Here is a 41,435-nt window from a genome sequence, read left to right as displayed (position 1 = left end):
CCGCCGCTCGATCGGCGCGAAGATCAGCAGTTCGATTCCGATGCCGACGATGAGGATCAGCAGGATTGCGGACAGTACCAAGGACATGTCTCCGAACTCGCGGCCCTGCTCCAGCATCTGTCCGAGGCCGGTGCCCAGGTCGGGGGCGTTGACGATGAGTTCGGCGGCCATCAGGGAGCGCCAGGAGAAGGCCCAGCCCTGTTTGAGGCCGGCGATGTAGCCGGGGAGCGCGGCGGGGAGGAGGACATGCCGTACGCCGGCGAGGCCGGTGGCGCCGATGGTGCGGCCGGCGCGCAGGTAGAGGGGGGAGATCTGGTCGACGCCGGCCACCAGGCCGTTGGCGATGGAGGGGACGGCGCCGAGCAGTACCACCGCGTAGATGGTGGCGTCGCTCAGTTCGAACCAGATGATCGCCGCGGGGACCCAGGCCACTGAGGGGAGGGACTGCAGTCCGCTCAGGATCGGGCCGATCGCGGCGCGTACGGCTTTGACGCGGGCGACGATCAGGCCCAGGGGCGTACCGATGGCGACCGAGGCCAGGAAGCCGAGGGCGCCGCGGGAGATGCTGGTCCACACATAGTCCAGCAGGGTGCCCTGGAGCCATTTGTCCTGCAGGGAGCGGGCGACCTCGACGGGGCTGGGCAGCAGGAAGTGCGGCTTGAGCTGGAAGTGATAGGCGAGCTGCCACAGCCCGAGCACGATCGCGATGGCTATGAGGGGAGGGAACACCTTGGAAACGACGGTACGCAGCCAGGGCTGACGGTCGACGACAGTGGACTCCAGGGCGTCGAGCCCGGCCTCCAGGCCCGCAAGGTCACTCGCGGTGTCGCGAGTGGCCGGGGCCTTGCCGGTTGCCTCGGCGGGCGTGCCGTCGGCCGGAGCGGCGGCGGCTTCGCCGGCCTTTCCGGTGGCGGACGTGGTCTCAGTGCTGGCCATGGCGGCGGATCTCCCCACGGAGCTGTTCGGTGATCTCGACGGAAAGGTCGGCGACCGCGGCGTCCTCGATACGGCGCGGCTGGGGGATGTCCACCTGCCACTCGCGGGCGATCCGGCCGGGCCGGGAGGAGAGGAGGACCACTCGCTGGGCGAGGCGTACGGCTTCGCGGACGTTGTGGGTGACGAAGAGGACGGAGAGGTTGGTCTCGCGCCAGATGCGGGTCAGTTCGTCGTGCAGGACGTCTCGGGTGATGGCGTCGAGGGCGGCGAACGGCTCGTCCATCAGCAGCAGCTGGCTGTCCTGGGCGAGTGCGCGGGCCATCGCGACGCGCTGGCGCATACCGCCGGAGAGCTCGTGCACGCGCTTGCCGTATGCGCCCTTGAGCCGGACGAGTTCGAGCAGTCGCTCGGCCTCGGTGCGGCGTTCGGCGCGCGGCACCCCGCGCAGCCGCAGCGCCAGTTCGATGTTGCGGCCCGCGGTCAGCCACGGGAAGAGCGCATGCTCCTGGAACATCAGCGCCGGCCGGCCGCCGGGCGTCTCGATGCTGCCCGCCGACGGCGCGTCGAGGCCGGCGACGAGGTTGAGGAGGGTGGACTTGCCGCAGCCCGAGGCCCCCAGGAGGCAGACGAACTCGCCCGGTGCGACATCGATGCTGATGTCGTCCAGCACATGCTGCTGCGCGCCGGGGCGCCCGAACGATTTCGAGACGTGGTCGATGCGAGCGGCGTAGGTCTCGGTGCCGGCCGGGGCCGCCGGGGCGGGCTGCTTGGTGAGTGTGGTGGTCGTCATCGGTGTCACCTCCTGGGGGACTGCGGTGCTGAGGAAAGGAGGGCTGTCAGCTGCCGAGGCCGGCGTCGTCGACCGGCTGCTTGCCCTGGGACTTGAGCACCTTGTTCAGCAGGGTGAGGTCGTAGATGCCCCGGAGATCGGGCTTCTTCAGCAGGCCCGCCTTGACGGCGTGGTCCGCCTCCTCCTGGAGGGTGGCGGCCAGCGGGTCATCGGTGATGTCGACGTTCTTGAACGCCGGATCGATGACGTTGTCCGGCAGCGACTTGCCGGCGACGTCCGCGCTGCCGAGCTTGTCGTTGAGCGTCTTCTTCGCCTCGGCCGGGTGGGACCGGATCCAGGCGTTGGTCTTCACCGAGCCGCGCAGCACCGCCTCGACGGCCTTGGGGTGCTCCTTGAGGAACTTCTGGGAGACGATCACGTTCGTGATGACGAACTTGCCGTCCTTCCACAGCGTCTTCTCGTCCAGAATCGACTTGCCGCCCGCGGCCACGAGCTTGGAGGCCGTCGGCTCCGGCACCCAGGCACCGTCGATGGAGCCCTGCTCGAAGGCGGTCGGCGTCACCTTGTTGTCGGTGCGCTGGACGGTGACATCGCCCTTGCCGGAGGCGGCGTCCACCTTGTAGCCCTTGTCGGCCAGGAAGTTCAGCAGCGCCACGTCCTGGGTGTTGCCCAGCTGCGGGGTGGCGATCTTCTTGCCCTTGAGGTCACCCAGACCCTTGATCTTCTTCGGGTTGACCACCAGCGAGACGCCGCCGGAGGCCGAGCCGGAGATGATCTTCAGGCTCTTGCCGTGCGACTTGGCGTAGCCGTTGATCGCGGGGGAGGGGCCGATCCAGCCGATGTCGATGGCGCCCGAGTTGAGGGCTTCGATCTCGGCGGGGCCCGCGTTGAAGGTGGAGGACTTCACCTGCGTGCCGCCGAGTTCCTTCTGGAACAGGCCCTTCTGGAGGCCGACCAGGGGAGTGGCGTGCGTGGTGTTGCCGAAAAGGCCGATCCGGACCTGATCGAGCCCGTCAGTCTTGGGGCCCTTGGGGGCGACCTTGGCGGCGGTGTCCTTCTTGGCCTCGGAACCGTAGCCGCAGGCACCCAGCGCGCCTGTCAGGAGCGGGAGGGTAACGGCGGCCGCCAGCAGGCGGTGTCGAACGGCAGGCACGGGAGGAGTTCCTCTCGGAGGGCCGGGGCAGTACGCGCCTCTCTAGGGCGCGCCCGGCAAGGCGATGGATCTTCGGAAGGGGGGTGTGGGGGGTACGGAGTCAGGCATCGTCAGCACACACATCGCCCGACTCCTCCCTGGCCACTGCCGAGGGCGCCGCTGCCGATGCGGCCGCCCTCCTTCGCGAAGGTGGAAAACACATCTTGTGGCATGTTCAGAAGTCCCATCCGTTGTCGTCCGCCTCGGCGGCCGGCGCGGCTTCCGCGGCTGCCTCTGCGAAGGCGGTGCCGGCCATTCCCGCGGTCAGCGTCGTGCCGTCGGCGGGGTCGATCAGGAGGAAGGAGCCGGTGCGGCGGGAGTCGGCGTAGGCGTCCACGGCCAGCGGCTCGGCGGTACGGATCACGATCCGGCCGATGTCGTTGGCGGCCAGCTCGCCCGGTGCGGGGTGCTGGGAGAGGTCGTCCAGGGTCAGCCGGGAGGGGATGTCCTTGACGATCGCCTTGACGGTGCGGGTGGTGTGCTTGAGCAGCACCCGCTGTCCGACGGTCAGTGGCCGGTCCGCGACATGGCAGACGGTGGCCTCGATGTCCTGGGAGACCGACGGCGCCGAGGCGGTCGGGGCGATCAGGTCACCGCGGGAGATGTCGATGTCGTCGGTGAGCTGGAGGGTCACCGACTGGGGTGCCCAGGCGACGTCCACGGCCTGGCCGAGCGCGTCGATCGCCTCGATGGTGCTGGTGCGGCCCGAGGGCAGCACCAGCACCTGGTCGCCGACGCGCAGCACGCCGGAGGCGATCTGGCCCGCGTAGCCGCGGTAGTCGGGGTGTTCGGCGGTCTGCGGACGGATCACGTACTGGACCGGGAAGCGGCCGGGGTCGTCCGAGGAGTCGGCGACGACGGGGACGGTCTCCAGGTGCTCGAGGACGGTCGGGCCGCCGTACCAGTCCATGTTGGCCGACGCCGTCACGACGTTGTCGCCGGCCAGCGCCGAGATCGGGATCGCGGTGATCTCCGGCACGCCCAGCGACGCCGCGTAGGTCGTGAACTCCTCAGCGATCGCCGCGAAGACGGGCTCGGCGTAGTCGACGAGGTCCATCTTGTTCACCGCCAGGACCACATGCGGGACACGCAGCAGGGCGGCGACGGCGGCGTGGCGGCGGGTCTGCTCGACGACGCCGTTACGGGCGTCGACCAGGACCACGGCCAGCTCGGCGGTGGAGGCGCCGGTGACCATGTTGCGGGTGTACTGCACATGGCCGGGGGTGTCGGCGAGGATGAAGCGGCGCCGGGGCGTGGCGAAGTAGCGGTAGGCGACATCGATGGTGATGCCCTGCTCGCGCTCGGCGCGCAGCCCGTCCGTCAGCAGCGCCAGGTCCGGCGCCTCCTGCCCGCGGTTGCGGGAGGCGTGCTCGACGGCCTCGAGCTGGTCGGCCAGCACCGACTTCGAATCGTGCAGCAGCCGCCCGACCAGGGTCGACTTACCGTCGTCGACCGAGCCGGCGGTGGCGAACCGCAGCAACGAGGTCGCCCCGGCGTCCACAACGCCCTCAACAGCATGGGTGGTGCTCATGGTTAGAAGTACCCCTCGCGCTTACGGTCCTCCATGGCGGCCTCGGACATCTTGTCGTCGGCCCTCGTCGCGCCCCGCTCGGTCAGCCGCGAGGCAGCGATCTCCGCGATGACCGCCTCGATGGTGTCGGCATCGGAGTCGACCGCGCCGGTGCACGACATGTCACCGACCGTGCGGTAGCGCACCAGCCGCCTCTCCAGGCTCTCGCCGTCCTTGGGACCGCCCCACCCACCCGGCGCCAGCCACATCCCGCTGCGGGCGAAGACCTCGCGCTCGTGGGCGTAGTAGATGGCGGGCAGTTCAATCTTCTCGCGGGCGATGTACTGCCACACATCCAGCTCGGTCCAGTTCGACAGCGGGAAGACCCGGACATGCTCGCCGGGCGAGTGACGGCCGTTGTAGAGCTGCCACAGCTCCGGGCGCTGCCGCCGCGGATCCCAGCCACCGAACTCATCGCGCAGCGAGAACACCCGCTCCTTGGCACGCGCCTTCTCCTCGTCCCGGCGCCCGCCGCCGAAGACCGCATCGAAACGGTTGGTCTCGATGGCATCCAGCAGCGGCACGGTCTGCAACGGGTTACGGGTGCCGTCGGGGCGCTCGCGCAGCTCACCGCGGTCGATGAAGTCCTGCACGGAGGCGACATGCAGGCGCAGCCCGTGCCGCTCCACGGTGCGGTCGCGGTAGTCGAGGACCTCGGGGAAGTTGTGCCCGGTATCGACGTGCAGCAGCGAGAACGGCACCGGCGCGGGCGCGAACGCCTTCAGCGCGAGATGCAGCATGACGATGGAGTCCTTGCCGCCGGAGAACAAGATCACCGGCCGCTCGAACTCACCCGCCACCTCACGGAAGATGTGCACCGCCTCGGACTCCAGGGCGTCCAGATGAGACAGCGCGTACGGGTTGTCGCCGCCGGCTTCGGTCAGAGCAGTCGCGGTGGTCACGCCAGCCCCCTTTCGACAAGCAGCCCATAAAGCGCGGCTGCGGACTCCTGCACGGTCTGGGTGTGCGACTCGATACGCAGGTCAGGCGATTCGGGAGCCTCATACGGGTCGTCCACACCGGTCAGGCCGGAGATCTCACCGGCCGCCTGCCTGGCGTACAGCCCCTTCACATCACGCTCGGAACACACCTCGACCGGCGTCGCCACATGCACCTCGAGATACGCACTGCCCTCGCCCTGGTGGCGCTTGCGCACCGCCTCGCGGGAATCCGCGTACGGCGCAATCACCGGCACCAGGGCGGTGACCCCGTTGCTCGCCAGCAGTTCGGCGACAAAGCCGATCCGCTGGACGTTGGTGTGCCGGTCGGCGCGGGTGAAGCCCAGGCCGGCCGAGAGGAACTCGCGGATCTCGTCGCCGTCCAGCACCTCCACCCGGCGGCCCTCGCCGCGCAGCCGCTCCGCGAGCGCATACGCGATCGTGGTCTTGCCCGCACTCGGCAATCCGGTCAGCCACACCGTGGCGCCCGTCATCGGCTTCTCCTGAGCTTCTTCCGCAACGTCTCGACCATCTGTCGTGCCCTGCAAGGTGTTCTGAAAATTCTGGAGTTCGGCCATCAGTGCAGCCCGCACTCGGTCTTGTTGCTGCCGGCCCAGCGGCCCGCCCGCGCGTCCTCGCCCGCCAGGACCCGGCGGGTGCAGGGGGCGCAGCCGACGGAGGCGTAGCCGTCCATCAGCAGCGGGTTGGTGAGCACCCCGTGCTCGGCGACGTAGGCATCCACATCGGCCTGCGTCCAGCGGGCGATCGGCGAGATCTTGACCTTCTGACGCTTGGCGTCCCAGCCGACGACCGGGGTGTTCGCCCGGGTCGGGGACTCGTCCCGGCGCAGGCCCGTCGCCCAGGCGTCGTAGCCGGCCAGGCCCTCTTCCAGCGGCTTGACCTTACGCAGTGCGCAGCACAGGTCCGGGTCCCGGTCATGCAGCTTCGGCCCGTACTCGGCGTCCTGCTCGGCGACCGTCTGACGGGGCGTCAGGGTGATGAGGTTGACGTCCATCACCTCGGCCACGGCGTCCCGCGTCCCGATGGTCTCCGGGAAGTGGTAGCCGGTGTCGAGGAACACCACGTCCACACCCGGCACGGCGCGCGAGGCGAGGTGGGCGACGACCGCGTCCTCCATGGAGGAGGTGACGCAGAAGCGGGAGCCGAAGGTCTCGGCGGCCCAGGTGAGGATCTCGAGCGGGGCCGCGTCCTCCAGGTCGCGGCCCGCGCGCTCGGCGAGCTGCGGCAGATCGGTGGCAGTGGTCACGACGCACCTCCAGCAGAAGTTGAGGGGGAAGCGGAGCGCCCCTGGGAGAGCAGGCCCAGGAACTTCAGCCGGAACGCGCGACTGCACGACCGGCATTCCCAGGCCGCGCCCTCGCCGCGGACCGACCCCTCCTCGGAGGGGCGCAGGTCCTCGTCGCCGCAGTACGGGCAGTAGAACGGGGCGGCACGCTCACTCACTTCAGCGCACCCTCTTCCGCACGGGCGGCCCACTGGGCGAACCGCTCGCCGTCGGTGCGCTGCTCCTGGAAGTTGTGCAGCACCCGCTCGACGTAGTCGGGCAGCTCGTCGGCGGTGACCTTCAGCCCGCGGACCTTACGGCCGAACCCGGCCTCCAGGCCCAGCGCGCCGCCCAGGTGGACCTGGTAGCCCTCGACCTGGTTGCCGTCGTCGTCCAGCACCAGCTGGCCCTTGAGACCGATGTCCGCCACCTGGATACGGGCGCAGGCGTTGGGGCAGCCGTTGATGTTGATGGTGACCGGCTCGTCGAACTCGGGGAGCCGGCGCTCCAGCTCGTCGATCAGCGAGGAGCCACGGCCCTTGGTCTCGACGATCGCCAGCTTGCAGAACTCGATGCCGGTGCAGGCCATCGTGCCGCGCCGGAACGGGGACGGCGTGACCCGCAGGTCCAGCGCCTCCAGACCGGCGACCAGCGAGTCGACCTGCGCCTCGTCGATGTCCAGCACGATCATCTTCTGCTCGGCGGTGGTCCGCAGCCGGCCCGAGCCGTGCTCCGCCGCCAGCTCGGCGATCTTGGTGAGGGTGGCACCGTCGACCCGGCCGACGCGCGGGGCGAAGCCGACGTAGAAGCGGCCGTCCTGCTGCCGGTGCACGCCGACGTGGTCGCGCCACCGCTGGTCGGGCTGCGCCGGGGCGGGGCCGTCGGTCAGCTTCCGCTTGAGGTACTCGTCCTCCAGCACCTGGCGGAACTTCTCCGGGCCCCAGTCGGCGACGAGGAACTTCAGGCGGGCGCGGGTGCGCAGCCGGCGGTAACCGTAGTCGCGGAAGATCGAGATGACGCCTTCGTAGACATCGGCGGCCTCCTCGCGGGAGACCCAGACACCCAGCCGGACCCCGAGCTTGGGGTTGGTGGACAGGCCGCCGCCGACCCACACATCGAAGCCCGGACCGTGCTCGGGGTGCTCGACACCGACGAAGGAGATGTCGTTGATCTCGTGCGCGACGTCCAGCAGCGGGGAGCCGGAGACCGCGGACTTGAACTTGCGCGGCAGGTTGGAGAACGCGGGGTTGCCGATGATCCGGCGCTGGATCTCCTCGATGACCGGGGTGCCGTCGATGATCTCGTTCTCGGCGATACCGGCGACCGGCGAACCCAGGATGACGCGGGGGGTGTCACCGCACGCCTCGGTGGTGGACAGGCCGACGGCCTCGAGCCGCTGCCAGATCTCCGGGACGTCCTCGATCCGGATCCAGTGGTACTGGACGTTCTGCCGGTCGGTGATGTCCGCGGTGCCGCGCGCGAACTCCTGCGAGATCTCGCCGATGACCCGCAGCTGCTCGGTGGTCAGCCGCCCGCCGTCGATGCGGACGCGCAGCATGAAGTACTTGTCGTCCAGCTCCTCCGGCTCCAGGATCGCGGTCTTGCCACCGTCGATTCCGGGCTTGCGCTGGGTGTAGAGACCCCACCAACGCATCCGTCCGCGGAGGTCGTTGGGGTCGATGGAGTCGAAGCCGGCCTTCGAGTAGATCGTCTCAATGCGTGTCCGCACATTGAGACCGTCGTCATCCTTCTTGAACTGCTCATTGCCGTTGAGCGGCGTGAAGTGCCCAACGGCCCACTGGCCCTCGCCGCGGTGGCGGCCGGCCTTGCGGCGCGGCTTTGCGGCCCCGGCCGAGGGCTGGGGGATCTCCGGGGTGTCGGCGGCCATGGGTGTACGTCCTTCTGGGCGGGCTCAAGGGGGCGGACGGGCGCGGCACACCCGCGGTGACCTGTGCAGACACACCGAAGCGCGGCGCGTGTGAGCGCGTCGGAGGTGAGCTGCTGAGGCGGGGGTACGGCCGCGTCCGCGACGATGGGGACGGCGGGAAATCGGTGGTGCCGGCGGTGCAGTCCGGGGCTCCAGGCCCTGGTCAGCGCTTCGTCAGCCTGCCCGACAAATGGCGCTGGACATGCGGCCGAGGTCGACGTGCCGCCGACTCACCAAGGCAATTCCAGCTCTAGACATGACGGAAGCGTGGCACGCCGTTCTCCGGCCAGTCCACCGTCGTCCAGGATTTGGACATCACTGTCCCGAATGGCGGGACGATGTGTCATGGATCACTGTACGGGTCGCTCATGGATCGTCCACGGGTCGCTGTACGGGTTACTTCTCGCCGGGCTCCTGGGCAGGGCCTGCCGGACCGGCGCCGGGCCAAGGGCCGGGCATCTCCACCTCGGCCTCCTCCGTCACCGTGGTCTCGTACACCCGGAACCCGCGCCGCTCGTAGTTGGCCATCGCATGCGGCCCGTCGTCGCTGCACGTATGCACCCACACCCGCGTTGTCCGGTCCCGCCCCGGCCACCGTTCGGCCAGGTCCCAGGCCCGCTCGGTGCCGTACGCCAGCAGCCGCCCACCGATCCGGCGTCCCCGGAAGGCCGGGACCAGCCCGAAGTACGCGATCTCCACGGCGCCCTCCGGCTGGGCGTCCAGCTCGATGAACCCGGCGGGCGTCCCCCGCTCGTACGCCACCCAGGTCTCCACTCCCGGCCGCCCCAGATGCTCCGCCCACTGCGCGTACGACCAGCTCAGCCGGTCCGTCCACAGAATGTCCCCGCCGACCGCGGTATAGAGGAACCGGCTGAATTCCGGCGACGGCACCTCGGACCTGACGATACGGACATCCTGCCCGGCCGGCGGCCCCCCGGCCGGGGTGACGTCGGGGGGCGAGGTCTGCTCGAGGTACCAGGTGGTGACCGAGTGGCTCATGCGGTCAGGACATCACACGCGCCGCCGGGGGCCGCGCCCGGCCGGGCCCCGGCCGGTGCCGCCTTGGCAATGCCCTCGGGGCTTCCCTCCGCACTACACGTCGTCGCGAAAGACGACGAGGGTTTCGCGGTCGGCCGGCCAAGCGGGCAGTGCGTCGATGTCATTGCCGCCGAGGTACAGGCGGGTGAGCGCGGTGAGGTCGCGCACGCATGCGGGCAGCTCGGTGAAGGCATTGTGATCGAGGTGCAGGCCGGTGAGCGCCTTGAGGCGGCCCAACGATGCGGGGAGCGTGGTGAGGCGGTTGCCGCGCAGGACGAGCCCGGTGAGTGCGGTGAGCTCGCCGAGCGTTTCCGGCAGGGTGGTCAGACCGTTGCCGTTCAGATCGAGGTGGGTCAGCGCGGTGAGACCGCGGAGGGAATCGGGCAGGGAACCGGGCCGCGCGCCGAGCCGGTTCCCGCCGAGGTTGAGGCCGGTGAGCGCGGTGAGACCGCCGAGTGGGGCGGGCAGCGCGGTCAGGTCATTGCTGTCCAGGTTGAGCCAGGTGAGTGCGCGGAGATTGCCGAGCGACTCGGGCAGTGCGGTGAGGTGGTTGGAGCCGAGGAGGAGGGTGGTCAGCCCCGTGAGGCGGCCGATCCATTCGGGGAGCCGGGTGAGGCGGTTGTGGTCGAGATCGAGGTGGGTCAGGGCGCCGAGGCCGGACGGCGATGCGGGCAGGCCGGTGAGGTGGTTGCCGCTCAGATGCAGTTCGGTGAGGGCCGTGAGATCGCCGAGCGATTCGGGCGGCGCGGTGAGCCCGTTACTGCTCAGATCCAGCGTGCCGAGGCTGCTGAGACGGCCGAGGGAGGCGGGGAGTTCGCCGAGCGCATTGTTCCGCAGATCGAAGTGGGTGAGTGAGGTGAGCTCGCCCGTCCATTCGGGGAGTGCGGTGAGGTGGTTGCCGCTCAGATGGAGTTCGGTGAGGGCCGGGAGGTGGCGAAGCGGCTCCGGCAGCGTGGTGAAGACGTTGCCGCTCAGATGGAGTGCGGTGAGGAACGTGAAATTCCCCAGCCATTCCGGGAGTGCGGCGAGGTTGTTGTCGCTCAGGTCGAGTTCGGTGAGATGGGTGAGATCGGCCAGTGAATCGGGGAGGGTGTCATGCCCGTATCCCGAGAGGTCCAGCTCATCGGAGTCGCTGAGCACTGCCTCTTCGATGCGCTCGTCCCACTCCCCTTCCGCCGGTTCATCGTCGTCAAAAGGCTCGTCGTAAGCGGACAACGATGCTCCCCCATGAGGCTCCGGACAACTGAACTGCCAGTATGCCTCGGGGAGTTGCGCTACTCGCCCCCTCCCGCCGTCCCGGTCCCCGTCATCCGGGCGAATACCACTACATTGCCCGCGTAACCGCCGCTCGCGGAATAGCCGCCGCCACAGGTCAGTAGCCGGAGTTCGGGGCGTCCGGTGGAGCCGTAGACCCGGTGGGAGGGAAAGCGTTTCTTGGTGAAGACCTGGATTCCGTAGACCTCGAAAAGCACGGTGCGGCCGTCTTTGCGGGTTACCCGGATCGTCTGGCCCTTTTTGAGGGAGCCGAGGCGGTAGAAGACGGCGGGGCCCGTGTAGGTGTCGACATGGCCGACGATGACGGCGGTGCCCCGCTCGCCAGGGGCCGGGGCGTTGGCGTACCAGCCCGCCAGATGGGGGTTCCGGGCCGGCGGGCTGGCTATCCAGCCGTCCTTGTCCAGGCCGAGGGGGACAACCGGGGCGGAGACCTTGAGTGACGGGATGGTCACCCGCGAGACGGCGGAGCGGGCGAGTGGGGGCGGCCCGGCGGGGTGGCCCGCGGCGGGGGTGAGCGTGGTGGCGCCGCCGCCCGGCTGGGGCGGCCCGTCGGCCTCGTCCGCGAGCCCGCTGCGCAGCATGCCGAAGCCGGTGAGGCCGACCAGGGCCATCACGCCCCAGTTGGGCCGGCGCGGCGCGGGCTCCGCGCGCGGCTCCTCGGGCCGGCCGATCAGGCTCATTGCTCACCTCCCGGGGACCGTGCTCCCCTCCGCGCACGGTCCGCAGACGGCACGCTAGGCGCGCGGAGAGGAGGGGGCGAGCGCAGACGGCCGTTCGGGTGGACGGCCGACGGCCTGCGGGCGGCTGGTCCTACGCGAGCGCCACTTCGGCGAGCCGGTCCACCTGGTCCGGGTCGGGGGACCAGCAGTAGAGCATCACCTCGTCCGCGCCGATCGCCGTGAACGCGGCCACCGCGTCGCGGATCTCCGTCCGGGTGGTGAGCAGACTGTTCACGATGTGGTCGGTGTAGCTGTTCTCCGGTCCGTAGTACGCGCGCAGCTCCCGGCGGGCACGGTCGATCACCGGCTGGGGGCCGAGGGCCGCATTGACCTGGGCCAGCAGCCGCGGCCGTCCCGTACGCCCGGCCCGGGACCAGGCGGCCTCCACCTCACGGAACATGCCGTCCATCTGCTGGGGCGGGAGGGCGGCGCCGAGGAAGCCGTCGCCCCAGCGGGCGACGCGTTCCACCACGGCGGGGACGAAGCCGCCGAAGAGCACCTCGGGGCCGCCGGGCCGCGCCGGAGCGGGACCGATCGGGCCGACGTCCGCGCCGAGCGGCTCACCGGCCCAGATCCGCCGCAGCTCGGCCATCTGCCCGTCCAGGCGGCGGCCCCGTGTGCGGATGTCGATGCCCGCGGCCAGATAGTCGTCCTCGCGCCCGCCGGTCCCGATGCCGAGAGTGAACCGCCCGCCGGAGAGCAGATCGAGGGTGGCGGCCTGTTTGGCCAGCAGCGGCGTGGCGTGCAGCGGGGCGAGCAGCACCTCGGTCTGCACCCGGATGCGGGAGGTGGCCCCGGCCAGCGTGGCCAGGGTGATCAGCGGCTCGGGGTTGGCGTACACCAGCCGGTCGAGCAGGGCGACGGTGGTGAACGGGGTGGCGTCGGCGCGCCGGGCCCAGGTGAGCAGCTGCGCGGGATCGCCGATGGGAAGTCCGAGGCCTACGGACATGGGGTCCTCCAGAAGGACGTACGGGCTGGGCAGGCGATCCGGACGGCAGATGCACCGCACACACGGAGACATCCCGTATCCAGGAATACGGGCACCGGGCATGCGGACATGCGTCATCGCGGATTGCCGTGTCGCCCACTCGTTTGGCCACGCGCCTGCTCGCGGCGGCGCGCGCTGCTCCCGTTCTGCGACGTCCTTCTGGGGAGCTGTCTTCAGAGCGCGGCCAGCCTAGGAAGGGGAACACGCGTCCGCATCCGATTTTCGCGGCCCATTTCCCGGGGCCCGCCCCCGGACCGCTACGAGACCCCCCGCCGCGCCGCCGCCACCGCCGGCGCCGACGACTGCGGCAGCAGATCGACGGGCCGCGGCGGCAGCCGCAGCTCCACCTCCACCCCGTCCGCGAAGCGGTACGGCCGGTGCGCCAGCACACCCGCCAGGTGGCGGCGCAGCCGGGACAGCTCGGCGCGCACCGTGACCGTACGGCCGCGGTCGCCGAACAGGTCCTGGGCGAGTTCGGCGGCGCTGCGGCCCTCCGGGTGGTGGGCGGCGAGGACGAACAGCAGCTCGGCGTGGCGCGGGGACGGCTCGTGCGACCAGACGCCGGCCGGCCCGGTGACGCTGACCGTCGCGCCGTCCCGCCCGCTGACGTCCAGCAGCACCCGGCCGGGCCCGGCGTCCGGCTCTTCCCGGCCGATCCGGATCAGCCAGCCGCCGGGCAGCGGCTCCAGCGTGCACATGCCGTACCGCGGCAGCCACAGCGGCCCGGCCTGTGGTGCCTTGGGCAGCGCCACCCGGTCCGGCGAGGTCGTGCCGGTGACGCCGGCGAGCCAGCCGTTCGGGTCGACGGCCAGCGCCCGCCCGCCGATCCGCGCCAGCACCGGCGCCGCCGTCGACCGCAGCCGCTCCAGGGACGTGTGATGCCGGGTGCGCAGCTCGCCCTCCGCGAGCCGGGCGACCGCGGAGACCAGCGACAGCGTGGTGGGGTGGAAGGAGTGCGCCGGGCCGCTGATGTCGACGGTGCCCAGCAGGCGGCCGTCGCGCGGGTCGTGCAGCGGCGCGGCGGCGCACGTCCACTGGTGGTGGGTGCGCACGAAGTGCTCGGCGGAGTGCACCAGCACCGGGCGCCGGGCCACCAGCGCGGTGCCGATCGCATTGGTGCCGACCACCCCCTCCGTCCAGTCGGCGCCCTTGTCGAAGCCGAGCCGGTCGGCCATCCGGCGGACCGGCGCGCTGCCCTCCCGCCACAGCACCCGGCCCTCCGCATCGGTGACGACCATGATCTGCTGCGCGGCATCGGCGGCCGCCAGCAGCCCGTCGTTGAGGAGAGGCAGCACCGACGCCAGCTGGGAGTGGTGCCGACGGTGCTCCAACTCGGCCATGGACAGCAGCCGTTGGACGCGGTCCCGCTCCGGGTCGACGCCCGAGCCCATGGCCCGTACCCAGGACTCGCCGATGACCGGGCGGGGAGCGTCCAGCGGTGCATCGGGCGGAAGTTCGCCGGCGAGCGCGGCCTCGCGGACCGAGGCGAGGCGGCGTGCGGTCTCGCGGATGTCCTGGGCCGACCGGACGGCGCTGTCGATCGCTGTGTCCTTCACGCTGCTCCCCGCCCCCGCAACTGTCTTGGCGTCCACCGGTGCGGTACGCCGGCGGCTGCCACCTGGCCCGTGCCCATCGTGCCCTCACCAGGCGGAAGGCGGAGGTCCATTGGGCAGATCCAAGCAAGGGCTGCAACCGGCTGCAACCGTTGTGGCCTATGACCCGTTACCGGGAATCTGGTCCCAGCGGCCGATGGCGTCCCTACGCCGGAGGCTTGCCGGTCACCCGTCGGCGAGCCCACCGGCTGTCCGCCGGGGATTCCATCGGCCGCCGCCACATCCGCAGGGCACGGTGCGGGAGGGGGGTTCACCATGGGGCCGATCGCGCCGCGGGTCGTGGTGATCGGAGCGACGGAGGGACTGCGTATCGCGCGTGCCGGACGGCTGGCCGCCCACTACGGGGTACCCCGGCTGCCTGCGGTCGACGTCCTGATCAGGCGTCAGCCCCTGCCTGCCGACGGCTATGTCATCGACGGCGCGCCCCAGTTGCTCGACCGGGTGGCCCGGATCGGCGGCCTGCCGCCCGCACCGGCCTTCGCCGACCTCGTGGTGCATCTGCGCGAGGCGGGCCGTACGGAAGGGGAGGACGCCGGGCGGGTCCTGCGCTACTACGAGGCCCGTGGGGTGCTGGTCGGCTTCCGGCCGGACGTCCCCGACGGAGACCTCATCGTGGCGATCGACGCCGCGGTGCGGGGGCGGACCGCGGCGGCCCCGCCCAGATGGCCGGGACGGCCCTGAGACCGGGAACGGTGCCGAGTCGGCGCGGCACCGTTCCCCGGGCCTGTCCGGTGGATCACGGCCGGGACTTTCCGGCCCTGATCCACCGGGCGGGCCCCGGACCGGCGCGGCGGCGGTAACCCCCTGTCCTCGTGCCCTGGAGGGACCCCCACCCCTCCAGGGCACGAGGAACCGCCGCCGCGCCTGCTGCGTAGGGCTCAGCCGTCCGTGACCGGGCGCGCCCGCGCCACGATCGAGGCCAGGTCCAGGGTGTGCGGCAGCGTCCCGAACGCCGCGCCCGCATCGCCGCCCAGCCGGGACGCACAGAACGCGTCCGCCACCTCGGGCGGCGCGAACCGGACCAGCAGCGATCCCTGCAGTACCAGCGCCAGCCGCTCCACCAGCCGCCGCGCCCGCGCCTCGATGCCGTCCAGATCGGCGAGCTCGGTCAGCAGTGCCTTGATCGCCCGGTCCAGCCGGTGGTCGGCGCCGCGGGCCGTACCGATCTCCGTCAAGTACGCGTTCAGCGCGGCCGGTTCGCGTTGCAGCGCCCGCAGGACGTCCAGCGCCTGGACGTTGCCGGAGCCCTCCCAGATGGAGTTCAGCGGCGCCTCGCGCAGCAGCCGCGGCATCCCCGACTCCTCGACATAGCCGTTGCCGCCCAGACACTCCAGCGCCTCGGCCGCCACCGGCGTGCACCGCTTGGTCACCCAGTACTTGGCCGCCGGGACCGCCAGCCGCAGAAAGTGCCGGTCCCGCTCGGTGCCGCCGTCGTACGCGGCCGCCAGCCGCAGCGCCAGCGTGGTCGCCGCCTCCGACTCCAGCGCCAGATCGGCCAGTACATTGCGCATCAGCGGCTTGTCGATCAGCGGCCCGCCGAACGCCTCCCGGTACGCGCAGTGGTGCACCGCCTGCGCCACCGCCTGCCGCATCACCGCCGCCGCCCCGGTCACACAGTCCAGCCGGGTCGCCGCGACCATCTCGATGATCGTCGCCACCCCGCGTCCCTCCTCGCCCACCCGGCGCGCCCAGCTCCGCCCGTCGAACTCGATCTCCGCCGAGGCGTTCGAGCGGTTGCCGAGCTTGTCCTTGAGCCGCTGGATACGGAAGGCGTTACGGGTCCCGTCCGGCAGCACCCGCGGCAGCAGGAAGCAGGTGAGCCCACCGGGTGCCTGCGCCAGGACCAGGAAGACGTCCGACATGGGCGCCGAGCAGAACCACTTGTGGCCCGTCAGGACGTATTCGCCCGGCGCGGCCAGCGGCTCGGCGCGCGTGGTATTGGCCCGTACGTCGCTGCCGCCCTGCTTCTCCGTCATGGCCATCCCGGCCAGCGCGCCGCCCTTCTCGGCGGCCGGCCGCAGCTCCTGCGCGTAGATGTGCGAGGTCAGCAGGGGTTCCCACGCGGCCGCCAGTTCCGGCTCGGCGCGCAGCACGGGCACCGCCGCATGCGTCATCGACAGCGGGCAGGTGTGCCCCGCCTCGGCCTGCGTCCAGACGAGGAGGCCGGCGGTGCGGCGGACATGGCCGTCCGGGCGCGACCAGGCGTCGGTGAGACCGGCCGTGACGGCGTGCCCGAGCAGCCGGTGCCAGGACGGGTGGAACTCCACCTCGTCGAGGCGGTGCCCGTAGCGGTCGTGGGTGTGCAGGACGGGCGGATGGGCGTTGGCCTGCTCGCCCCACTGCTGGGCATGCGCCGAGCCGGCCGCCTGCCCGAGCCGGCCCAGTTCCTCCCGTACCTCGGCGAGCCGCGCGTCGCCGATGTAGCGCGTGATGCCCTCGGTGAGCGCCGGATCGGCGGCGAAGACGTCGTATCCGACCAGCGGCGGGGGCTGGTTCGTGACCGTATGAGTGCTGGCTGCCATGGCAGATACGGTAAGGAGGTGTCGCCAGCAAACGAACCAGTCAAACGGCCGGCGGGCCGTCTGACCAGGGCCCGGGTCCTCTACCGCAATGTCTCCAAGCGTCGGCTGGCGTGGCTGCTGCTCAAGGACGTCGTCAACTCCTGCATGGAGTACCGCGTCACCGGGCTGGCCGCCGAGGCCGCGTTCTTCTGTCTGCTGTCGCTGCCGCCGCTGGTGCTCGGACTGATCGGTCTGCTCGGCTATATGGAGCAGTGGATCGGCCACGACACCATCGACAGCATCCGGCAGGACATCCTCGGTGCGTCGGGCACGGTGCTCTCCGACAAGGGCGTCAACGAGATCGCCCGGCCCCTGCTGGACGACATCTTCACCGGCCGGCGCCCCGACGTCATCTCCCTCGGCTTCGCCATCGCCCTGTGGTCCGGCTCCCGGGCGCTGAACGTCTTTGTCGACACCATCACCATCATGTACGGGCTCGACGGGCGGCGCGGCATCGTCCGGACCCGGCTGCTGGCGTTCGTGCTCTACCTCGCCGCGCTGGCCGTCGGCGCCGTCGCGCTGCCGCTGATGGTGGCCGGACCGGACGCGGTCGTCGGCTGGCTGCCGGCCAGCGCCGACATCATCCGGGTGCTGTACTGGCCGGTCGTGCTGATCTTGTCCGTGGCCTTCCTGACCACGCTGTACCACGTGTCCGTACCGGTCCGTTCGCCGTGGCGGGAGGACATCCCCGGCGCAGTCGTCGCGCTCACGATGTGGGTGCTCGGCAGCTTTCTGCTGCGCATCTATCTCATCTCGACCGTCGAGGGGCCCACGATCTACGGGTCGTTGGCCGCGCCCGTCGCCGTACTGCTGTGGATCGGGGTCTCCGCCTTCGCCGTCCTGGTCGGGGCCGCGATGAACGCCGCCCTCGACCGGGTGTGGCCCTCGGTCGCCACGGCCGCGGGACGCGCGGAGCGGGAGCGGCGGGTGCATGCGGTGGGGGAGGGGCGGCGGGCTCCGGACGGCGAGGGTGCCGACGGGGACGGCCCGGGGCGGGGACCGACCGCCGAGTGACGGGTGCCCGCGGACCATTGACAGCCGGGAGGCGCGGAGAGAGGATCCTCCGCTAATTGAGCGAACGAAAGTTCACCATGCGAACAACACGGTGAACTCCCTCGCTCGCCCGCCACTTGGACTGTCGTGAATCCGAGGTCGCCATGCCGCCCACCGGTACGCCCGCGTCCCCAGCCAAAGCCTCCGCCGCCCCCGCACCCGCCCGTCACACCTTCCGCTCCGTCGCACCCGTCCTGGCGCTGTGCTGGCTCGCCGTCTTCTTCGACGGCATGGATGTCAGCGTCTACGGCGCCGTCATGCCGCACATGCTGGACGACCCGTCACTGGGCCTCGCCCCCGGCGCGGCCGGCACCATCGGCAGCTGGACCACCTTCGGCATGCTGCTCGGCGCCCTGGGCACCGGCACCCTCACCGACTGGCTCGGCCGCCGCCCGGTCCTGGTCGCCAGCATCGTGCTGTTCTCCGCCGCGTCCGCCGTCTGCGCCCTGGCCGGCTCGCCCGCCCTCTTCGGCGCCGGACGCTTCCTCGCCGGCCTCGGTCTGGGCGGCCTGATGCCCATCTGTCTGTCCCTGGTGATGGAGTTCGCCCCGCCGCGCCGGACCGCGCTCGCCACCGGCCTGCTGATGACCTCGTTCCACGTGGGCGGCATGGTGGCGACCGGCCTCGGTCTGGCGCTCGCCCCCGGGCTCGGCTGGCGTTCGGTGTTCTGGGCCGGGGCGCTGCCCGCGGTCATCGCCGCCCCCCTGCTGCTCCGGCTGCTGCCGGAATCCCCCGGCGTACTCCTGGCCAAGGGCCGCTCCGCCGAGGCCGACGCCGTTGCCGACCGCTACGGCATGGCCCGCCCCGCCCCCGCCGACGCGCCGCCCCCGGGTGCCAAGGGCCGCCTGGACGGGATCCGCGCCCTCTTCCGCCCCGGCGTGCGCGCGGCGACCCCGCTCCTGTGGCTCGCCTCGTTCTGCGGACTGCTCCTGGTCTACGGCGTCAGCACCTGGCTCCCGCAGATGATGCGCGCCACCGGCTACGGCCTGACGTCCTCCGTCAGCTTCCTGCTCATCATCAACGCGGGCGGCATCGTGGGCATGTTCGTCGCCGGCCGTACCGCCGACCGCTTCGGCCCGGTCACCGTCTCCGCCCTGTGGTTCCTGCTCACCGCCGCCGGCGCGCTGCTCCTGGGCAGCCGGCTGCCGCTCGGCCTCACCTACGTGGTCGTCGCCCTCACCGGCATCTGGCTCTTCAGTGCCCAGACGATGGTGTACGCGGCGGCCGACCGCCTCTACCCGCCCGCCGGACGCGCCACCGGCCTGGGCTGGGTCACCGGCATCGGCCGCACCGGCGCCGTGGCCGGCCCCTGGCTCGGCGGCACCCTGGCCGCGGCCGGCAACGACCAACTGGGCTTCACGGCCTTCGCGTTGGCGGGGCTGCTGGGGGCGGTGGCGATCGGGCTGGTGGCGGTGACCGGTCGCGGGAGGCGGGACTGACGGCGCCGCGTCAGGCCGTCTTCGCCTCCTGGGGCCTGCCCTCGACGAAGAGCAGGCGCAGTTCTATTGCCGTCCGGCGGGCCGCCTTTGCCTGCTTGTATTCGCGGGACGTGTACCACTCCTTGAGCCGGTCCATGTCAGGGAACTCCACGACGGTCATCACACGGGACGGCGAGGGCCAGCTGCCCTCCGCCGCCTCGGGAACGGTTCCCTGAACGAGATAACGGCCGCCATGGAGAGCAATCGACGGCTCCGCCAACGCCCGGTAGGCGCGGGCGCGCTCCTCGTCCAGTACCTCGGCGTCAACGATCACGTAAGCGGTCATCTGTCCACGTCCTCCCGCGCAGGGTACTCGCCGTATAAAAAGGAAACGGCGTGTACTTTTGATGCGTCGTAGATTACTGAAACGCTGTAGAGTGTCAAGCGTGTCAGTGACATCAGGTCAGGTGCCGAGCCGGCGCGAACGGTTGCGCGCAGAGACCACCCGAGAGATCACGGCGATCGCTCTGCGGCAGATGGCCGCCGACGGCCCGGGGGCGATTTCGCTCCGGGGCATTGCCCGCGAGATGGGCATGACGGCGCGCGCGCTCTACAGCTACTTCGCCACCCGCGACGATCTGATCACCGCGCTGATCAGCGACATCAGTACCTCGCTCGCCGACGCCCTGGAGGGCGCGCGCGATGCCGTGCCGGCCACCGACCCCGGCGGCCGGCTGCTGGCCTGGGGCCAGGCCCTCCGGGAGTGGGCGCTGGCCAACCCCGCGGGTTTCCGCCTCATTTACGGCGACCCGATTCCCGGCTATCAGCCACCCGCGGAGGGTCCGGCCGAGCAGAGCGCGCGCCGCATCTGCGGCGGGCTCAACCAGCTGGTGGCCCAGGCCTGCCCGCTTGCCGAAGCGTCAACTGCATCCACTTCCGCAACCGCGGCCGACTGGTCGGATTTCCCGCCCGGATATGTGGCGAAGGTCCGAGGTGAAGTCCCGGAGCTTTCGCCTGCCATGGCCGCACTCGCGCTGCGCGTATGGGGGCGGATGCACGGTCTGGTGACGCTCGAGATGTTCGGTCATCTGAGCGCCGTGTCCCATGATCCGGCCGGGCTTTTCGAGGCCGAAATGCGCGATGTCGTCAGGGGTGTGGCGACCTCAGCCGGCTGAGGGCCCGCCGCGGTGGTCCGACTGGTGTCGATCGCGGAAGACTCGGTCGCTCGCTGAGCGACCGAGCAGCGTGCGCCAGGAATCCCCTGCTTCAGCTGAGGGAGGAGGCAAGTCGGACCTCATGCCGCAGGGCAGGCCTCACTGCCGGTGCGCCGGTCACCCCGTGGGAATGCGCGCGAACCGCCCCGCCACGCGCAGATCCGCCTCGATGTCCGCGGCCGCCTCGCGGAGTGCCGGGAGGAGGGCTTCCCGGGTCTCGTCGGGGGAGCAACGGCCCGCGTGGGTCGAGACGTTGACGGCGGAGACGACCCGGCCGGTGCGGTCGTGGACCGGTACGGCCAGGGAGCGCAGGCCTTCCTCCAGTTCCTCGTCCACCAGGGCGTAGCCCTCGGTGCGGACGTCCTCCAGGAGGGCCAGCAGGCGGTCGGGGTCGGTGACGGTATGGCGGGTGAGCGGTTCGAGGTGGGTGAGGGCGAGGCGGGCGGACACTTCTGCCGGGGGGAGGCCGGCGAGCAGGACGCGGCCCATGGAGGTGGGGTAGGCGGGGAAACGGGTGCCCAGGGTGATGTTGACGCTCATGATGCGGACGGTGGGGACCCGCGCCACGTACTGGATGTCGTCACCGGACAGGACCGCCATCGACGCGGAGTCGTGTACCCGCTCGACCAGCGCCGCCAGATGCGGCTGCGCGATGGCGGGCAGGGTCAGGCCGGAGAGATGCGCGAAGCCGAGCTCCAGGACCCTCGGGGTGAGCCGGAAGAGCTTGCCGTCCGTGGCGATGTAGCCGAGATGTTCCAGGGTGATCAGGGCCCGGCGGGCGGTGGCGCGGGCCAGGCCGGTGGCCTCTGCCACGGCGGTGAGGGAGAGTTCGGCGCGGCCGGTGCCGAATGCTGTCAGGGTGATCAGCCCGCGGGCCACCGACTCGACGAACTCGGGCCCCAGTTCCTGCTTCGACGCCCGCATCCAGCTCGCATGCGCCGCTGCGGGGTGCGCCTCCGCGTCGGTGGCGGGCGGCGCGTTCAGCGCGTACTCCATGGTGGCCACCGCCTCCCGCAGCCGCGGCAGTGCCGCCTCCCGCAGGGCGTCCGCGCTCAGCCTGCTGGTGTGGCTGACGACGCTGACCGCGCAGACCGTACGCCCCGCGGCGTCCCGAACCGGCAGGGCCACCGCGACCAGGCCGGGTTCGATGAGCTGGTCGTCCAGCGACCAGCCGGCCGTCCGCGCGGCGGCCACCCGGGCCTCGAAGCCGGTGCCGGATGCGTTGTCGGCGCCCGCCGGCGCGTCGGCGGCGGGCCGTGGCGGTACGGCGGGGAAGCCCGCGTCCGTGGGGTCGGCCGCGCGCCGCTGCCGCCAGCGCCGCCAGTCGTCCGCGTCCCATGCGTCCGCGAACAGCGCGCCCGGCGCGCCCCGTTCGGCGGGCAGCAGATCGCCGATGCGGAAGGCGAGCGACATGGCGCGGCGGCGGGTCGCCTGGTGGACGAAGCGCACGCCGTCGCCGTCCGGGACCGCGAGCGAGACCGACTCGTCGAGTTCGTCGGCGAGCCGGTCGGCGAGCGGGCCGAGCCGGTCGGGGAGTTCGGAGGCGGCGAGGTAGGCGTTGCCCAGTTCCAGGAGCCGGGGGGCGAGGACGGCGTCCCGGCCCTGGATGCGTACATATCCGAGCCGGGCGAGGGTGCTCAGGACGCGGTCCACGGTGGAGCGCGCCAGCCCCGTACCGCGCACCAGGTCACCGACCGCCTGACGGCCGCCGCCGGCCGTCAGCTCGCGCAGCACGGACAGGCTGCGCATCAGCGGCCCGACCGCCTCCGGCGGCGGTGCCGGTGCGGGCGGTGTGGTGGGTGCGGGGTGGCTCATCGGCTCTCCACGGTGCGGCGATCTCGTCGGAACCGTACCTGGCGCGCCGTTGACAGGGCCGGGGCCGGGGTTCAAACTCGGGTCAGTCCGATTCTGAACTTAAGTTCACCACGCGAACGAACCTGCCGGGTAGGCGGGCCGGACAGCGAGGGGAACGCGCCGGAACCGAAGGCGAGGACATGGCCGACATCCGTTCGCTGCACGACGCCGTCGCGGAGCTGATCCACGACGGCGACACCGTGGCGCTGGAGGGCTTCACCCATCTGATCCCGTTCGCCGCGGCGCACGAGATCATCCGCCAGGGCATCACGGGCCTCACGCTCGCCCGGATGACCCCGGACGTGGTCTACGACCAGCTGATCGGCGCGGGCGCGGCCCGCAAGCTGGTCTTCTCCTGGGGCGGCAACCCGGGCGTCGGCTCGCTGCACCGCTTCCGGGACGCCGTCGAGAACGGCTGGCCCGCCCCGCTGGAGACCGACGAGCACAGCCACGCCGGGATGGCCAACCGCTATGCCGCGGGCGCCGCCCGGCTCCCGTTCGGGGTGCTGCGCGGCTACCGCGGCAGCGACATTCCTGGCCGTACGGCCACGGTCTCCACCGTCACCTGTCCGTTCACCGGCGAGGAGCTGGCCGCCGTCGCTGCCCTCAACCCCGACGTCACGGTCATCCATGCGCAGCAGGCCGACCGGGCCGGCAACGTCCAGCTGTGGGGCCTGACCGGTGTGCAGAAGGAGGCGGCGCTGGCCGCCCGGCGCGTGCTGGTCACCGTCGAGGAGCTGGTCGGCACGCTGGAGCCGCACCCCGGCGGCGTCGTGCTGCCCAGCTGGGTCGTCGACGCGGTCGCGGTCGTCCCCGGTGGCGCCCACCCCTCGTACGCGGCGGGGTACTCGGTCCGGGACAACGCCTTCTACCGGGAGTGGGACGGGATCGCGCGGGACCGGGAGACGTTCGCCCGGTGGGTCGAGGAGCGGGTGCGGACGGACGGGGGCGGGCGGCAGCAGGCGGGCCCGGCGCCGGAGGCGGCCAAGACGCCCGCCACCGGGCCCGTCCCCAGGCCCGCCGCCACCGAAGGCGCCCTCCCCGGCACCTCCGCCGGCACCCCCGCCTGCACCCCCGACGAGCTGATGGAGATCAACGCCGCCCGCGCCCTGGCCGGCGCCCGCACCTGCTTCGTCGGCATCGGGCTGCCCAGTACGGCCGCCAACCTCGCCCGCCGTACCGTCAATCCGGACCTGGTGCTGGTCTACGAGTCCGGCACCCTCGGCTCCAGGCCGACCCGCCTGCCGCTGTCCATCGGGGACGGCGAACTCGCCGACACCGCCGACTCCGTGGTGTCCGTACCGGAGATCTTCAACTACTGGCTGCAGGGCGGCCGGATCGACGTCGGCTTTCTCGGCGCCGCGCAGGTGGACCGGTTCGCCAACATCAACACCACCGTCGTCGACCGCGGCCCCGGCAGGCCCGAAGGGCGGCTGCCCGGCGCGGGCGGCGCCCCCGAGATCGCCGCCAACTGCGGGCAGGTGCTGATGGTGCTCCGGCACAGCCGCCGCAACTTCGTGGGCACGCTCGACTTCGTCACCACCCTCGGCCACGGCAGCGGCCCGCACGACCGCGCCGCCCTCGGGATGCCGGGCGCCGGCCCGACCGCGGTCATCACCGACCTCGGCGTACTGCGCCCCGACCCGGAGACTGCGGAACTCGTTCTCACCGAGCTGCACCCGGGAGTGACGGCCGATCAAGTACGGGCCGCCACCGGCTGGGACCTCAAGGAGGCCGACCGGATCGGCGTCACCGCCCCGCCCACCGCCGCCGAACTCGCCGCCCTGCGCGCCCTGAAGGAGGCCTCGTGATCACTGACCGTCCCCGGGACGTGTATGTCGTCGACGCCGTCCGTACGCCCTTCGGCAGATACGGCGGGGGGCTCGCCGGCGTCCGCCCCGACGACCTCGCCGCGCATGTCGTCAGGGCCCTGGTGGGCCGCGCGCCAGGGCTGGATCCGGCCACGATCGACGACGTCTTTCTTGGCAACGCCAATGGCGCGGGCGAGGAGAACCGCGATGTGGCCCGGATGGCGGTGCTGCTCGCCGGGCTGCCGGTGACCGTGCCCGGCGTCACCGTCAACCGCCTCTGCGGCTCGGGCATGGAGGCCGTCATCCAGGCCGCCCGAGCGGTGGCGGTGGGCGATGCCTCGGTGGCCATCGCGGGCGGGGTGGAGTCGATGAGCCGCGCCCCCTGGGTGCTGCCCAAGCCCGAACGGGCCTTCCCGGCCGCACCGCAGACCCTGCACTCGACCACCCTGGGCTGGCGGCTGACCAACCCGCGGATGCCCGACGAGTGGACCGTCGCCCTCGGCGAGGGCGCGGAACTGATCGCTGACCGTTACGGCATCACCCGCGCGCAGCAGGACGCCTATGCGCTGGCCAGTCATGAGAAGGCGGCGCGCGCCCGGAAGGACGGCGCCTTCGACGCGGAGGTCGTGCCGTACGCGGCGGAGGGGGCGGACGAGCCGGCCCTGATACGTGATGAATCCCTCCGCGAGGACACCTCTCCCCAAGCGTTGGCGGCGCTGCGGCCCGCTTTCCGTCAGCAGGAAGGCACCGTTACGGCGGGCAACTCCTCGCCGCTGAACGACGGTGCGGCCGCGCTGCTGCTGATGGACGAGCGGGGGCTGCGCGCCACCGGGTGCGCGCCGCTCGCCCGGATACGCAGCAGCGCCGTCACCGGGATCGAGCCGCAGTACTTCGGCCTCGGCCCGGTGGAGGCCTCCGGGCGGGCCCTGGAGAAGGCCGGCCGCCGGCTCGCCGACCTGCACACCGTCGAGCTGAACGAGGCCTTCGCCGCCCAGGCGCTCGGCTGCCTCACCGGCCTGCCGGAACTCGACCCCGGCATCGTCAATCCGCACGGCGGCGCCCTCGCCCTCGGCCATCCGCTCGGCGCCTCCGGCGCCCGGATCACCGGCGCGGTCGCCCGCCGACTGGCGGCCGCGGGCTCGGGAACGGGGCTGGCCACGCTGTGCATCGGCGTCGGGCAGGGGCTCGCCGTGGTGCTGGAGCGGTAGCCGCCCCGCACACCGGCCGCCCCGCCCGCCCCCATCGCTTCCGTACCCGCACCTGTACCCGTATGTGTTCCCGAACCCGTACGCGCCCCCGCACGCGCATACGTCCCCGCACCCGAACCGCCGCATGGAGAGGGCACCCATGACCCCACCCACCCAGGCCGACATCAGCCGCGAGATCGCCGCCCTCGAGGCCGCCGCCGACCGGGCCCGCGGCGCGGGTCGCCCCGCCCCCGGGCACCCCGCCCGGAACTACGCCCCGTACCGCAGCAGCACCTCCCGTCACCCCCGCCGGCCACTCGTCGAGATCGACGCCTCCGCCGACCCGGAGGCCGTGGAACTGACCGGCCCCGCCTTCGGCGTCACCGACATCACCGACCTCGATGCCGACCTCACCCGGCAGCACGCCGGCGAGCCGCTCGGCGAACGCATCACCGTCAGCGGCCGCATCCTCGACCGCACCGGCCGCCCCGTACGCGGCCAGCTCGTCGAGATCTGGCAGGCCAACGCCGCCGGCCGCTACGCCCACCGGCGCGACCAGCACCCCGCCCCGCTCGACCCCCACTTCACCGGCGTCGGCCGCTGTCTGACCGACGACGACGGCCGCTACGCCTTCACCACCGTCAAGCCCGGCGCCTACCCCTGGCGCAACCACGACAACGCCTGGCGCCCGGCCCACATCCACTTCTCGCTCTTCGGCTCCGCCTTCACCCAACGCCTGGTCACCCAGATGTACTTCCCCGGCGACCCGCTCTTCCCGTACGACCCGATCCTGTCCTCGGTCACCGATCCCGCCGCCCGCGCCCGCCTGGTGGCCGCCTACGACCACCAACTCTCCCGCCCCGAATGGTCCCTGGGCTACCGCTGGGACATCGTCCTGGACGGCCCCTCCGCCACCTGGACCGAGGAGAGCCGCTGATGCCCCCCGCCCCGCGCCCCACCGCGGCGCTCCCCCCGACCCCCTCCCAGACCATCGGCCCCTTCTACGGCTACGCCCTGCCGTTCCCCGGCGGCGACCGGATCGCGCCCGCCGGCCACCCGGACACCGTCACCGTGCACGGATACGTACGGGACGGAGCGGGCGCACCGGTGCCGGACGCGCTGCTGGAGTTCTGGCAGGCGGGCCCCGACGGCAGCCCGGCGGGCGCCCCCGGTTCGCTGCGCCGGGACCCGGTCACCGGCGCGGTCATCGGCCGCAACGGCGTGGACTTCACCGGCTTCGGCCGCGTGCCCACCGACGCGGACGGCCACTACGCCCTCCGCACCCTGCCCGCCACCGCCCCCGCCGGGCGCCCGGACGCGGCGCCGTATCTCGCCGTCTGCGTCTTCGCCCGCGGACTGCTGCACCACCTCTTCACCCGCGTCTACTTCCCCGCCCACCAGGCGGCCAACGCCGCCGACCCGCTGCTCTCCCGGCTCCCCGCGGACCGCGCGCGCACCCTCCTCGCCCGGCCCGACGGCCCCGCCCGCCGGTTCCGCTTCGACATCCGTCTGCAGGGCACCGAGGACGGCAGCCATGAGGAGACGGTCTTCCTTGAATTCCGCTGACAAGCCGAGCGGGGACGCTACCGAACTCTCCTGTGAGCAGGGCGAAGAGGGAGCCGACCGGGGGCTGCTGGCGCCCTCCTGGGCCGGCTCCGCCGTCGCCCGCCTCACCGGCGACGCCGCCTATCTGCGCGCCATGCTCGACGCCGAGGCCGCGCTGACCCGCGCCCTGGCCGCCCTCGGGCTCGCCCCGGAGACGGCCGCCGCCGCCGTCACCGCCGTGACCCACCGTCTGAACCCCCGCGACCTCGCGCTGCGGGCCCGCGCGGCCGGCAACCCCGTGGTCCCGCTCGTCGCCGAGCTGACCGCCGCCGTCGCAGGCCGTGACCCGGACGCCGCCCCCTACGTCCACCGGGGCGCCACCAGCCAGGACATCCTGGACACCGCCACCATGCTGGTCGGCGCCCGCGCCCTGGACACCGTCCTCGCGGACCTGTCCCGCACCGCCGATGCGCTGCGCCGTACGGCCGCCGAACACCGCGACACCCCCATGGCCGGCCGCACCCTCACCCAGCATGCGGTGCCCACCACCTTCGGCCTCAAGGCCGCGGGCTGGCGCAGCCTCGTCCTCGACGCCCGCGACCGGCTCTGCGCCGTACGGGCCGCGCTCCCCGCCCAGCTCGGCGGCGCGGCGGGCACCCTGTCGGCGTTCCATGCCTACGCGGAGGCCGACGGCCGGGTGCCCGCGCCCGACCTCGGTGTCCGGCTCCTCGCCGCCTACGCCGCCGAGACCGGCCTCGCCGAACCCGCCCTGCCCTGGCACACCTTGCGCACCCCGGTCGCCGACCTCGCCGGCGCGCTCGCCTTCACCGCGGGCGCCCTCGGCAAGATGGCGGCCGATGTGCTGACCCTGACCCGTACGGAGACCGGCGAGCTCGCCGAGGGCAGCGGCGGAGGGGGGTCCTCCCGGACGGAGTCCGGGGGATCGTCGGCCATGCCGCACAAGGCCAATCCGGTGCGCGCCACCCTGATCGCGGCCGCCGCCCGCCAGGTCCCCGCGCAGGCCGCGGTGCTGTACGGGTCCCTCGCCGCAGAGGACGAGCGCCCGGCCGGTGCCTGGCACGCCGAATGGCAGCCGCTGCGGGAGGCCCTGCGCCTGGTGGGCGGCGCGGCGCGGGACGCCGCCGAACTGGCCGCGGGGCTACGGGTCCGGCCGCACCGTATGCGGCAGAACCTCGACACGACCCGCGGCCTGATCGTCACCGAACGCCTCGCCGCGGCCCTCGCCCCGCTCCTGGGCCGCGCCGAGGCCCGGCGCACCCTGGAGGCGGCGGCCCGGCGCACCGCCGAGGAGGGCATCGCCCTGTCCGAGGCGCTCGGCCCCGATGTCCTCGCCAAAGCCCAAGCCCTTCCCGACGGCGCTCCGGAGAGGTTTCCCGACGGCATCCCTGAGGGCTCCCCTCAGGGCTGTCTCCGTCAACTCCTCGATCCCACCGGATACTTGGGATCCGCCGGTGCCCTCGTCGACCGGGCCCTGGCCCGCCATCCCTCTCCCCAGCGCAACCCGCAGGAGCCCACCCCATGACGCAGCCACCCGCCACCTTGCCCCTGCAGCACACCGTGGACGGCGCCGAAGACGCCCCGCCCTTGATCCTGGGCCCCTCCGTGGGCACCTCACGCTCCCTCTGGAGCACCCAACTAGCCGCCCTTTCCAGCCAGTTCTGCGTTATCCGCTGGGACTACCCCGGCCACGACGGCGCCCCGGACTCCACCCCGGCCACCACCGTCCCCGGACTGGCCCGCCGCGTCCTCGCCCTCGCCGACTCCCTCCGCCTCGACCGCTTCGCCTACGCCGGGGTCTCCCTCGGCGGCGCCGTCGGCGCCTGGCTCGCCGCACACCACCCGGAGCGGATCGCCTCTCTCACCCTGATCTGCTCCTCGGCCCGCTTCGGCGCACCGGCCGCCTGGCACGAGCGGGCCGCGCTCGTCCGGGAGAAGGGCACAGGACCGGTCGCCGACGCGGTCGCCGACCGCTGGTTCACCCCCGCCTTCGCCGGTTCCCCGCAGGCCACGGCCCTGGTCGACGCGCTGCGCCGCACGGTGACGCCTGCGGGCTATGCGGCCTGCTGCGACGCCCTCGCCACGTACGACCTGCGGGCCGATCTGCCGCGCATCGCCGCCCCCACCCTCGTCATCGCGGGCCGCGAGGACCCCGCCACCCCGCCCGCCCACGCCCGCGAACTCGCCGACGGCATCCCGGGCGCGACCCTCCTGGAACTGCCCGGAGCCGCCCACCTCGCCGTCGTCGAACGCCCCGCACCGGTCCTCGCCGCCCTCCTCGCCCACCTGGCCCCCTTCACCCAAGGAACCCCGCAGTGACGGCCGCACGCCACACCACCGTCGGCATCATCGGCGCGGGTCCCGCGGGCCTGCTGCTCGCCCGCCTCCTCCACCAAGCCGGCATCGACTGCCTCGTCCTGGAGCACCGCGACCGCGCCTACGTCGAGCAGCGCCAGCGCGCGGGCATCCTCGAACAGGGCACCGTCGATGTGCTGCGCGCCTGTGGGGCGGGGGAGCGGATGGACCGGGAGGGCCTGGTCCACGACGGCATCGAACTCCGCTACGACCGACGCGCGCACCGCCTCGACTTCCCCGCACTGACCGGCGGCCGCCGGGTCACGGTCTATGCCCAGACGGAGGTGGTCAAGGACCTCATAGCCCTCCAGCTGGCGTCCGGCCCGTCCCTGTTGTTCGGCGCCCAGGCGGTCGCCGTAGAGGGCGCGGACACCTCCCGCCCCCGCATCCGCTACCGCCACGCAGGCCGGGAACGCACCCTCACCTGCGATTACGTCATCGGCTGCGACGGCTTCCACGGCGTCACCCGCAGCGCCGTCCCAGAGGGCGAACGCCGCACCTACGAGCGCAGCTACCCCTACTCCTGGCTGGGCGTCCTTGCCGAAGTCCCGCCGTCCTCCGATGAGTTGATCTACGCCCATTCCGAGCGCGGCTTCGCCCTCTTCAGCATGCGTACGCCGACCGTCAGCCGCCTCTACCTCCAGGTCCCCAACGGCACCGACCCGGCGGACTGGCCCGACGACCGCATCTGGGAGGAACTCGAGGCCCGCGCGGCCCTCGACACCCCCTGGAAGCCGGCGCGCGGCCCGCTCACCGCCAAGTCCGTCCTCCCCATGCGCAGTGCGGTCACCGAACCGATGCGCTACGGCCGCATCCTCCTGGCCGGTGACGCCGCCCACATCGTCCCGCCCACCGGCGCCAAGGGCCTCAACCTCGCCGTCGCCGATGTCACCGTCCTCGCCCGCGCCCTCACCCATCTGCACCACACCGGCTCGACGGAGCTCCTCGACGCCTACTCCGACACCTGTCTGCGCCGCGTCTGGCGCGCGGAACACTTCTCGTACTTCATGACGACAACCCTGCACACCGACGCGCACCAGACCCCGTTCGAGACCCGGCTCCAGCTCTCCCAGCTCGACCGGATCGCCACCTCGCCACATGCAGCGGCCGAACTGGCGGAGAATTACACGGGGTTGCCGTTGGAGTGAGAGAGGGGAGTCGGGGTGCGGCCTTTGCGGGCGACACAGGAACTGATCGACGGGCGCGTCGGACGAAGGGAGGCGATGGCCGTCGAGGTCATCCTCCGCCACGGCTCACGGGCCGATGCGGAGGCACTGTTCCCGGTCTTCCTGAGCAGCCCCGAGGCGCATGAACAGCTGGTTCCGGTCTTCGCCCGCCACGGGGACCGCTCCCTGGCCGAACGCCTCCTGGATGCGGGCTTCAAGGACGGCCGACTGCGCAGGGGAATGCCCGCCAACGTCCTGCACGCCCTCGGCTGCCTCGGTCATGAGCCGGCCGAGCGGCTGCTGTGGGACCACATCGACACCCCGCTCCACGACGCGGACGCCTGCCTGGGGCTGCTCCATCTGCCCTGCCGGAGTCTGCGTACCGAGATTGCGCAGGCGCTGGAGCGGCACGCCGGTGCCGCATGGTTCCCGGAGTTCCTGCCCGCCCTGGCGGCAAAGACCGGCGACCCATCGTGGCTGGGGCGCCTCGTCTCCTGGGGCGCGGTCGCCTCGACCGACTGCAACGGCGGGCTGATACTGGGCATTGCGCTGTACGGGGATGCTGCCCGCACGGATTACCGGCGAATGCTGTGGAACCCGGACTGGGAGGCCTACGGCGGCGGGACCGGGGCGAATCTCTGGGCGTACGCCGGTGCCCTCGTACTGGGTCTGGGGATGGTGGACCTGTACGCCGACCTGGTCACCCGGCTGCGGTCCGACGCAGACCCGGCAGTCAAACGGCACTGTGTGCGGACATTCGCCGCCCTGCTGCGCCTTTGGGCGGGCCGACGCTGGTGCGGCCTGCGCATGGCACCGGAGCCGACGGAGACCTGCGAGGCCCTGCACCACCTCGTATTCGAGTGGTCCACCCCGCACACGGATGACTCGTTGATCGGGCTGATCGGGGATCTCTTCGGCCCCGGTCATCCACGGCAGGCAGAACTGTACGAACTGGAGCGGGAGTTGGAGATCCGGGCGCGGCACGAGTGGGAAATCGGGGAGCTGAAGTCCCGCTCCACGGCGGACCATTGGTAATTCGATTGCCGTGGGCCGGGTCCCTTTGCGACGGTCGCCGCATGCCAATCCACGACCGAATCGACGATCTGCGGGCCAGGGAACGGGACGGAAACCTCCCGGAATTCGTGCTGTTCTGGGGCGGGCCCACCCCCAAGGGCTGCCTGAGCCAGTGGTATCACTCCCCCTTCACCCTCGACGGCATCACCTACGCCACCGCCGAGCACTACATGATGGCGGAGAAGGCCCGGCTGTTCGGCGACCGGCGGAACGAGACCCGGATTCTCCGTAATCCGGCACCGGCGCTGGCCAAGAGTTTCGGGCGGGATGTGCGGGGATTCGACGAGGAGACCTGGGTGGCGCACCGCTACGGGATCGTGGTGACCGGTAGCCGGGCAAAGTTCGCCGCGCATCCCGAGCTGCGGGAATTTCTGCTCTCCACGGCCGGAAAGGTTCTGGTCGAGGCCAGTCCGGAGGACACCGTCTGGGGCATCGGCCTGGAGGAGCACGAGCCGGAGGCGCGGGTGCCGTCACAGTGGCGGGGGCTCAATCTGCTGGGGTTCGCGCTGATGGACGCGCGGGAGAGCCTGGCCGCGGCGTAAGCAGTCAGGGCGCACGGCTTGTCCGTGAAGGAGCAGAGCCCTTCGCCGTCCGGGATCGGGGCATCCGGCGCGAGTGCGCTGATAGGGACGAGGGCGGTGAATAATTGACGAGGTGGCCGGCGCCCGTCATGAACTCCCCGCCCTCGAACGGGACATTGTCGTCACGCCAGCCGACGCTCCGGATGGCCTCCCGCCGCACGTCCCGGTCCGGCCAGTCGATATCGGCGATAGTGACGATGTCTTCGACGACTTCCGGGGTGAGGGGACAGACGGCCACGTAGTCGCGGATGACGTCCTCTTCGGCCTGGGACACGCCCGGATTTCCCTTCGCTCACGGTCAGCGGCAGTCGCACATTACGCCGCTGAACCCGGTCCCGTGCCTCCCCATTCGCCCTGTTCCCGGTGCCCTTCCCGGTACCGCACCAGCAGCATCGCCGCATCATCGTGCAACGGCCCCTCGACATGCTCGACCAGGTCCTCGCGCACCGCGCGCAACGCCGCCTCGGGGTCGGGGTCCTTGAGGAGGGCGGCGCGTGCGTCGAGGGGGTAGAAGCGGCCCGCCGCATCGCGGGCCTCGGTGACGCCGTCGGTGTAGAAGAGCAGCTGGTCGCCGGGGGCGAACGGCACGGTGTAGGGGAGCGGGGCGTCGGTGTCGTGCTCGGCGAGGCCGAGGGGGAGGGCGCGGTCGGGCGGGGCCGCGTAGCCGACCGCGCCGGTGGGGCGGACGACGAGGGGGGCCGGGTGACCGAAGTTGAGGAGGGTGGCGTGCGGGGCGTCGCCGACCTCGGCGAGCACGGCGGTGACGAAGCGTTCGCCTCCCAGGTGCCGGTTCAGCGCCCGCTCCACCCGTTCACCGACCGCCGACAGATCGGGTTCGTCGTGCGCCGCCTCGCGGAACGCGCCGAGCACCACGGCCGCGGTCTCCACCGCCTCCAGGCCCTTGCCCTGCACGTCCCCGACGATCATCCGTACGCCGCCGGGCGAGGTCACCACCTCGTACAGGTCCCCGCCGATCCGGGCCTCGGCCACCGCCGAGGTGTAGGAGACGGCGATCCGCAGCGGGCCCGCACCGCGCGGTACCGGGCGCAGCAGGACGCGCTGGGCGACCTCGGCGATCGACCGGACGCTGGCCAGTTCCGCCTCGCGGCGCTGCCGCATGACGGCGGCCACCACACCGGCCGCGGTGACCCCGGCGACGGTCAGCAGCGCGGTCGGCCCACGCCGTCCCTCGAACACCTCGCTGTAGAGGCCCAGGCCGACACAGAGGACGGCCGCGATCAGCCCGACGAGGACCGTACGACGCCAGCCGCCGACCAGCCCGGCGAACGCCGGCCCCAGAGAGACCAGCGGCAGCAGGCCGATCCCGGGGCCCGCGGTGAGGTCCCCCGCACAGACCACGGCCATGACGGCGTACGGGAGCGCGAACAGCACCCGGGAGCCGGTGCACTGCTCGGTGTTCGACACGGCCAAGGCGCAACTCCGACGGGGGCATCAAGGGCGAGGTGTGGGTGGGGGAAACCGCCCCCGACCTGAGCATATGCGTCATATGACGGTCCGAAATACCGTGCATACGGGTCTGTTATCAAATCGCCGTTCAGGCCGCCGTCCAGACCGCCGTCCAGGGGGATGCGAGGGGGCGGGGATCTTACGTACCCATGACGCGCGGGCCGGCGCGCGGGCCGGAACGCCGTACCGCGCTTAGCGTGACCGACATGCGTGTACTGGTCACCGGCGGCGCCGGATTCATCGGATCGCAGGTCGTATCCGAGCTCTCGGCGCGCGGGCACGATCCCGTCGTCCTCGATGCCCTGCTGCCCTCGGCCCACCCCGAGCCGCCCGCGCCGCGGCCGGGGGAGCGCCGCATCGTCGCGGACGTACGCGACCGGGCGGCCGTCGCCGAGGCCCTGCGGGGCGTCGACGCGGTCTGCCACCAGGCGGCAATGGTCGGCCTGGGCAAGGACTTCGCGGACGCGCCCGACTATGTCGGCTGCAACGACCTGGGCACCGCCGTGCTGCTGGCCGAAATGGCCGCGGCCAAGGTGGGGTCACTGGTGCTCGCCGGGTCGATGGTGGTCTACGGGGAGGGGCGCTACACCTGCCCCGAGCACGGAGTGGTGCGGCCGGGGCCGCGCGCGGTGGCCGATCTGGACGCCGGACGGTTCGAGACGCGCTGCCCGGCCTGCGGCGCGGAACTGCGGCCGGGCCTGGTCGCCGAGGACGCGCCCGCCGACCCGCGCAATGTGTACGCGGCGACCAAGCTCACCCAGGAGCATCTCGCCGCCTCCTGGGCGCGCGCGACCGGCGGGCGCGCCGTCTCGCTGCGCTACCACAACGTCTACGGGCCCGGCATGCCCCGCGACACCCCCTACGCCGGTGTCGCCTCGTTCTTCCGCTCGGCACTGGCCCGTGGTCAGGCGCCCACCGTGTACGAGGACGGCGGCCAGCGGCGGGACTTCGTGCACGTACGGGATGTCGCCGCGGCCAACGCGGTGGCGCTGGAGGCCGTGGCGGAGCGGGAGCCGGGGGTGCTGACCGCGTACAACACGGGCAGCGGGGAGCCGCGCACCGTAGGGGAGATGGCCCGGACGCTGGCCGCGGCGTCCGGCGGGCCGGAGCCGGTGGTGACGGGGGAGTACCGGCTGGGCGATGTCCGGCACATCACCGCCTCGTCACGGCGCATCGCGCGGGAGCTCGGCTGGCGGGCGGCGATCGGATTCGCGGAGGGGATGACGGAGTTCGCACGGGAGGGGATGCGGGCGGGCCCCGCCGGTGCGGCCCACGCCCTGCCGCGCCCGGCCCCGGGCCCCGGCCCCGCCCCGGTGGACGTCGTCCTGCCCTGCCTGGACGAGGCCGCCGCGCTGCCCTGGGTGCTGGCCCGTATCCCGGCCGGCTGGCGGGCGATCGTCGTCGACAACGGCTCCACGGACGGCTCCGCCGCCCTCGCCCGCGACCTCGGCGCCACCGTCGTCCACGAACCGCGCCGCGGCTTCGGCGCCGCCTGCCACGCCGGACTGCTCGCCGCCGACGCCGACATCGTCTGCTTCTGCGACTGCGACGCCTCCCTCGACCCCGGACTGCTCACCCCGTTCGTACAGGCCGTGCAGGACGGCACGCACGACCTGGTGCTGGGCCGCCGGCGCCCGCAACAACGCGGCGCCTGGCCCCCGCACGCCCGCCTCGGCAACCTCGCGCTGACCCGGATGCTGCGCCGCCGCACCGGCCTGCGCCTGCACGACCTCGGCCCGCTGCGCGCCGCCCGCCGCACCGCCCTGCTCGGCCTCGGCCTCACCGACCGCCGCAGCGGCTATCCGCTCCAGATGGTCGTCCGGGCCGCCGACGCGGGCTGGCGCATCGCGGAACGCGAGGTCCCCTACCTCCCGCGCACCGGCCGTTCCAAGGTCACCGGCACCTGGCGCGGCACCTGGCACGCGGTACGCGATATGCGCGGTGTGCTGCGCGAGCCGCCGCTGACGACCCGTACGACGACGGGTACGGACACGCAGGAGGCGGCCCGATGAGCGACGAACCCGCAGGCTGTACGGGACCGATGACCGGACCCGCCGGCGCCACCGGCCCGACCACCGTCCTGGTCCTCGCCAAGGAACCGCTCCCCGGCCGGGTCAAGACCCGGCTCACCCCGCCCTACACCCCCGACGAAGCCGCCCAGCTGGCCGAGGCCGCGCTGCACGACACCCTCCAGGCCGTCCGCAGTATGCCCGCCCGCCGCCGCGTCGTCGTCCTCGACGGCCGCCCCGGAACCTGGCTGCCCGCCGGATTCGAGGTCCGGCCGCAGTGCGCGGGCGGCCTCGACGAACGGCTGGCCGCGGCCTTCGCCGGCAGCCCCGGACCGACCCTGCTCATCGGCATGGACACGCCCCAGGTGACTCCTCAACTCCTCGCACCCGCACTGCAGTTGGACGCCTGGCGGGACTGTGACGCCTGGTTCGGGCCGGCCGAGGACGGCGGCTTCTGGGCGCTGGGTCTGGCCGACCCCGACCCCCAACTGCTCCGCGGCGTCCCGATGTCCACCCCGCACACCGGCGCCGCCCAGCGCGCCCGGCTGACCGAGGCCGGACTGCGGGTAGGGGAGCTCCCGCCGCTGCGCGATGTCGACACGGCCGCCGACGCCCACCACGTCGCGGCCGCCGTGCCGGGCGGACGGTTCGCCGCCACCCTCGCCCGGCTGACGGCGGTCCCCGAATCGTGAGCCCCACCACGAACCGCGCCCTGACCTGGGGCGCCGACCCGTACGCCGACGCGCTGCGCAGCGGCCGCGGCCCACTGTTCCTGCGCCGCCCCGACGGCTGGCTGCTGCCCCTGGAGGTCGAGCGCTGGTGCGCCGGTGCCGACGCCGCCGACCTGTCCGCGCTGCGCCGCTGCGAGGGCCCGGTCCTCGACATCGGCTGCGGCCCCGGCCGGCTCGTCGCCGCACTCGCCGCCCAGGGCAGCCGGGCGCTCGGCATCGATGTGAGCGAGGCCGCGGTGGCCCGTACGGCCGCGATCGGCGGCGCCGCCCTGTGCCGCTCGGTCTTCGACTCCCTTCCGGACGAGGGGAGTTGGGGCACCGCCCTGCTGCTCGACGGCAACATCGGCATCGGCGGCGACCCCCGCGCCCTGCTGCTCCGGACGGCCGAACTGCTCGTCCCGCGCGGGCTGCTCATTGTGGAGACCACGGCCGCGGACGTCGACGAACGGGTCCAGGTACGCGTCGACACCGGGCACGGCGGACGCCACGGGCAGGACGGACCGGGCGGCCTGTTCCCCTGGGCGCGGGTGGGCACGCCCGCCCTGCTGCGCCACGCCGCGGCCGCGGGCTGGGCGCCCGTGGAGCAGTGGTCCGTGGCCGGGCCGCCGGATCACCGGCCCGAGGGCGCCGAGCGCTGCTTCGTGGCCCTGCGCCGCCGCGCCCGCGCGACCATACCGCGCAGCCTGGGCGCCGCCGTACGGCCCGTCAGCAACAGGGCGGACAGCGCGAACAGCCCGGCGGTGACCAGCAGCCAGCGGGAGAGGAAGCCCTCGCCGGGCAGGCCGGTGGCGGACGCGTAGTGCGCCGCCGAGGCGCCGCCCGGCGCGCCCGCCGAGCCCGCGATCAGCGGAAACCACACCAGCAGCAACAGCCCTGACAGCGCGGCGGGAACCCGTACGTACGCCGTCCACGCCCGGTGCTGCCCCGTGCCCACCGTGGCCGCGCACACCGCCCGGTCGGCGAGCGAGTACAGCGGCAGCAGCACCAGATCGTGCACCAGCGCCGCCCCGACGAACCACACCACGACCAGCGGCCACTGGGCGCCACCGAGCAGCCGCAACCCCGCGTACCCGGTCAGCGCGAACGAGCCGAGCATCAGCAGCAGATGCAGCGACCCCTCGCCGTACCAGCGGCGGTGCCGCAGCCGCGCCAACCACATCCGCAGACTCGGCCTCCGCCGTGCCCGGCCCTTCATGACAGCTCTCCAAAGGTCAGCCGGGCCACCCACTTGGTGTTGACCACCCCGGGCGCCGCCGGGACGATGATCCGCGCCGGGCGGCCGTGGTCCTCGGACAGTTCCGCGCCGCCCACCCGCAGCGCGAGGAGCGCACGCCCGTCACGCACCTGGTTGGCGCGCAGCGCGGCCCGCCGGAACGCGCCGTGCAGCTGGAGCGACTCCACCAGGACGTCCGGTGGCCGCTCCCCGAGCCCCACCAGCGCGGCCAGATCGCGCAGCCGCACCCCGCTCCACAGCTGATCGTCCGTCGACCAGCCCTCCACACAGGCGATCGGCAGCGCCGCCTCGTGCTGCGGCATCCTCAGCAGCTCGGCGCGGCTCAGCCGCACCTGCCGCCCACCGCCCTCGACCGTCAGCCGCCAGTCGTCGCCGGTGTCCTGCGGCCGGATCCCGGCATAGGCGGCGGTCTTGTTGATCTGGAAGCCGTTCGGACCGCTGCCGGGGTCGGCCCCGCCGTGCGGCGCCAGCAGTGCCGTACGCCGCCACCACCCCCCGATGCTCTGCCCCGCCGTCGTGGCGAGCAGCAGCAGCGAACCGCCGCCGGCCAGCCACAGCGCGCCGCGCCGCGAAACGGTCGGCGGGGCGGGCTCGCGGGCGACCAGCTCGGTGTCGTCGGCGTCCGCCTCCGGGTCCCTGCGCTCACGCAGCGCCCGTACGGTGCGCGGCATGCGCAGCACCACATGCGCCACGAACGCGCCGATGAACACCCATGCCCCGTAGAAGTGCAGCGCATAGAACGACCCCGGGAAGAGATAGTCCAGCTGGATGTTGAGAATCCCGGTGACGAACTCGAACAGCGCCCCGCCGACCAGCAGAAGCAGCGACAGCCGCTCCAGCGCATGGCCCAACGACCGGGCCGGCGGCAGCGTGAAGAGCTTCGGGATCACCGACCACAGCTTCGCCAGCAGGACGGGCACCAGCGCGACGCCGAGGGTGACATGCACCCCCTGGGTGACCCGGTAGAGCCAGTGCGGACCGGTCGGCCAGGCGAAGAGATAGAAGCCCAGCACGCCCTTGTCCGGCGTCTTGTCGTTGACGCCGCCCGCCAGATTCGGGTTGTACGCGGCGTACGACAGCAGGCCGGTCACGAACAGCAGCGTGATCCCGGCCAGCAGGACGACACCGAGCAGCGCCGTCAGCCGGGGGCCGCGCAGCGGACTGCGCCAGAACGACGGTGAGGTGGGGGGAGTGAAGCGGGAAACGGGAAGGTGGGCACGCATGGTCAGGTGTCCTCGACGGTTTGCGCGACGCGGGTCCGCCGCGGTGCTCCGACGGTATGCCGCAGCGGGTGCCTCCAGGCCGCCACGACGCATGACGAAACTCTGACGGCGGTGCCGCGGCACGGCGTACGTGACCGGACCACGCCCTAGCGTTCCGGTGTGACCACTCGTGTGACCACCCGTGAGACCTCCGAAGCGCGTCGAGTGCGCCGCGCCGATCTGCTGGCAGCCGCTGCCGGCGCCCTCCTCGTCGCGCTCGCCGTCGTCGTCGGCACCGTCATCCAGCACGCCACCGGCAATCTGCGCGTCAACTGGCCCCCGCTGTACGCCTCATGGTTCCCGCACCTCGGCCCCGGCACCCCCGCCGCGTTCGCCGTCGCCGTCCTCGTCATCGCCTACGGGCCCCCGCTGGCCGCCCGGCTGCCCTGGCGCGGCCTCGTACTCGCCGGCTGGCCGGCGGCGATGGCCTGGACCTGGTCGCTGGCCCTGATCGACGGCTTCCGGACCGGCATCGCCGGCCGCCTCACCACCGAGTACGAGTACCTGACCGTCATCCGCCGCTTCGACCACCTCGGCCCGGCGCTGCGCGACTTCACCCAGCACATCCTGCTCCACCACGGGCCGGACTCCTGGCCCGCCCATATCGCGGGCCATCCGCCGGCCGCCGTCCTCACCTTCGTCGGCCTCGACCGCATCGGCCTGGGCGGCGGCGCCTGGGCCGGTATCTGGTGCATCACCCTCGGCACCTCCGCCGTCGCCGCCGCCCTGATCACCCTGCGCGCCCTCACCGACGAGCCGACCGCGCGCCGGGCCGCACCCTTCCTCGTCCTGGCCCCGGCCGCCGTCTGGGTCGGCACCTCCGCGGACGGCTACTTCGCCGCCGTCGCCGCCTGGGCCCTCGCCTTCCTCACGCCCGCCGCGACCCGCACGACGCGGGCCCCGGCGGCGGCCGCCCTGACCGCGGGCCTCCTCTTCGGCCTCACCTGCTACCTCTCGTACGGCCTCACCCTCATCGCCCTGATCGCCGCCGCGATCCTGCTGGTGACGCGCAGCGTCCGTCCGCTGCCCCTGGTCCTGGCCGGGACGGCGGCCGTCGCGGCCGTCTTCACCCTCGCGGGGTTCTCCTGGTGGGAGGGGTACCGCCTCTTGGTCGAGCGTTACTACCAGGGCGTCGCGGCGGTCCGCCCGTACGCGTACTGGGTCTGGGGCAACCTCGCCTGCACCGTGGTGATCACCGGTCTCGCCACCGTGGCCGGCCTGCGGCACGTCCTGGCGGCGGCACCCCCGGCCCTGCGGCGGCTGCGCCACTCGGGGACGGCGGCCGACGACCGCCTGGTCGTCCTCGTCCTGGCAGCCCTCGCCGCTCTCCTCGCCGCCGACCTCTCCGGCATGAGCAAGGCCGAGACCGAACGCATCTGGCTGCCGTTCGCCCTCTGGCTGCTGCCCGCGGCCGCGCTGCTGCCCGCCGCCCACCGCCGGCACTGGCTGACGGCTCAGGCCGTCCTAGCCCTGCTCATCAACCACCTTCTGTACACCGGATGGTGACGACCAGTCGGGGTAGCTGGACCAGGCGAACATCGAGCGGGCGGCCTTCACCCGGCCGGGGCGCAGGATCCGGAGCGGGCCGCGGTTGCATGCGGGACAGTCGGCGCGGGTCAGCGGCGAGGCGACCCGGCGGCCACCGACGATGTAGTCAATCCGCCGCTGTCCGGACAGATCGATGGCGTGGCGGATCTCGTACTCCTGCTCCCACCCGTATCCGCAGTGCAGGCAGACGAACGCATACGCCTCGTGAACGGTCTCGGTGTCCCTGCTGTCCATGGTCACCACTGCCTCTCCCCGGGCCCCGCGCGGCTTCGCGCCGGGAACGGATCCGTGCCGCATCTCTCCATTATTGCGCCGTCAACGGCAATTGCGGGCGGTGCGGGCGCGGGGGGCCCGCCGATGCCCGTACGCGCCTGCCATCAGGCACAACGCCCCTCACCGGGGATCCGCCACCAGGTATAAAGACGCCATGGGTGCCAAGGGACACGATGCGAACTCCGGACACGGTCACGACCACGATCACGATCACGGTCGGGCCGAGGGTCCTGATCACGGACCCCTCGGTGACCCTCTCGACGACGACACCGAGGACGTCATCGCCGCCGTGCTGACCGCCTCCCGGCTGTTGGTCGCGATATCGGCGCGGGCCATCGCGGAGACCGAGCCCGCGCTCACGCTGCCCCAGTTGCGCGCCCTGGTGGTGCTGGACGGCCAGGGCCCGGTCAAGCTCGCCACCCTGGCCGGCGCGCTGGGCGTCAACCCGTCCACCGCGATGCGGATGGTCGACCGCCTGGAGGCGGCCGGCAGCGTCAGCCGGCAGGCCAACCCGGGCAACCGCCGCGAGGTCGTGCTGAGCCTGACGGCCAAGGGCCGCGGCCTGGTCGAGCGGGTGGTCTCCCACCGGCACGCGGAGATCGCCGAGATCGTCTCCCGGCTGTCCGCGGAACAGCGCGCCGGCCTGATCACGTCGTTGCGTGCCCTCACGGACGCGGCCGGTGAACCCCGCGTCGCACCGCGCCCCGCGCCGCCCCCGGAGTCGGCGGCGCCTTACTGATCATTTCAGAATGAGTTCGGTGCGGCGGCTGGGAGTTGGCGGTGTCATCGGGCAGGGTCTGGTG

Annotated in this window: 40 protein-coding genes and 3 pseudogenes; 20 read left to right on the top strand and 23 right to left on the bottom strand. The window is 72.6% G+C overall.

Going from position 1 to position 41,435, the window contains the following annotated elements; translation table 11 throughout:
* The 15 genes from AB0D04_RS29575 to AB0D04_RS29505 form a co-directional block, all read right to left on the bottom strand.
* On the bottom strand, positions 1-936 hold a 936-nt coding region (locus AB0D04_RS29575; RefSeq protein WP_362709344.1), incomplete at its 3' end, for an ABC transporter permease.
* On the bottom strand, positions 923-1,726 hold the full coding sequence (locus tag AB0D04_RS29570; RefSeq protein ID WP_362709342.1) for an ABC transporter ATP-binding protein: 804 nt from the start codon (positions 1,724-1,726) through the stop codon (positions 923-925). The genes AB0D04_RS29575 and AB0D04_RS29570, both read right to left, overlap by 14 nt.
* A gap of 46 nt (positions 1,727-1,772) precedes the next feature.
* Positions 1,773-2,879, bottom strand: coding sequence for an aliphatic sulfonate ABC transporter substrate-binding protein (locus tag AB0D04_RS29565; protein WP_362709340.1), 1,107 nt, complete (start codon positions 2,877-2,879; stop codon positions 1,773-1,775).
* Positions 2,880-3,093: 214 nt separating this feature from the next.
* Entirely contained in the window at positions 3,094-4,449 is a 1,356-nt protein-coding gene (locus AB0D04_RS29560; RefSeq protein ID WP_362709337.1) for a GTP-binding protein, read from the bottom strand.
* 2 nt (positions 4,450-4,451) lie between these two features.
* Positions 4,452-5,390, bottom strand: a complete 939-nt coding sequence (cysD, locus tag AB0D04_RS29555; RefSeq protein WP_362709334.1) for a sulfate adenylyltransferase subunit CysD — start codon at positions 5,388-5,390, stop codon at positions 4,452-4,454.
* Positions 5,387-6,004: an adenylyl-sulfate kinase gene (gene cysC, locus AB0D04_RS29550; protein ID WP_362709360.1), complete on the bottom strand. Its 618-nt coding sequence runs from the start codon at positions 6,002-6,004 to the stop codon at positions 5,387-5,389. Before cysC ends, cysD begins: the two co-directional genes overlap by 4 nt.
* Entirely contained in the window at positions 6,004-6,693 is a 690-nt protein-coding gene (locus AB0D04_RS29545) for a phosphoadenylyl-sulfate reductase (protein ID WP_362709332.1), read from the bottom strand. The genes cysC and AB0D04_RS29545 overlap by 1 nt, the downstream gene beginning before the upstream one ends.
* The gene (locus AB0D04_RS29540; protein WP_362709329.1) at positions 6,690-6,890 is read right to left on the bottom strand and encodes a hypothetical protein; all 201 of its coding nucleotides are present in this window, start codon (positions 6,888-6,890) and stop codon (positions 6,690-6,692) included. The genes AB0D04_RS29545 and AB0D04_RS29540 overlap by 4 nt, the downstream gene beginning before the upstream one ends.
* The gene (locus tag AB0D04_RS29535; protein WP_362709326.1) at positions 6,887-8,599 is read right to left on the bottom strand and encodes a nitrite/sulfite reductase; all 1,713 of its coding nucleotides are present in this window, start codon (positions 8,597-8,599) and stop codon (positions 6,887-6,889) included. Before AB0D04_RS29535 ends, AB0D04_RS29540 begins: the two co-directional genes overlap by 4 nt.
* Positions 8,600-8,812: 213 nt before the next feature.
* Complete coding sequence (locus AB0D04_RS29530) at positions 8,813-8,896, bottom strand: putative leader peptide (RefSeq protein WP_350257049.1); 84 nt, start codon at positions 8,894-8,896, stop codon at positions 8,813-8,815.
* A gap of 138 nt (positions 8,897-9,034) precedes the next feature.
* A complete protein-coding gene (locus AB0D04_RS29525) occupies positions 9,035-9,637 on the bottom strand; it encodes a GNAT family N-acetyltransferase (protein ID WP_362709323.1) in 603 nt (200 codons plus the stop codon).
* 93 nt (positions 9,638-9,730) lie between these two features.
* Positions 9,731-10,891, bottom strand: coding sequence for a leucine-rich repeat domain-containing protein (locus tag AB0D04_RS29520; RefSeq protein WP_362709320.1), 1,161 nt, complete (start codon positions 10,889-10,891; stop codon positions 9,731-9,733).
* Between the two features lie 59 nt (positions 10,892-10,950).
* Positions 10,951-11,631 (bottom strand): class F sortase, encoded by a 681-nt coding sequence (locus AB0D04_RS29515; RefSeq protein WP_362709317.1) that lies wholly within the window; start codon positions 11,629-11,631, stop codon positions 10,951-10,953.
* Between the two features lie 130 nt (positions 11,632-11,761).
* Entirely contained in the window at positions 11,762-12,619 is an 858-nt protein-coding gene (locus AB0D04_RS29510) for an LLM class flavin-dependent oxidoreductase (RefSeq protein WP_362709315.1), read from the bottom strand.
* A gap of 296 nt (positions 12,620-12,915) precedes the next feature.
* Positions 12,916-14,214, bottom strand: coding sequence for a GAF domain-containing protein (locus AB0D04_RS29505; RefSeq protein WP_362709311.1), 1,299 nt, complete (start codon positions 14,212-14,214; stop codon positions 12,916-12,918).
* A gap of 312 nt (positions 14,215-14,526) precedes the next feature.
* On the opposite strand from AB0D04_RS29505, the gene AB0D04_RS29500 reads away from it, so the two are divergent.
* Positions 14,527-14,952, top strand: coding sequence for a hypothetical protein (locus tag AB0D04_RS29500; protein ID WP_362709308.1), 426 nt, complete (start codon positions 14,527-14,529; stop codon positions 14,950-14,952).
* A gap of 197 nt (positions 14,953-15,149) precedes the next feature.
* Here AB0D04_RS29500 and AB0D04_RS29495 read toward each other — a convergent pair whose 3' ends face one another.
* The gene (locus tag AB0D04_RS29495; RefSeq protein ID WP_362709306.1) at positions 15,150-16,793 is read right to left on the bottom strand and encodes an acyl-CoA dehydrogenase family protein; all 1,644 of its coding nucleotides are present in this window, start codon (positions 16,791-16,793) and stop codon (positions 15,150-15,152) included.
* Between the two features lie 18 nt (positions 16,794-16,811).
* On the opposite strand from AB0D04_RS29495, the gene AB0D04_RS29490 reads away from it, so the two are divergent.
* On the top strand, positions 16,812-17,846 hold the full coding sequence (locus AB0D04_RS29490) for a YihY/virulence factor BrkB family protein (RefSeq protein WP_362709303.1): 1,035 nt from the start codon (positions 16,812-16,814) through the stop codon (positions 17,844-17,846).
* Positions 17,847-17,962: 116 nt separating this feature from the next.
* Entirely contained in the window at positions 17,963-19,324 is a 1,362-nt protein-coding gene (locus AB0D04_RS29485) for an MFS transporter (protein WP_362709302.1), read from the top strand.
* 10 nt (positions 19,325-19,334) lie between these two features.
* Here the strand turns inward: AB0D04_RS29485 and AB0D04_RS29480 are convergent, their stop codons facing one another.
* The gene (locus AB0D04_RS29480) at positions 19,335-19,649 is read right to left on the bottom strand and encodes a DUF1330 domain-containing protein (protein WP_362709299.1); all 315 of its coding nucleotides are present in this window, start codon (positions 19,647-19,649) and stop codon (positions 19,335-19,337) included.
* Between the two features lie 121 nt (positions 19,650-19,770).
* On the opposite strand from AB0D04_RS29480, the gene AB0D04_RS29475 reads away from it, so the two are divergent.
* Complete coding sequence (locus tag AB0D04_RS29475) at positions 19,771-20,478, top strand: TetR/AcrR family transcriptional regulator (RefSeq protein WP_362709296.1); 708 nt, start codon at positions 19,771-19,773, stop codon at positions 20,476-20,478.
* A gap of 156 nt (positions 20,479-20,634) precedes the next feature.
* Here AB0D04_RS29475 and AB0D04_RS29470 read toward each other — a convergent pair whose 3' ends face one another.
* Positions 20,635-22,332 carry an IclR family transcriptional regulator C-terminal domain-containing protein gene (locus AB0D04_RS29470; RefSeq protein WP_362709293.1) on the bottom strand — a complete coding sequence of 566 codons (1,698 nt, stop codon included), beginning with the start codon at positions 22,330-22,332 and terminating at the stop codon, positions 20,635-20,637.
* A gap of 179 nt (positions 22,333-22,511) precedes the next feature.
* Here AB0D04_RS29470 and AB0D04_RS29465 point away from each other — a divergent pair.
* The 10 genes and pseudogenes from AB0D04_RS29465 to AB0D04_RS29420 all read left to right on the top strand — a co-directional run.
* Positions 22,512-23,330: pseudogene (locus AB0D04_RS29465) on the top strand (CoA-transferase); the annotation flags it as partial.
* A 126-nt stretch (positions 23,331-23,456) separates the two neighbouring features.
* Complete coding sequence (locus AB0D04_RS29460) at positions 23,457-24,182, top strand: CoA-transferase (protein ID WP_362709358.1); 726 nt, start codon at positions 23,457-23,459, stop codon at positions 24,180-24,182.
* Positions 24,182-25,390, top strand: a complete 1,209-nt coding sequence (locus AB0D04_RS29455) for a thiolase family protein (RefSeq protein WP_362709356.1) — start codon at positions 24,182-24,184, stop codon at positions 25,388-25,390. Before AB0D04_RS29460 ends, AB0D04_RS29455 begins: the two co-directional genes overlap by 1 nt.
* Positions 25,391-25,529: 139 nt before the next feature.
* Positions 25,530-26,306: a protocatechuate 3,4-dioxygenase subunit beta gene (gene pcaH / locus AB0D04_RS29450; protein ID WP_362709290.1), complete on the top strand. Its 777-nt coding sequence runs from the start codon at positions 25,530-25,532 to the stop codon at positions 26,304-26,306.
* Positions 26,306-26,935, top strand: a complete 630-nt coding sequence (gene pcaG / locus AB0D04_RS29445) for a protocatechuate 3,4-dioxygenase subunit alpha (protein WP_362709287.1) — start codon at positions 26,306-26,308, stop codon at positions 26,933-26,935. Before pcaH ends, pcaG begins: the two co-directional genes overlap by 1 nt.
* Positions 26,936-26,999: 64 nt before the next feature.
* On the top strand, positions 27,000-28,457 hold the full coding sequence (gene pcaB / locus AB0D04_RS29440) for a 3-carboxy-cis,cis-muconate cycloisomerase (RefSeq protein WP_362709353.1): 1,458 nt from the start codon (positions 27,000-27,002) through the stop codon (positions 28,455-28,457).
* Positions 28,454-29,251: a 3-oxoadipate enol-lactonase gene (gene pcaD, locus AB0D04_RS29435; RefSeq protein ID WP_362709284.1), complete on the top strand. Its 798-nt coding sequence runs from the start codon at positions 28,454-28,456 to the stop codon at positions 29,249-29,251. The genes pcaB and pcaD overlap by 4 nt, the downstream gene beginning before the upstream one ends.
* The gene (locus AB0D04_RS29430) at positions 29,248-30,435 is read left to right on the top strand and encodes a 4-hydroxybenzoate 3-monooxygenase (protein ID WP_362709281.1); all 1,188 of its coding nucleotides are present in this window, start codon (positions 29,248-29,250) and stop codon (positions 30,433-30,435) included. Before pcaD ends, AB0D04_RS29430 begins: the two co-directional genes overlap by 4 nt.
* A 24-nt stretch (positions 30,436-30,459) precedes the next feature.
* The gene (locus tag AB0D04_RS29425; protein WP_362709279.1) at positions 30,460-31,488 is read left to right on the top strand and encodes a hypothetical protein; all 1,029 of its coding nucleotides are present in this window, start codon (positions 30,460-30,462) and stop codon (positions 31,486-31,488) included.
* A 41-nt stretch (positions 31,489-31,529) separates the two neighbouring features.
* Positions 31,530-32,069, top strand: a complete 540-nt coding sequence (locus AB0D04_RS29420) for an NADAR family protein (RefSeq protein WP_362709277.1) — start codon at positions 31,530-31,532, stop codon at positions 32,067-32,069.
* Positions 32,070-32,073: 4 nt separating this feature from the next.
* Here the strand turns inward: AB0D04_RS29420 and AB0D04_RS29415 are convergent, their stop codons facing one another.
* Positions 32,074-32,382: a hypothetical protein gene (locus AB0D04_RS29415; RefSeq protein WP_362709275.1), complete on the bottom strand. Its 309-nt coding sequence runs from the start codon at positions 32,380-32,382 to the stop codon at positions 32,074-32,076.
* A 41-nt stretch (positions 32,383-32,423) separates the two neighbouring features.
* Complete coding sequence (locus AB0D04_RS29410; protein WP_362709351.1) at positions 32,424-33,473, bottom strand: PP2C family protein-serine/threonine phosphatase; 1,050 nt, start codon at positions 33,471-33,473, stop codon at positions 32,424-32,426.
* Positions 33,474-33,781: 308 nt separating this feature from the next.
* Here AB0D04_RS29410 and AB0D04_RS29405 point away from each other — a divergent pair.
* The 4 genes and pseudogenes from AB0D04_RS29405 to AB0D04_RS29390 form a co-directional block, all read left to right on the top strand.
* Positions 33,782-34,810, top strand: a pseudogene (locus AB0D04_RS29405) (NAD-dependent epimerase/dehydratase family protein); the annotation flags it as partial.
* The gene (locus tag AB0D04_RS29400; RefSeq protein ID WP_362709348.1) at positions 34,796-35,587 is read left to right on the top strand and encodes a glycosyltransferase family 2 protein; all 792 of its coding nucleotides are present in this window, start codon (positions 34,796-34,798) and stop codon (positions 35,585-35,587) included. The pseudogene AB0D04_RS29405 and the gene AB0D04_RS29400, both read left to right, overlap by 15 nt.
* Positions 35,588-35,616: 29 nt before the next feature.
* A complete protein-coding gene (locus tag AB0D04_RS29395) occupies positions 35,617-36,276 on the top strand; it encodes a DUF2064 domain-containing protein (protein WP_362709346.1) in 660 nt (219 codons plus the stop codon).
* The gene (locus AB0D04_RS29390; protein WP_362709273.1) at positions 36,273-37,115 is read left to right on the top strand and encodes a methyltransferase domain-containing protein; all 843 of its coding nucleotides are present in this window, start codon (positions 36,273-36,275) and stop codon (positions 37,113-37,115) included. Before AB0D04_RS29395 ends, AB0D04_RS29390 begins: the two co-directional genes overlap by 4 nt.
* Here the strand turns inward: AB0D04_RS29390 and AB0D04_RS29385 are convergent.
* Positions 37,022-37,474: pseudogene (locus tag AB0D04_RS29385) on the bottom strand (hypothetical protein); the annotation flags it as partial. The gene AB0D04_RS29390 and the pseudogene AB0D04_RS29385 overlap by 94 nt on opposite strands.
* Positions 37,475-37,506: 32 nt before the next feature.
* A complete protein-coding gene (locus AB0D04_RS29380) occupies positions 37,507-38,772 on the bottom strand; it encodes a molybdopterin-dependent oxidoreductase (protein WP_362709270.1) in 1,266 nt (421 codons plus the stop codon).
* A 159-nt stretch (positions 38,773-38,931) separates the two neighbouring features.
* On the opposite strand from AB0D04_RS29380, the gene AB0D04_RS29375 reads away from it, so the two are divergent.
* Positions 38,932-40,317 (top strand): hypothetical protein, encoded by a 1,386-nt coding sequence (locus AB0D04_RS29375; RefSeq protein ID WP_362709267.1) that lies wholly within the window; start codon positions 38,932-38,934, stop codon positions 40,315-40,317.
* On the opposite strand, the gene AB0D04_RS29370 is transcribed toward AB0D04_RS29375, so the two are convergent.
* Complete coding sequence (locus tag AB0D04_RS29370) at positions 40,276-40,593, bottom strand: hypothetical protein (RefSeq protein ID WP_362709265.1); 318 nt, start codon at positions 40,591-40,593, stop codon at positions 40,276-40,278. The two genes, AB0D04_RS29375 and AB0D04_RS29370, sit on opposite strands and share 42 nt — an antisense overlap.
* Positions 40,594-40,786: 193 nt before the next feature.
* On the opposite strand from AB0D04_RS29370, the gene AB0D04_RS29365 reads away from it, so the two are divergent.
* Complete coding sequence (locus tag AB0D04_RS29365; protein ID WP_362709262.1) at positions 40,787-41,371, top strand: MarR family transcriptional regulator; 585 nt, start codon at positions 40,787-40,789, stop codon at positions 41,369-41,371.
* Positions 41,372-41,435 lie beyond the last annotated feature (64 nt).

Origin of the sequence: Streptomyces sp. NPDC048483, from assembly GCF_040651455.1 — a bacterium.
Classification (GTDB): domain Bacteria; phylum Actinomycetota; class Actinomycetes; order Streptomycetales; family Streptomycetaceae; genus Streptomyces.
The sequence above is the reverse complement of the archived record's forward strand: the minus strand, read 5'-3'. Positions and strand labels throughout refer to the sequence as shown.

Bases quoted from the DNA above. Each gene is read 5' to 3' on its own strand.
- AB0D04_RS29570 (WP_362709342.1), bottom strand. From the start codon at position 1,726: ATGACGACCACCACACTCACCAAGCAGCCCGCCCCGGCGGCCCCGGCC.
- AB0D04_RS29380 (WP_362709270.1), bottom strand. From the start codon at position 38,772: ATGCGTGCCCACCTTCCCGTTTCCCGCTTCACTCCCCCCACCTCACCG.
- cysC (WP_362709360.1), bottom strand. From the start codon at position 6,004: ATGGCCGAACTCCAGAATTTTCAGAACACCTTGCAGGGCACGACAGAT.
- AB0D04_RS29410 (WP_362709351.1), bottom strand. From the start codon at position 33,473: ATGGCCGTGGTCTGTGCGGGGGACCTCACCGCGGGCCCCGGGATCGGC.
- AB0D04_RS29500 (WP_362709308.1), top strand. From the start codon at position 14,527: ATGGGGCCGATCGCGCCGCGGGTCGTGGTGATCGGAGCGACGGAGGGA.
- AB0D04_RS29370 (WP_362709265.1), bottom strand. From the start codon at position 40,593: ATGGACAGCAGGGACACCGAGACCGTTCACGAGGCGTATGCGTTCGTC.
- AB0D04_RS29510 (WP_362709315.1), bottom strand. From the start codon at position 12,619: ATGTCCGTAGGCCTCGGACTTCCCATCGGCGATCCCGCGCAGCTGCTC.
- AB0D04_RS29365 (WP_362709262.1), top strand. From the start codon at position 40,787: ATGGGTGCCAAGGGACACGATGCGAACTCCGGACACGGTCACGACCAC.
- pcaH (WP_362709290.1), top strand. From the start codon at position 25,530: ATGACCCCACCCACCCAGGCCGACATCAGCCGCGAGATCGCCGCCCTC.
- pcaD (WP_362709284.1), top strand. From the start codon at position 28,454: ATGACGCAGCCACCCGCCACCTTGCCCCTGCAGCACACCGTGGACGGC.
- AB0D04_RS29560 (WP_362709337.1), bottom strand. From the start codon at position 4,449: ATGAGCACCACCCATGCTGTTGAGGGCGTTGTGGACGCCGGGGCGACC.
- AB0D04_RS29460 (WP_362709358.1), top strand. From the start codon at position 23,457: ATGGAGATCAACGCCGCCCGCGCCCTGGCCGGCGCCCGCACCTGCTTC.
- AB0D04_RS29480 (WP_362709299.1), bottom strand. From the start codon at position 19,649: ATGACCGCTTACGTGATCGTTGACGCCGAGGTACTGGACGAGGAGCGC.
- AB0D04_RS29530 (WP_350257049.1), bottom strand. From the start codon at position 8,896: ATGTCTAGAGCTGGAATTGCCTTGGTGAGTCGGCGGCACGTCGACCTC.
- AB0D04_RS29395 (WP_362709346.1), top strand. From the start codon at position 35,617: ATGACCGGACCCGCCGGCGCCACCGGCCCGACCACCGTCCTGGTCCTC.
- AB0D04_RS29495 (WP_362709306.1), bottom strand. From the start codon at position 16,793: ATGGCAGCCAGCACTCATACGGTCACGAACCAGCCCCCGCCGCTGGTC.
- AB0D04_RS29400 (WP_362709348.1), top strand. From the start codon at position 34,796: ATGACGGAGTTCGCACGGGAGGGGATGCGGGCGGGCCCCGCCGGTGCG.
- AB0D04_RS29525 (WP_362709323.1), bottom strand. From the start codon at position 9,637: ATGAGCCACTCGGTCACCACCTGGTACCTCGAGCAGACCTCGCCCCCC.
- pcaG (WP_362709287.1), top strand. From the start codon at position 26,306: ATGCCCCCCGCCCCGCGCCCCACCGCGGCGCTCCCCCCGACCCCCTCC.
- AB0D04_RS29515 (WP_362709317.1), bottom strand. From the start codon at position 11,631: ATGAGCCTGATCGGCCGGCCCGAGGAGCCGCGCGCGGAGCCCGCGCCG.
- AB0D04_RS29420 (WP_362709277.1), top strand. From the start codon at position 31,530: ATGCCAATCCACGACCGAATCGACGATCTGCGGGCCAGGGAACGGGAC.
- AB0D04_RS29470 (WP_362709293.1), bottom strand. From the start codon at position 22,332: ATGAGCCACCCCGCACCCACCACACCGCCCGCACCGGCACCGCCGCCG.
- AB0D04_RS29535 (WP_362709326.1), bottom strand. From the start codon at position 8,599: ATGGCCGCCGACACCCCGGAGATCCCCCAGCCCTCGGCCGGGGCCGCA.